Genomic DNA, 55449 nt, shown 5'->3' with positions numbered 1-55449 from the left:
CAGCCGGTGACCACGCCGTCGCCGGGAACTTTGGTCTTCTCCATGCCGAATTCGGTCGAGCGGTGCTCGACGAACATGTCGAATTCCTCGAACGAGCCCTTGTCCAGAAGCAGCTCGATGCGCTCCCGCGCCGTCAGCTTGCCGCGAGCATGCTGCGCCTCGATGCGCTTGACGCCGCCGCCCAATTTGGCGCCGGCGCGCCGCTCTTCGAGAGTGTCGAGGATATCTTTCATTTGCTTCCGCCCGCATTAGCTAGTGATTGGCTGCTGGAACCCGCGCGGGGTTCTAACACGGCATTTTCTGAACCGGAAACCACCTTCTTGCCCCGAATCCCGGGCACGGGCGGTACTCTGATCAGTGCAAATTTGGGGAGACAACCATGGAAAACACCACAGCCGAGGCCGGCTCGGTCACGGGCGGCGTGCGCACATTGCTGAGGCTGGAGGGCCTGACGCTGTTTGTGGGCATGACCCTGCTATACGCGGTCTGGGATGGCTCGTGGTGGGTCTACGCGGTCCTGTTCCTGGCGCCCGATTTGAGCTTTGCGGGCTACCTCATTGGCCCCAAGGAAGGCGCGGTCATCTACAATGCCGCCCACAGCTACATGGCGCCCGTGACCCTGATGACCACGGGCTTTGCAACCGCCGAACCGCTGGTACTCTCGATCGCGATGATCTGGCTCGCCCATATCGGCATCGACCGCGCACTCGGCTTCGGGTTGAAATACCAGGCGGGGTTTGGCTTCACCCACATGGGACGGATCGGGAAGGCGCGGGCCGCCGAGTGAGCAGTGCGCAGCGATACGAGCCGTCAATACGCCACGATGTCGGCGAGGCATTGCTGCGTCACGGTCATGCGCGCGGCGATGTGGCTCTCGTTCTTGCAATCCATGTTCATCGCGAACACGGTGGCGGAGGAGCCCTTCTCGACCCAGCCGACCAGCCAGCCGAGCGAGGGCTTGCCGCTCTCGGCGCCGAGGAGCCCGCTCTTGGCGCGGATGGTGGCGTCTCCCACCTTCGTCACGGGGAGGATATCGCGCGTCAGCTCCTGGGCGCGCTTGGAGACCGGCAACGTGCCGCGGCGCAGCCGGTCCACGAAATCGATCTGCTGCACCGGATCGATGCGCAGGTTTCCGGTGAGCCAGAACTGGTCGATGCCGCCGCCGATGTCGCGGTTGCCGTATTCGAGCAGATCGACATATTTCTTCATCCGTTCTTCGCCGATGCGCCGCGCGATCTCCTGATAGACCGGCACGGCAGAAACCGCGATCGCCGAACGCAGCGTGTGGTCCTTGTTCCAGGCCTCGATGCTGCGCGTCACGCCGTCCCATTTGAACACGTCCTTGTCGGGATCCTCGACCACGCCGGTGTCCAGCGCGATGATCGAATTCGGGATCTTGAAGGTCGAGGCCGGCAATTTTTCCTCGCTCGACCTCCGCTTGTCGCTGGCGATGATCAGGTAGTCATCGACCTTGTAGGCGACGAAGGTGCCCTCGGTGCCAAGCTCGAAGAATCGCCGCGCCAGCGCATCACGAAACTCGTTGCGCTGGTAGGACACGTTGGCGAGGCTGCGCGTTGGCAAGACGGACGCGGCGGTGAGGAGACCGAGCGCTTGGCGGCGATTGATCACGACAGAACCTGGATGAGTTGAGGAGCAGGCCATGATGGATGCCATCGTGATGAAACGATGGCAAGAACCTTACCGTGCGCGGCCCGACAGCCGCAGCACGAACACCAGCACTTCCGCGACCGCCTTGTAGAGCTCGACCGGGATCTCATCGCCGAGGTCGACATTGGAAAGCGCGCCGGCCAGAACCTCGTTCTCCTCGATCGGGATATCGTGGGCTTTCGCGAGCTCGATGATCTTGGCGCCGATTGCTCCTTTGCCCTTGGCGACCACGGTCGGCGCGCCGCCGTGGTCATAATGCAGGGCGACCGCGAGCTGGCTCCTGGTCTCGACGCTCATAGCGCGCGGTCCAGGAAATGGCCGGCGCGGGCCGGCGTTGCCTGCGGCGGTGCGCCGTCCTGGATCACGATGTCGCCGGGCAGCAGTTCGGCCCGGCTCAGCGCCTGGCTCAATTGCGGGGCACCGGCGCGAAGCTGCGCGGCGGTTGCCGGGCGTTCCGCCCACATCCGCACCGACGTCTTGTCGCCGACGAGCGAGATCAGCGCATGGACCGGGCCGGCCGGTTCGACCTCGAGCGAGAAACGTGCGCGCCAGACGCGCTTGGCCATCTCGGCCTCAACGCCGCCACCATCACGAGAAATCTCGAACTGCGCCATCGCCGTGCCCTGGGGGGTCGCGAACGGAATTTCGAAATGCCAACGCGACGATGAGGTATCGATCTGCGGGTTTGCGATATCGATACGGTCCGGTAGCGATGCCACCTGCAACAGTGTCTGCCGCGCCAGCGCGGCGTCGGTGTCACCAAGCAGATGATGCGCGGCGGTCGCGAGCGGTGCGTCCGGCGCCAGCGACGGCAATGCGATGGGTTGAGCAGCCGGCAGCGCGCCGCGGAACGGCGGTGGCGGCGTGTTGGTATGGGCGGTGACGTCGGACGCGATGGCGTTGGGACGCGCAGAACTGCCAAGTTCCTGCATCAGATTCAGCGTCGCGCCGGCGGAGGAAGTGGCATTTGACGTGCCCCGCCCGATGACGCCCGACGTCAGGAGATCGTCGGCAACCGGGACGCGCGCCTGCGGCAGCAGGATCTCCTCGACCTCGATATCGGATGGCGCGAGGCTTGACGTCAGCGCGGAACGGGCCGCGACCTGCCCCGCAGTACTGGCGGCGGCCTGCGGCGCGGCATGCGGCGCGCCGAGCGACGACTGCAGGGCCTGCCGCAGCACGATCAGCGCGGCCTTCAGATCCGGGACGCTTGCACTGGACGGTGTGGTCCCGGCGCCCAGCGACGCCTCGAAGAACAGGCCGGAGCGCTCGAACGCGTTCTTGATGTCGCCGCCGTCGAGATTCTGGTCGAGAGGGGTTTGCTGCGCAAGCACTTGCGCAATCGCCTGCTGCAGCTTCGGCGGCAGGTTGCCCGCGGCTGCCAAGGCGCCGAGATTGGCGAATAGCGGCGCCAGGCTCCGCTGCACCGTCGCCGCATTTTGCGCAGCATTGGTGACCGCCGCGCGGTCCACCGGCGTCAGCACGTTCCTGGGCTCGGCTGTGGTCGAGGGATTGGCGGCGGCGCGTTGCGCGTCGGGCGATAGCGTCACCGCGTCGTCGGCAGCGGCATCGCCCTGCCCGAGCATCGCGAGGCGGATCCCGTCCTTGGTCTGCGACACTGCGAGCTGCAGCGCCTGCCCCTCCTTGAGGGGAACTTCCGAGAGCACATCGATCGACAGGCTCGAGATGGCGATCCGCACCAGATCAGCGGAGAGCACCTTGAGCACCTGCGCATTGATCACGCTGCCGGGCTGCAGCACGAGTTCCGGCGCGACGCTGCCCACCTCCTCGGCGGAAAGCACCGGCAGCACGGGATTGATGGTCAATGCCATGTCGGAGGGTCTCGGCTGGAAGCCTGGAAGCTACCTCCGCACCGTAAACCTCCCGTTAACTAGCGGGCGAAGGTTGCAACAAAGGAACTCAGTTCAGCGTCTTCAGGATGCTGGCGGCGGCATTGAAATCGACCAGCCGCGCGGCGCGGCGTGCGGCGACCTCCTCGTCCACGCCCCATTGCTCGATATTCCAGTCCTCGTCGACATGGGCGGCGGTCCAGATCTGGTCTGCGTCCCGAACCCCATGGGTCAAGGCCAGCGCCAGCAATGCCGAGCCGGTGAGCGTCGTCACCACGTGCAGCGCCGCTACCGACCATGGATCTTTCGGGAACGCCTCGCGGGCGGCTTTGATCGCGCTCTCCGGCTGGGCGACGTGCACGATGCCCTCCGCGAGGATGAAATGCGCGCCGAGCGTATCCGCGGCCCAGAACAGGATCGGGTCCCAATGCGCGGCCTCGCGGGCGACCAGCGCCTCCGGATGGCCGGCGCGATAGAACAACAGATCCGAGCCGAGATATTTTGCAACGTCATCGGCGACCACGTCGACGCGATCGACCACCCCCTCGATCACGCTGTTGGCAAAGCGCGTCAGCGGCATGGTCAGCGGATCGATCGTCTCTCCTTGCGCGTTCCACTCGGCCGCGACGGCATCCGCAATCGCGCGCGAGGGCACCGTCACCTTCTTTCCCGATGGCGTACGGATCGGCCGTCCGTCGAGCGTCACGGCAAAACCGTCATCGTCCTCAGTGACATCGGCGCCGCCATAGAACCGCTTGCGCCGCGGCGCGCGCACGTTGCGGCGCGCGGCCTCCTGAGGATCCGGCGGGGATTGTCCCGCCGCTTCATCTTCATCGAATAATTCGCGCATCTGTTCGCAAGCTTCCGTTGGGCTTCATTTGGCGCAGGATAAGTCAGGCGCCGCTCCAAATAAAGCTGACGGGATCAGGAAGATCGTTGTGGCTGCAACGGCCCGACCCGCAGCGGGGTCCAGTGCATGTTCCCCGGCTCGTTCAGGCGTCAGTCACGGGTGGCGCAACTGCGCGAATAAGCGGTCCGATCGGCAGGATCGAGGCCGGCAGCCGCGCCCTCGTCGAGGCAGCGGCTGATACGGTCACTGAACGAGCGGCGGGTCGACGCGCGGGGAGCTGGCAGCGAGGGCAGCTGAGATTCCGGTTCTCCACGCATCATCGGCGTCGTCGGCGCCACGATCTTCGGTGGCGGTGGAGGCGGAAGTGGCGGCGGAAAAAGGTTCGGGTTGGTGCCAGGCGCAATGAACTGCGCCGACGCAGCGGGCGCTGCGAACAGCAAGGCCAGGACGACAAGCACGCGCGACGAATGTCTCATTGCGCATATGTCGGAACGCCCCGGTGAAACCGCAAATAAATTATTCTTCAGGGGCATTCTCGATCGGGTCGAACCGGCTGGTGTCGAGACCGAGCAGGTTCCAGGATTGTTGCATGTGCGGCGGGAGCGGCGCCGTGATGTCAATGACCCCGCCGCGGGGATGCGGAATCACGATGCGCCGTGCCAGCAGATGCAGCCTGTTCTGCAACCCGCCCGGCAGCTCCCAATTCTCGCGATTGAAATATTTGGGATCGCCGACGATGGCGTGATCGATATGCGCCATATGCGCGCGCAACTGGTGGGTACGCCCCGTGACCGGCTTCAGCGATACCCATGCTAGCTTCTGCGCCGCGGTTTCGACCACCGCATAATAGGTCACAGCGTGGCTTGCGCCTTCGTCGCCATGAGCGGCAATCCGCATGATCGTGTCGTCCTCGCCCTCCTCTTTCGCAAGATAGGTCGAGATCCGGCCTTGCTTCGGCTTCGGCACGCCCGCCACCAACGCCCAATAGATCTTGCGCGCCGAGCGCGAGCGAAACGCGCCGGTGAGATGCGTCGCGGCAAAGCGGGTCTTCGCGACCAGGAGGCAGCCCGACGTTTCCTTGTCGAGGCGGTGCACCAGGCGCGGCTTCTGTCCCTTGGCGTCGCGCATCACCTCCAGCATCTGATCGACATGGCGCGTGGTGCCGGAGCCGCCCTGCACGGCAAGCCCGGCGGGCTTATTCAGCACCAGCACGTCGGCGTCCTCGAACAGCGTCATCTCCTTCAGCGCGGCCAGCGTCTTCGTCGCGGCCTCGGAGAGCTGACCAACCACCTTCGGGGCATCGAGCTTCAGCGGCGGGATGCGTACGCTCTGTCCCTCCTCCAGCCGGTCCTTACTGTCGGCGCGCTTGCCATTGACGCGCAGCTCGCCCTTTCGAACGATGCGCTGGATATGGGAGAACGACAGCCCGGGAAACCGCGCCTCGAGAAAGCGGTCGATGCGCATGTTGTTCTCGTCAGCGGTCACGGTGACCGTCTGGACTTTTGTCGGCAACGGCAGCTCGGCGGCAGCTTTCGCGGGCTCTGCTGCAACGGGCGGGGCCGATTTCTCCCGCCGCGGCTGGGCAAAGCGCGGCGGCCTTGTGCCCGCGCGGTGCATCGGCGGCCGATCGCCCTCGTGACCATTGCGAAAGGGCCGCGCGCTCTTCGGGCGATCACCACGATCGCTCGATTTTGACAATGGTCTCTTGACGCGGCGGCTCATGCTGTTCGGCTCCAGAGGTCGAGTGTTGCGTAGCGCAAATGCGGCTGGCCGTCACGGCGAAATCACCACAAATTCCGCGCAAAACCTCCAAAAGCGACACCGGTTTGATGAGACGCGTGCAACAAGCCACCTATACTCGTTGACAGTGTTGGGAACGCCATGCATATTTTCCGTGGGTGGATACGACCCGCTGCTTGCGCCCGAACAGGGTATGGTGAACGTATCGAGCCGCTTCCGGCTTCCTTTGCCCCGGCGAACGAGTCAGCAACGCAAGCACCTGACGATTTCTCGTTCGCTTACAGCAGAGGACCATCCATGCGCGATTTCCGCGATGCGAAGGCCATGGCGCAGACACTGCGCGATGCGCTCAAAGCCAAATCGATTTCCGTCAGCCACAGCGAGAGCCTCGAACTGGTCGCCAGGACCTTGGGCTTTCACGACTGGAACGTGCTGTCGGCGGCCATCCAGTCGAGCCAGCCGGTCACGGCCCAGGGCAAGAGTTCCCCTGCCCCGGTCTTCAACGGCGGCACGGTGATCCCCGTCGCGCCCATGCGGGACATCGTGTTCTTCCCGCAGTTGATCTCCCCGATGTTCGTGGGACGCGAGAAGACGCGTCGCGCGGTCGAGAGCGCGGCCGCCAACGATGGGCGCATCGTCGTGATCACTCAGCGACAAGCCGAAGACGACGACCCGGATTTCGACGCGCTTTATTCGGTTGGCGTCGTCGCCGACATCATGAATCGCATCGAACTGCCGAACGGAGACCAGAAGGTCAGGATTTCCTGCGGCAAGCGCGTTGCTGTTCTCAGACCCGTAGAAGCTGACTTCCTCGCGGCTGAGGTCGTACCGCTCGAAGAGTTCCGCGCGCTCGATACCGAGGCTTTCGCGCTAACGCGTGAAATCTTCGAGGCGTATCGGAACTCCACCAACACTGTGCCGCCGCAATCGCTCTACCGCTATGCCGGCGAGCCAGGCGTGCTTGCCGACGTTGTCGTCCAGCTCCTGGAGGTCGGCATCGAAAAGATGCAGCAGGCCCTGGAAATCCGGGACGTGGTCGTGCGGCTCGAAACCATTCTGGGCTGGATGCGTGCCGGCGCGCCCGCCAAAGCGAGCTAAGGCTTCTCAGGATCGGGGCGGTCTATGTCCCGCCCCGCTCTTTCCTGAGCCTATCCCAATAATCCAGCCGTTTGCGGATTTCGCGTTCGAAGCCGCGGTCGGGCGGATCGTAGAAGGTCTGGCGGCCCAGGGCTTCCGGAAAGTAGTCCTGGCCGGAGAAGGCGTCGGGCGCGTCGTGGTCGTACTGGTAGCCGGCGCCGTAACCCTCCGACTTCATCAATTTGGTCGGGGAGTTCAGGATGTGCTTGGGCGGCAGCAGCGAGCCGCCCTGCTTCGCCACCTGCTTGGCCGCACCGAACGCGGTGTACACGGCGTTCGATTTCGGCGCGGTGGCGACATAGACCACAGCCTGCGCGATTGCGAGCTCTCCCTCCGGCGAGCCGAGAAAATCATAAGCGTCCTTGGCGGCATTGGCGACCACAAGCGCCTGCGGATCGGCCAGGCCGATGTCCTCGACCGCCATCCGCACCACGCGCCGCGCCAGGAACAGCGGATCCTCGCCGGCATCGAGCATGCGCGCGAGATAATACAGCGCAGCATCCGGATCGGAGCCGCGCACGGATTTATGCAGCGCCGAGATCAGGTTGTAGTGGCCGTCGGCGGATTTGTCGTAGATCGGCGCGCGGCGCTGCAGGATCTCCTGCAACTGGGAGGGATTGAACACCTCATCCTTGCGCGCAGACCGCCAGACTTCTTCGGCGAGCGTGAGCGCGGCGCGGCCATCGCCATCGGCCATCCGCACCAACACGGCGCGCGCCTCCGCATCCAGCGGCAGCTTCCTGCCCTCGACCTCCTCGGCATGGGCGTAGAGTTTTTCGATCGCTTCCGCGTCGAGCGAATGGAACACCAAGACGCGCGCCCGCGACAAGAGCGCGGCGTTGAGCTCGAACGATGGATTTTCAGTCGTCGCGCCGACCAGGACCACCGTGCCGTCTTCCATCACGGGCAGGAAGGAATCCTGCTGCGCCCGGTTGAAACGATGGACCTCGTCGACGAACAGCAGCGTGCCCTTGCCGGTCTCGCGCCGCGCACGTGCGGCGTCGAACGCCTTCTTCAGATCGGCAACGCCGGAAAACACCGCGGAAATCTGCTCGAAATGCAGCTCGGTCGCATCGGCCAGAAGCCGCGCCACCGTGGTCTTGCCGGTGCCCGGCGGGCCCCAGAAGATCAGCGAGCCCAACGTGCGCGTTTCCAGCATGCGCGTCAGCGCGCCGTCGGGCCCAAGGATGTGGTCCTGGCCGACGACGTCGGAAAGCTTTCGCGGCCGCAGCCGGTCCGGCAGCGGATGCGGCGCATCCTGCTCCATCCCTGCCGCGGCAAAGAGATTGGTGGTCGGCTCCTGCTGTCGCTTCGCGTTCATCCGCCGAGCGTCACGTTGATCTGCTGGCCGCCGCGCACCAGCGTGATCCGCCAGATGCGCGAGGCCGCTTTCGAGGCCTTCTCGAGATCGCCAGTGCGCGCGATCTTCTGGTTGTTGACGGCGAGAATGATGTCGCCCTTCTGGAAGCCGACATTCGCAGCCGTGCCGTCATCGGCGAGATCGGTGACCACGACCCCTTCGACCCCGGCGTCGAGATGCAACTCATCGGCGAGCGCCGGCGAGATGTTTGCGACCTTCGCACCCTGAAACGGCGAGCGCGCCGTCAGCACGATCTCGTCACGTCCGGTATCGGGCGCGGTTTCCAGCGGCACCGTCAGCTTGATGGTCTTGCCGCCGCGCTGCACGTCGATCTGGGCGGTGCCGCCGAGCGGACGGGTTGCAAAACGGTAGTCGAAGGCGTTCGGATCATCGATGCTCTGGCCATCGATCGCAACGATCAGATCCGACAGTTTCAGCCCTGCACGCGCGGCCGGGCTGTTCGGCGCGACGTTTGCGACCAGTGCGCCGTTCGGCAGCTTCAGTCCCAGCGTTTCGGCGATGTCAGGCGTCACCGCCTGCAGCCGCGCGCCAAGCCATGGCCGCTTCACCGCCTTGCCGCCGCTCTTGGCGGACGCCACCACCACGCGCACCATGTTGGCGGGGATCGCAAAGCCGATGCCCTGCGAGCCGCCGGAGCGCGAGAAGATCGCGGTGTTGATGCCGGCGAGCCGCCCGGTCATGTCGACGAGGGCGCCGCCGGAATTGCCGGGATTGATCGCCGCATCGGTCTGGATGAAGAACTGATAGTCGGTGATGCCGACTTGCGTACGCGCGAGCGCCGAGATGATGCCATGCGTCACGGTCTGGCCGACGCCGAAGGGATTGCCGATCGCGAGCACGACATCGCCGACCAGCAGTTCGTCGGAATTGGCGAAATCGAGCGTCGCGAAATTCTCCTTCGCGGCCTTGATGCGCAGCACTGCGAGGTCGGTGCGGCTGTCCTTGAGCACGATCTCGGCCTCGAACTCGCGCTTGTCGGCGAGCGAGATCTTCACCTGGTCCGCGCCCTCGATGACGTGGTTGTTGGTGACGACGAGGCCGGAGGAATCGACCATCACGCCGGAGCCGAGCGAGCGCTGCATCTGCTCCGGCTGGCCGGGTACGCCGAAGAAGCGGCGGAAGATCGGGTCATCCAGGAACGGGTTGCGGTTCTGGACGGTCTTGGCAGCATAGACGTTGACGACCGCGGGCTGCACGCGCTGCACGATCGGCGCGTAGGACAGCCTCACCTCGCTGGCCGAGGACGGCACACGGCGGTCCTGCGACAGCGCCGGTGTCGCGGCGGCGGCTGAAATCAACAACACGGCGGCCAGGCGAATCAATTGCATGTAGAGATCCCGGGAATTCGTCGTTTCGATATAGGCATGAGCCGGCGGCGAGAGAAGCGATTGTTGGTTCAGGCGGCCGTCTGCGCCGCTTCAATGGGCTCAGGCGCCGGCGCGCAGGAGAGCCGCTCCTGGTGAGTCTCGCCCCACTGTTTCAGGATCTCGATCACCGGCCGCAGGCTCTCGCCGATTTCGGAGACGGTATACTCGACCCGCGGCGGCACTTCGGCATAGACCTTGCGGATGATGAGCTTGTCCTCCTCCAGTGCGCGGAGCTGCTTGGTCAGCATGCGCTGGGTGATGCCCGGCATCCGCCGCCGCAACTCGCCGAAACGCTGGGTGCCGGACAGGAGATGGAACAGGATCACGCCCTTCCATTTGCCATCGATCAGATCGAGCGTCGCCTCGACCGCACAGCCCGGCCGATGGGCAAAATTCCGCCGTTTCATCAGGTTTTTCCAATAGTATCCAAACAGGGACTAGTTCCCTGAATTTACCGTACTTGCCAATGGAGCGCCAGCGCGACAGTTAGATCGCAGCCAGACAAGGGAGAAGGCAATGAAGGCCGTCGGATACAAGAAATCCCTGCCGATCGAGGACGCGGAATCGCTGTTCGATTTCGACGCCGCCAAACCGGAGCCCAAGGGGCGCGACATTCGCGTCGCCGTCAAGGCGATCTCCGCCAACCCGGTCGACTACAAGGTGCGCAAGCGCGCCGCCCCGCCCGACGGCGAGGTCAAGATTTTGGGATTTGACGCCGCCGGCGTGGTCGATGCCGTGGGCCCGGAGGTCAGTCTGTTCAAGCCCGGGGACGAAGTGTTCTATGCCGGCTCGATCCTGCGCCAGGGCACCAATTCGGAATTTCATCTGGTTGACGAGCGGATCGTCGGCGCCAAGCCGAAGACGCTCTCGTTCGCGCAGGCCTCCGCCCTGCCGCTGACCTCGATCACGGCGTGGGAATTGCTGTTCGATCGGCTCGGCGCTGTGCCCGGCAAGAGCCTCGATCCGCGTACGCTCCTGATCGTTGGCGGCGCCGGCGGCGTCGGCTCGATCCTGATCCAGCTCGCGCGGCGGCTGACCGGCCTGACGGTTGTCGCAACCGCGACGCGGCCGGAATCGCAGAAATGGTGCTTAGAGCTCGGCGCGCATGCGGTGGTCGATCATGGCAAGCCGATGAAGGAGCAGATCGAGAAACTGAAGCTGCCGCCGGTCGGCCTCGTCGCCAGCCTCACCTTCACCGACCAGCACTACAAGGCGATCGCCGACTTCATGGCGCCGCAGGGCAAGTTCGGCCTGATCGACGATCCGCCGGAATTCAATGTCAGCGCGTTCAAGGGCAAGGCGGTATCCGTGCACTGGGAATCGATGTTCACGCGTTCCTCGTTCCAGACGCCTGACATGATCGCGCAGCATCATCTGCTCAACGACGTCGCCGACCTCATCGACAAGGGCGTGCTGCGCACCACGCTTGCCGAGACCTTCGGCACCATCAACGCGGCCAACCTGAAGCGCGCACATGCGCTGCTCGAAAGCGGCAAGTCGCGCGGCAAGATCGTGCTGGAAGGGTGGTGAATCCGCAGGGTGGGCAAGGCGCAGCCTGCCCGTCCCCTACAATCGCGCGGGGGCGCGTGCCGCTTCGGTCGGCGGCGTCGACCGTTCGATGAAGCCTTTGGCAAGCGCGTGATAGATTCCTTCCTCGCAAACCAATCGCGAGGTGCCGTAGGCGATCAATGCGGCGGTCATCAACGGCACCACCATGGTGTGCTCGCCGGTCATTTCCGTCACGATGACGAACGCCGTGATGGGGGCTTGGACGACGCCGGCGAAATACGAGACCATGCCGAGCAGCATGATCGCTGCCAAGGGCGCCCCGTGGAAGAAGGACGCTACGTTCGAGCCCAATCCGGCGCCCACGGCCAGCGAAGGCGAAAAGATCCCGCCGGGAATGCCGCTGATGGCCGCCAGGGCGGTGGCCAGGAACTTCAGTAGCCCAAAGTCTCCAGGCAATGGTGCACCGTTCTCGAGCGCAGCCTTTACCTGTGTATAGCCTGTGCCATAGACCGTATCGCCGGACACCAGCCCACAGAGCGCGACCGCGAGGCCGCACAGCGCTGCAAATGGCACCGCATGGCGTCGGATCGCCTGTCCAGCAACGCCCGGAAGTCCGCGCGCCACGGTAATGACGAAGCGACTGAACAGTCCGCCCATCAAACCGCCGACGACGCCGCAAGCGGGAATGGCGAGCCAGTCGATGCCGCGGCCCAGCGTCACCGCGCTCGTGCCGAAGTAATCATAGTTGCCCATCACCGCGAGCGACGTCAGGCCGGCAGCAATGACCGCTGCGATGATCAGGCTGCTGGTGCGCGTTTCGAAGGCACGGCTCATCTCCTCGATACCAAACACAATGCCGGCGAGCGGCGTGTTGAAGGCGGCGGCGACGCCGGCCGCGGCGCCGGCCAGGATCAATCCCGGCTGCCGTCGCGGCGATACGCGTCCAATGGCAAACATGATGGACGCACCGACTTGGACCGTTGGTCCTTCGCGACCGATCGAAGCACCGCATAACAGGCCGAAGAGCGTCAGGACAATCTTTCCGACGGCAATACGGATGGATACGAGCCGTTCCCTCGCCTGCTGAACGGTAAGATGCCGCGCGGCGATCGCCTGCGGAATGCCGCTGCCCTGGGCGTTCGGAAACAGCCTGGCCGTGAGCAACGCCGACAGCCCAAAACCAACAGGCGTGACGAGAAGCGATGCATAACGTGATTTGGACAGCAGCATCGCGAAGGCCTGTTGGGCCAGATCGGCGAGCTGCGCCAACATCACCGCGGCCGCGCCGACAACGACGCCGCCGAGCAGAAAGATCGCGCGCCGTTGCCAGCGCGCCGAGGTGATCTTAACCAGCCGTTGGTGGCGGGTGGACAGTTTCAGCTTCATGCAACGGTTCTACGCAATCCGCGCCTCCGGCAAAAGCGCGGATTACGGCGTTTGCTTCGCTGACCATATCGGCGGCTTCCACGCCCGCCTCAGATCGTGTTGATGATCCCGCCTTCGACGCGGAGCGCCGCGCCGTTGGTGGCGGAGGCCTCCTTCGAGGAGACATAGACGACCATGTTCGCGATCTCGTCGACGCTGGCGAAGCGCTGCAAGAGCGAGGTCGGGCGGTGCTGCTTGACGAAGTTCGCGATCGCCTCGTCCTCCGGCTCTCCATTCTGCCTCGCGAGATCCTTGACGAAGGTCTCGACGCCTTCGGACAGCGTCGGGCCCGGCATCACCGAATTGACGGTCACCGCCGTACCGCGGGTCAGCTCGGCGAGACCGCGCGAGATCGAGAGCTGCGCGGTCTTGGTCATGCCGTACTGGATCATCTCCTTGGGAACGACGAGCGCCGATTCGGAGGCGATGAAGATGATACGGCCCCAGTTGCGCTTCAGCATGCCCTGCATGTAGCCGCGCGACAGGCGCACGCCCGACATCACATTGACCTCGAAGAACCGGGTCCAGTCCTCGTCCGGAATCTCGAAGAAGTTTTTCGGCTCGAAGATGCCGGCATTGTTGATGAGGATATCAACCTCGGGTTGTGCCGATAGCAGCGCCTTGCATCCCGCAGCGGTGGAGACATCGGCGGCGATGCCGCGAACCCTGGCGCCCGCGATCGCCTTCTGAATTGAGGCGACCGCGGCGTCGATCTTGGGCTGACTGCGGCCATTGATGATCACCTCCGCGCCGGTGGCTGCAAGGCCGCGGGCAATGGCCAGGCCGATGCCGGCGGTCGAGCCGGTCACGAGCGCGGTTTTTCCGGAAAGATCAATCTTCATGCGTCGGCCTCCTGAAGGACAATGACTGGGATATCGTTGCGGTTCACAAGAATTCAATCACCGCTCACTCATGCGTGAGGATGCAGAAGTCGGAAAGGCGATGCTCGGTGCGCATCGCTTGAACACCTGACCTGCAAGTGCGCAACTTCAGCTTGCTTCTGTTGAGCCTGGTGATGGATGGTCTCCGCGCAACGCGAGCAGACGGAGATCAACGCCTCGAACATTCATCATTCCGTCATATGCTCGCACATTTCGCTTTGTCCTTCATCATTTCACAGATTGTCAACTCACGCTCACTAGGTAGCTCGCACATGGCTCCGGCCAACGATGTGAGCCATTCCCCCGGTGACGCTTTTCGCGGCAAATGCTCTCGATCTCCACAGGAATGCAGGACCAGAATGTTTTCAACTTCCACAAACCGGAAACTCGGTCCGAAGATCCTGCGACGCCTCCGCCCAAGCCTGAAGACTCAGATCGCGATGCTTGGCATAGGCGGCGTGTTAATCATAAGCGCAACCTGCCTCAGCGGCCTCTATTACGCGGCGCGGCTACAGCGTGAGTCGGATGACGCCGCACGATTCAGGGCGCAGCTCTCCTCTCTCTCGGAAGGGTTCCTGGAGTCACAGCAGATCACCACGCGTTTCCTTCGTACCCGCAATGAAGCGCTGGTGAAAATGCACGCTGACCGCATCCAGCAGGAGCTTGCCGAACTTGACAAGATCGAGGCCTTCGCCGCCGCCGCGCCGGACGGCGATCCGATCAGGCAGGCAGGTTCGCTGCGAAGTGGAATCAATCTTTATGCGACCAGGTTCCAGAACATTGTCGGCGCCCAGCGCGTCCTTGGCTTGAACGAAAGCGACGGGTTGCAGGGCAAGCTCCGGAGCGCGGTCCAGCAAATCGAATCACGACTGGCTCAGGTGGAGCAGCCGCAGCTAAGCATCCTGATGCTGACGATGCGTCGTCATGAGAAGGATTTCATCCTTCGCGGCGAAGAGAAGTTCGGTGATCAGCTCAACGAGCGCGAGGCCGAATTCGAGACGATGCTTGCCCAATCCACACTCGCGGCCGATACCAAGTCGGAGATCCTTGCGCTTGTACGCGCCTACAAATTGGCCTTCGCCGGATTCCTCGTCTCTCGGCAGGCGCTGGACGAACAGGTGGAAGACCTCGAACAGATCTACGATCGCACCCGTCCGACCCTGATCAAGGCGGCGGATGCCGCCAATGCGCGGTCCGAGCTCGCGGAGCGCAAGGCTGCCGACTTCAGGCAGATGCTCACCTGGCTGACCGGGCTTGCCGCATTCACGCTCGCCCTTTTGGCCGTCGTGTTCGGACGACGCGTGGCCGGCCTGATCAGCCGGATGAGCGCCGCCATGCGCGAGCTGGCGGCAGGTCGCTTCGATGTCGTTCTGCCCGGCCTCGATCGAACGGACGAAATCGGCGAGATGGCGCAGGCCGTCGAGACTTTCAAGCTCAAGGCAAAGGAAAAGGCCCAGCTCGAGCTCGAAGCAAGGCTGGAGGAGGATCGCCGCGCGGCCGATCGGCACAAGGCAGAACTCGCGAGGCTCGCCGGCGCTTTTGAAGCCGCCGCAGGCAATGTGATCGACGCGGTTTCGTCCGCATCGGAAGAACTGACTGCATCTGCTCACAGTCTAAGCGACACTGCGCACGAGACGAGGAAATTGTCGGCCAACGCTGCCGCGGCTTCCAGGGAGGCCTCTGCAAACGTGCAGCTGGTTGCCGCCGCGACCGAACAGATGATCGCTTCCGCCGCCGAAACCGGACGCCAGGTGGAGGAGTCCGCCGGCATCGCCCGGCACGCCGTGGATCAAGCCAGGCAGACCGATGATCGCATGGCGCGATTGGCGTCCGCGGCCGACCGCATCGGCAGCGTCGTTCAGCTCATTGCAACGATCGCCCAGCAAACCAATCTGCTCGCGCTCAACGCGACGATCGAGGCCGCCCGAGCCGGACAGGCAGGCGCCGGGTTTGCGGTGGTCGCGCAGGAGGTAAAAACACTCGCCAAGCAGACCGCCGACGCAACCGACGAAATCCGCGCGCAGATCGCCGGCATCCAAATCGCGACGCGCGAATCGGTCGATGCGATCAGCGAGATCGTCGATATCATCGGTCGGATCTCGCAGATCGCATCGACGGTCGCCGGCTCGATCGAGCAGCAAGGCACCGCAACCCGCAACATCGCCCAGAACATCCAGGGCGCCTCCGAGCGGACGTCCCAGGTCGCCATCAGTATCGGCGAGGTAGCGAACGGCGCCTCCAGGACCGGCAACGCGTCCTCTCAGGTCCTGCAGTCGGCAAGACTGCTTTCGGACGGAAACAACCGTCTCAAGCAGGAACTGGACAAGTTTCTCGCCACCATCCGGGCGGCCTGAGACAGGCGGACGGCTCACCCGGGCGGACATGCACCCAAAGAAAAAGCGGCGCTCGACGGCGCGCTTCCACAAAGCTTCAAGGTCGAAGCGACTTACGCCGCCTCGGCTTCCTTTTCCTGCACCGGGCCGGAATCCTGGCCCCTGGCGTCGACATCTCGGTCGACGAACTCGATGACGGCCATCGCGGCATTGTCGCCATAGCGGAAGCCGGCCTTGATGATGCGGGTGTAGCCGCCCTGGCGGTCCTTGTAGCGGGGCGCCAGCGTGTCGAACAGCTTCTTGACCATGTCGACGTCGCGCAGCTCCGAGATCGCCTGGCGGCGCAACGCCAGCCCGCCCTTCTTGCCGAGCGTGACGAGCTTCTCGACGATCGGACGCAGCTCCTTGGCCTTCGGCAGCGTGGTGACGATCTGCTCGTGCTTGATCAAGGCAGCAGCCATGTTGGCGAACATCGCGCGCCGATGCTCGGCCGTGCGATTGAGCTTCCGATGAACCCTTCCGTGACGCATGATCTATTCCTTTGGATTGAGTGTCACGACGGCGCGTCGGACATGTTTCTCAGGTGGGCTTCCTGCGTTCGCCCGCTAAACCGTGGCCGGGATGTCCGGCCACGACGATGATGTTGGATCAGTAATGATCCGGGATCAGTAATGATCCTCGAAGCGCTTGGCGAGCTCGTCGATGTTCTCCGGCGGCCAGCCCGGCACTTCCATGCCGAGATGCAGACCCATCTGGGCCAGCACTTCCTTGATCTCGTTCAGCGACTTGCGGCCGAAGTTCGGGGTGCGGAGCATTTCCGCTTCCGACTTCTGCACGAGGTCGCCGATATAGACGATGTTGTCGTTCTTCAGGCAGTTGGCCGAACGCACCGACAGTTCGAGCTCGTCGACCTTCTTGAGGAAGGCAGGGTTGAAGGCGAGATCGGGGATGATCTCCTGCGCGACTTCCTTGCGCGGCTCCTCGAAGTTCACGAACACATTGAGCTGATCCTGCAGGATGCGCGCGGCATAGGCGACCGCATCCTCCGGCGTGATCGCGCCGTTGGTCTCGATCGTCATGGTCAGCTTGTCGTAGTCGAGGATCTGGCCCTCGCGGGTGTTCTCGACCTTGTAGGAGACCTTGCGGACCGGCGAGAACAGGCTGTCGACCGGGATCAAGCCGATCGGCGCGTCCTCAGGCCGGTTGCGCTCGGCGGGCACATAGCCCTTGCCGGTCGAGACCGTGAACTCCATGCGGATCTCGGCGCCCTCGTCCAGGGTGCAGAGCACGAGGTCCGGATTGAGCACGGTAACGTCTCCCACGGTCTGGATGTCGCCTGCGGTGACGAAGCCCGGACCCTGCTTCTTCACGACCATGCGCTTGGGGCCTTCGCCCAGCATCTTGATCGAGATGTCCTTGATGTTGAGGACGATGTCGGTGACGTCCTCACGAACGCCTGCAATCGAGGAGAACTCGTGCAGCACGCCGTCGATATGCACCGACTGCACCGCCGCGCCCTGCAGCGAGGACAACAGGATGCGGCGCAGCGCGTTGCCGAGCGTCTGGCCGAAGCCGCGCTCCAGCGGCTCGGCCACGATGGTCGCAAAGCGGGTCGCATCGCCGCCCGGTGTCACCTGCAGCTTGTTCGGTCGAATAAGTTCCTGCCAATTCTTCTGGATCGTCACTGTGTCACCCGTGGTGAGGTCGATTTGGGCCAGTCGACATCAACTTACTGGCGTCGCGGGTTAGTCCGCGCGGTCAATTCCAAAAACAATCGCGAGACGGCAAAGCCGCCCCGCGACCAACCATCAGACGCGCCGGCGCTTGCGCGGACGGCAGCCATTGTGCGGGATCGTCGTCACGTCGCGGATCGAAGTGACGGTGAAGCCCGCGGCCTGCAGCGCGCGGAGCGCCGACTCGCGGCCCGAACCGGGGCCGGCGACTTCGACTTCCAGCGTGCGCATGCCATGTTCCTGCGCCTTCTTGGAAACGTCCTCCGCCGCGACCTGCGCGGCATAGGGGGTCGACTTGCGCGACCCCTTGAAACCCATCGTGCCGGCGGAAGACCAGGCAATGGTGTTGCCCTGCGCGTCGGTGATGGTGATCGTGGTGTTGTTGAACGACGAATTCACATGCGCGATGCCGGAGGCGATGTTCTTGCGTTCGCGGCGGCGTACGCGGGTGGCTTCCTTGCCCATTCCAAACCTTTCCTATGATCTCAACGCCGCCGTAATGCCAGCGGCTACACCTCAAAACGCGAACGGCGCGCGGCGAATGATTCGATTCGCCACTGCCAAGTCGCTATACGCAAACTTACTTCTTCTTGCCGGCGATCGCCTTGGCCGGTCCCTTGCGCGTGCGCGCATTGGTGTGGGTGCGCTGGCCGCGCACCGGCAGGCCACGGCGATGGCGCAGGCCGCGATAGCAGCCGAGGTCCATCAGCCGCTTGATGTTGATGCCGGTCTCGCGGCGCAGGTCGCCCTCGACGACGTAGTCGCGGTCGATCACTTCGCGGATCTGCAGCACTTCCTGGTCGCTGAGCTGGCTGACGCGACGCTCCAGCGGGATCTTGACCTTCTCCATGATGTCGGCGGCGTTCTTCTGGCCGATGCCATGGATGTACTGAAGCGCGATCAGCACGCGCTTGTTGGTTGGAATATTCACGCCGGCAATACGAGCCACGGCCTTCTCTCCTGTCGCCGATCCACCGGATCGGGGCTTCCTAGATCTCTGCTATCTCGGGCAGGTGTCCACAAACGCGAACACGACGCCCTCCCCTCGTTCCTTCGGGGCTCGGCATCGTCATAAAACTATCCAACTTGGATGCGGGGCTTATTAAAGGATTCATGTCGGTTTCGTCAACCGCTCCTAGCGCTTAGCTCGCTTTTTCGTGAGCTTTTTTGCCGGCCGCTTGGCCGCCTGCCTTGCCGTCTTCTTGGCCTTGCCGACGCCCCTCGCCTTGGCGGCCTTGGAGACCGTTTTGCGGGCTTTCCGGGCCGAGGTAGCCACCTTCCGGGTTCCCTTGGCAGCGCCCCTGGCTTTGGCCGCGGCCTTCTTGGCCGGCGCCCTGGTTCCCTTGCCTGCGGTTCCAGACGCCGAACGCTTGGCCGGCGAGGCCCGCCGCGCGGCCTTGGGTTCCGCGGCGCCGAGCGCCTGCAGGATCCGGTTGATCTCGCTCGTGACGTGTTCGATGGTCATCATGCCATCTACGGTGAGCAGCTTGCGGCGCTCGGAATAGTAGTGAATCAGCGGCTCGGTCTGGGCGCGGTAGCTCGCCAGCCGCTTGGTCAGCACTTCGGGCGTATCGTCGGCGCGGACTTCCTCGCCCCGCGCCCGCGTCTCGGCGGCACGCTTCTCCACCCGCTCGAGCAGCGCGCTCTCATTGACGCGAAGCTCGATCACGGCGTCGAGCTTGAGGCGCTTCTTCTTCAGGAGTTCATCCAGCGCCTCGGCCTGCGGCACCGTGCGCGGGAAACCGTCGAGGATGAAGCCCTTCTTGGCGTCAGGCTGATCAATGCGATCGGAGATGATGCCGATCACGATCTCGTCCGGCACCAGCCCACCCGCGGCCATGATGTCCTTGGCCTGCAGGCCGATCGGCGTGCCGGCGGCAACCGCGGCGCGCAGCATCTCGCCGGTCGAGAGCTGGACGATGCCGTATTTCTGAACCAGCCGCTGGGCCTGGGTCCCCTTGCCCGAGCCTGGCGGCCCCAAAAGGATCAATCTCATTTTTCGCCCCCCGGCTTGGTGAGCGAGATCCGCACACCCGTGGTTTTGAGTTTTTTGCGCCGCCGCTCCGCTCTGCTAGCGGCGACGACCCCTGAGCTTGGACTTCCTGATCAGCCCTTCATACTGATGGGCAAGCAGATAGCCCTGAACCTGCGCCACCGTATCCATGGTCACGCTGACCACGATCAGAAGCGATGTGCCGCCAAAGTAGAACGGCACGGAGGCGTAGGAAATCAGAATCTCCGGGATGAGACATACGATCGCAAGATAGACCGCGCCGACCACCGTGATGCGCGACAACACGTAGTCGATGTATTCAGCGGTGCGCTCGCCGGGCCGGATGCCCGGAATGAAGCCGCCATGCTTCTTCAGGTTGTCGGCGGTCTCGGTCGGGTTGAACACGATCGCCGTGTAAAAGAAGGCAAAGAACACGATCAGCGCGAGATAGAGCACCAGGAACAGCGGCCGCCCATGGCTGAGCTGGGTGGTGATCCACTGCATCCATTCCGGTCCGGAGCCGACGTTGAAGTTCGCAACCGTGGTCGGAAGCAACAGCAGCGAGGACGCGAAGATCGGCGGAATCACGCCGGAAGTATTGAGCTTGAGCGGCAGATGCGAGGACTGGCCCTCGAACATCTTGTTGCCGACCTGGCGCTTCGGATACTGGATCAGCAGGCGGCGCTGCGCGCGCTCCATGAACACGATGAAGGCGATCACGGCAACCGCCATCACGATCACGACCAGAATCAGCCCGGTCGACATCGCGCCCTGGCGGCCGAGTTCGAGCATGTTGGCGAGCGCCGCCGGCAGTTCCGCGACAATGCCGGCCAGGATGATCAGCGAGATGCCGTTGCCGATGCCGCGCGAGGTGATCTGCTCACCCAGCCACATCAGGAACATGGTGCCACCGGTCAGCGTGATCGCCGTCGAGAGGCGGAAAAACATGCCAGGCTCGGTGACCACATTGCCGGCGCCCTCGAGCCCGACCGCGATGCCGTAGGACTGGAACGCGGCAAGGATCACGGTGAGATAGCGCGTGTACTGGTTCAGCGTCTTGCGGCCGGCCTCGCCTTCCTTCTTCAGCGCCTCGAGCTGGGGCGAGACGGTGGTCAGAAGCTGGATGATGATCGATGCCGAGATATACGGCATGATGTTCAGCGCGAAGATCGCCATGCGGTGGATGCCGCCGCCGGCGAACATGTTGAACATGCCGAGGATGCCGCCCGCCTGGGAGCGGAACACCTGCTCCCACACATTGGGGTCGATGCCGGGCAGCGGGATGTAGGTGCCGAGCCGATAAACAAGCAGCGCACCCAGCGTGAACCAGATGCGCTTCTTCAGCTCCTCGGCCTTCGCCAGAGCTCCGAAATTGAGGTTGGCTGCAAGTTGTTCCGCTGCTGAGACCATCGTCTTGGCTTTCTCCCGGAGGCCCCGCGCCGACGTCCCCCTTGGGACCGTCGGCAGACACCGGACATTATTTGGTGCTCGGCTTCGATAAGTCCAACGTTCTCTGCCGCCCTTGCCTGCACGGGGCAGGCAATGACGCAGATGTTACGCCGCCTCGCCTTCTTCCTTCTTGGCGGGCGCCAGGACTTTCACCGTGCCGCCGGCCTTCTCCACCGCGGCGATCGCGGACTTGGAGGCGCCGTGCACCTCGATGTTGAGCTTGGCCGTGAGTTCGCCGCGGCCGAGCAGCCGCACGCCGTCCTTGGCGCGGCGCAGCACGCCCGCCTTCACCAGCGCTTCCGCGTTCACGACCGCGCCAGTGTCGAGCTGCTTGGCGTCGACCGCCTGCTGCAGACGGTCGAGATTGATCTCGGCGAACTCGAGCCGGAAGATGTTGTTGAACCCGCGCTTGGGCAGGCGGCGATGCAGCGGCATCTGGCCGCCCTCGAAGCCCTTGATGCGCACGCCGGTACGCGCGGTCTGGCCCTTGCCGCCACGGCCGCCGGTCTTGCCCTTGCCTGAACCGATGCCGCGGCCGATGCGCATGCGCTTCTTGCGCGAACCGGGATTGTCGGCGATCTCGCTGAGCTTCATCGCCCTTCTCCTTGTCTGTCTTAACCCTCGCCGACGACGCGGACGAGGTGTTGAACCTTGCTGATCATGCCGCGAACCTCAGGGGTGTCCTGATGCTCGGCAACCCGGCCGATCTTGTTGAGCTTGAGGCCGATCAGCGTCGAACGCTGCGAATGATGGCGGCGAATCGGGCTGCCGATCTGCTCGACCTTGATCGTCTTTGCGGCCTGGGCCATCTCTAAAACTCCAGATAGTGCGCTGGTTTAGCGCAAGTTATTCAGCCACTACCTCGGCATCGCCGCCGACGCGACGGGCCTGCAGGGTGGACACCTTGATGTTGCGGCGCGCAGCGACCGAGCGCGGCGAATCCTGGTTCTTCAGCGCGTTGAAGGTGGCGCGAACCATGTTGTACGGATTCGACGAACCGATCGACTTCGCCACCACGTCCTGGATGCCGAGCGTCTCGAACACCGCGCGCATCGGGCCGCCCGCGATGATGCCGGTACCGGCCGGCGCGGCGCGCAGGTAGACGCGGCCGGCGCCGTGACGGCCGGCGATGTCGTGATGCAGCGTGCGGCCCTCGCGCAGCGCCACGCGGGTCAGGTTGCGCTTGGCGGCCTCGGTCGCCTTGCGGATCGCTTCCGGCACTTCGCGCGCCTTGCCGTGGCCGAAACCGACCCGGCCCTTCTGGTCGCCGATCACGACCAGCGCCGCAAAGCCGAAGCGCTTGCCGCCCTTGACGACCTTCGCCACGCGATTGATGTGCACGAGCTTGTCGACGAACTCGCTGTCGCGCTCCTCGCGCTCCCTGCTCCGTTCGCGTCCGCCGCGTTCGCGTTCTGCCATGGTGTTTTCCAATCTCTGAGAGGCTTTGCCTCAATCCCTGATATTCGAATCCTTAGAAGCTCAGTCCGCCCTCGCGCGCGGCATCCGCGAGCGCCTTGACGCGCCCGTGATAGAGATAGCCGCCGCGGTCGAACACGACTTCCTTGACGCCCTTCTGGGTGGCGCGCTCGGCAAGCAGCTTGCCGACCGCCTTCGCCGCATCGATATTGGCGCCGGTATTGCCGTTCTCGCGCATCGTCTTCTCGAGCGACGAGGCCGACGCCAGCGTCTCGCCCTTCTGATCGTCGATCACCTGGGCGTAGATGTGCTTGGACGAGCGGAACACCGACAGGCGCGGACGGCCGCCCCCGGAACGGCGCAGCGCCAACCGCACACGTTGCTTGCGCCGGGCATTGGTAACCTTCAGTGACATGACCGGCTCCGTTACTTCTTCTTGCCTTCCTTGCGGAAGATGAATTCGTTGGCGTACTTCACGCCCTTGCCCTTGTAGGGCTCCGGCGGACGATACGCGCGGATCTCGGCCGCGACCTGGCCGACGCGCTGGGGATCGATGCCCGAGACGGTGATCTCGGTCGGCTTCGGCACCGCGATCGAGATGCCCTCCGGGATCGGGTAGATGACGTCGTGGCTGTAGCCGAGCGCGAGCTGCAGGTTCTTGCCCTGCATCGCCGCGCGGTAGCCGACGCCGGTGATCTCGAGCTTCTTCTCAAAACCCTTGGTCACACCCTCGACCAGGTTCGCGACCTGCGCACGCGCGGTGCCGTACATCGCCTGCGCGCGGTTCGTCTTGACGCGCGGCGCAACCTTGACCTGCCCGTTCTCGAACTTCACCTCGACATCGTCATGCACGACGAACTGAAGCTGCCCCTTCGGCCCCTTCACCTTCACCGTCTGCCCATCGACGGTCGCCGTCACACCCGACGGGATCGCCACAGGCCTTTTGCCAATACGTGACATGGCTCAATCCTTCCTCAGAACACCGTGAAGAGAATTTCGCCGCCCACATTCGCGTCGCGCGCGTCATGGTCGGCCATGATTCCCTTCGGCGTCGACAACACGGAGATGCCGAGACCATTGTTCACCCGCGGCAGGTTCTTCACCGAGGTGTAGACCCGGCGGCCCGGCTTCGACACGCGCTCGATCTCGCGGATGACCGGCTCGCCGTCGAAATATTTCAATTCGATCTCGAGCTCGCTGCGGCCGGACGAGTGCTCGACGCTGGCATAACCGCGGATATAGCCTTCCGCCTTCAGCACCTCGAGCACGTTCTGGCGCATCTTCGAGCCCGGGCTCGTGACCTTGGACTTCGAGCGCATCTGCGCGTTCCGGATGCGGGTGATGAGATCGGAGATCGGATCGTGCGTTGACATCTTCCGACCCTCCTTACCAGCTCGACTTCACGAGGCCCGGGATCAGGCCCTTGGAGCCGAGCTCGCGCAGCGCGATGCGGGACAGCTTGTTCTTGCGATAGTTCGAGCGCGGGCGACCGGTGAGCTCGCAACGGTTGCGTATCCGGGTCGGCGACGAGTTGCGCGGCATTTCGGCAAGCTTCAAGGTCGCCGCGAAACGCTCTTCCATCGGCTTGGTCTTGTCGGCGATGATCGCCTTCAACCGGGCACGGCTGGCGGCGGCGTTCTTGGCCATCCGCTTGCGCCGGTTGTTCTTCTCGACTGCACTCTTCTTTGCCATGCGTGGCTCCTTACGTTTCCGCGTTTGAGAGGCTGTTCGTCAGCGTCTCACTGCCGGAACGGGAAATTGAAAGCGGTCAACAAGGCGCGAGCCTCGTCGTCGGTCTTGGCCGTGGTACACACCGTGATGTCCATGCCGCGCGCTTCCGAGACCTTGTCGAAGTCGATCTCGGGGAAAATGATGTGCTCCTTGATGCCGAGCGAATAGTTGCCGCGGCCGTCGAAGCTCTTCGGGTTCAGCCCGCGGAAGTCGCGCACGCGCGGCAGCGCGACGTTCACCAGGCGGTCGATGAACTCGTACATGCGGGCCTTGCGCAGCGTGACCTTACAGCCGATCGGCTGATTCTCGCGCAGCTTGAAGGTCGCGATCGCAACCCGCGAATAGGTCACGATGGCCTTCTGGCCGGCGATCTGCGTCAGCTCGGCGGCGGCGGTCTCGGCCTTCTTGCGGTCGTTGACGGAATCGCCGACGCCCATGTTGAGCACGACCTTGTCCAGCCGCGGCACCTGCATCGCGTTCTCGTAGCCGAACTTCTCGGTCAGCAGGCCGCGAATCTTCCTGTCATATTCCGTGCGCAAGCGCGGCACATAGGCGGTCTCAGCCATCGATCTCTGCTCCCGAGCTCTTGGCAATGCGAACCTTCTTGCCATCAGCCTGAATCTTGAACCCGATGCGGGTCGGCTTTCCATCCTTGCCGACATACGCGACGTTGGAGAGGTGGATCGGCGCCTCCTTGGAGATAATGCCGCCCTCCTGGTTCTGGGTCTGCTTCTGGTGACGCTTCACCATGTTGACGCCGCGCACCAGCGCGGTGTTTTCGGCCGGGCGCACCTCGAACACTTCGCCGGTGCGGCCCTTGTCGCGGCCGGTCAGCACGATGACCTTGTCACCCTTCCGGATCTTGGCAGCCATCACAGCACCTCCGGGGCAAGCGAGATGATCTTCATGTGGTTCTTGGCGCGCAGCTCGCGCGGCACCGGCCCGAAGATGCGGGTGCCGACCGGCTCCGACTGGTTGTTGACCAGCACGGCTGCGTTGCGGTCGAAGCGGATGACCGAGCCGTCGGGGCGGCGAATGTCCTTGCGGACCCGCACCACGACCGCCTTCATGACGTCGCCCTTCTTCACCTTGCCACGCGGAATGGCTTCCTTGATCGACACAACGATAATGTCGCCCACGGTGGCGTAGCGGCGCTTGGAGCCCCCAAGCACCTTGATGCACATGACACGGCGTGCGCCTGAATTATCGGCCACGTCGAGGTTGGTCTGCATCTGAATCATTGATGCACCTCGTCCTCTTTCTGCGCTTCACTTGCGCTCAAAATTTTCCCGACATTCCCCGGCTCCAGAGCCGGATGCGCGTCAGGCCGTTTGCTTCTGCTCGCCCCGGATCACGATCCAGCGCTTCAACTTCGAGATCGGCTTGCTTTCCTCGATCCACACCGTATCGCCCGGCTTGAACTGGTCGCTCTCGTCGTGGGCGTGGTAGTTCTTCGAACGGCGGATCGTCTTCTTGTAGATCGGATGGGTGAAGCGGCGATCGACGCGCACCACCACCGTCTTGGCTTGCTTGTCGCTGACGACCACGCCCTGCAGCGTACGTTTCGGCATGTCCGGCCTCTTACTTCTTCTTCGCGCGCTGCTGCGCGGCGATGGTCTTGATACGGGCGATGTCGCGGCGCGCTTCCTTCAGCCGCGAGGTGTTCTCGAGCTGGCCGGTGGCGCGCTGGAAGCGCAGGTTGAACCGCTCCTTCTTCAGATTGAGGATCGCGTCCTCCATCTGGTCGGCGCTCATCGCGCGGATATCCTCGATTTTCAACTGGGCCATCTCGGTCACTCCGCGATGCGCGCGACGAAGCGCGTCTTGATCGGCAGCTTGGCGGCGGCGAGATCGAGCGCCTCGCGCGCGACCTGGTTGGTGACGCCGTCGATCTCGAACAGCACACGACCCGGCTTGACGCGGACCACCCACAATTCCGGCGAGCCCTTGCCCGAGCCCATGCGCACTTCGGCGGGCTTCTTCGACACCGGCACGTCCGGGAACACGCGGATCCAGACGCGGCCGGCGCGCTTCATGTGGCGGGTCAGCGCGCGGCGGGCGGCCTCGATCTGGCGCGCGGTGACGCGTTCCGGCTCGAGCGCCTTCAGGCCGAACTGGCCGAAGGACAACGTCGCGCCCGAAGTCGCAACGCCGTGGATGCGGCCCTTATGCGCCTTCCGGAACTTCGTTTTCTTTGGTTGCATCATGGCGTTAAGCCCTCAAACTCTCATCTCGCTTCAGGCGGCCGCGGCATCGCGGCGGGAGCGCCCGGTATCGCCTTCAGCCATCCGCTTGTCCTGGGCCATCGGATCGTGCTCGAGGATCTCGCCCTTAAAGATCCAGACCTTGACGCCGCAGGTGCCGAAGGTCGTGAACGCGGTGGCAACGCCGTAGTCGACGTCCGCGCGCAGCGTGTGCAGCGGCACCCGGCCCTCGCGGTACCACTCCATGCGCGCGATTTCAGCGCCGCCGAGCCGACCCGAGCAGTTGATGCGGATGCCCTCGGCGCCAAGACGCATCGCCGACTGCACCGCGCGCTTCATGGCGCGGCGGAACGCAACACGGCGCTCGAGCTGCTGCGCGATCGATTCGGCGACCAGCGTCGCATCGAGCTCCGGCTTGCGGATCTCGACGATATTGATGACGACGTCGGACGCGGTGATGTCGGCAACCTTCTTGCGCAGCTTGTCGATGTCGGCGCCCTTCTTGCCAATCACGACGCCAGGACGCGCTGAATGGATCGTCACCCGGCACTTCTTGTGCGGACGCTCGATCACGATGCGCGCCACCGCGGCCTGCTTGAGCTCCTTGTGCAGGATCTCGCGGATCTTGACGTCCTCGTGCAACAGCTTGCCGTATTCGGCCTTGCCGGCGAACCAACGCGAATCCCAGGTTCGGTTGATGCCGAGACGCAGCCCGATCGGATTGATCTTTTGACCCATCTTATTCTCCCGCGCTTCCCTTAAGCGCTCGCCTCGGCCTCGACCTCACGAACCACGATCGTGAGATGCGAGAACGGTTTGTAGACACGGCCCGAGCGGCCACGGCCGCGCGGGGCAAAACGCTTCATGACGAGGCCATTGCCGACATGGGCCTCGGCGACGACGAGATCGTCGACTTCGAGGTCATGGTTGTTTTCGGCATTGGCAATCGCCGATTCCAGGCACTTCTTGACGTCGACCGCGATCCGCTTGCGCGAGAACTGCAGGTCGGCAAGCGCGGCCGACGCCTTGCGGCCGCGGATCATCTGCGCCACCAGGTTCAGCTTCTGCGGGCTGACGCGCAGCATCCGGGCGACGGCCTTGGCCTCATTGTCCGCGAGGACACGTTCGCGCTTTGGTTTGCTCATCGCTTAATCCTCAAGCCTAACTCTTTAAGCCTTCTTGGCTTTCTTGTCGCCAGAGTGGCCGTGGAAGGTACGGGTCGGCGAGAACTCGCCGAACTTGTGACCCACCATTTCCTCGTTCACCGAAACCGGCACGTGCTTCTGGCCGTTATAGACGCCGAAGGTCAGGCCCACGAACTGCGGCAGGATGGTCGAGCGGCGGCTCCAGATCTTGATGACGTCGTGACGGCCGGACGCCCGCGCGGCATCTGCCTTCTTGAGCAGCGATGCCTCGACGAACGGGCCTTTCCAGACTGAACGAACCATGTCCGGCGTTCCTTACTTCTTCCGCTTGTGGCGGCTTAGGAGAATGAATTTGTTGGTCGACTTGTTGGACCGCGTCTTCTTGCCCTTGGTCGGCTTGCCCCACGGGGTGACCGGGTGGCGGCCGCCCGAAGTCCGGCCTTCACCGCCGCCATGCGGGTGGTCGATCGGGTTCATGACGACGCCGCGGTTGTGCGGGCGCCAGCCGAGCCAGCGGGTGCGGCCCGCCTTGCCGATCGAGATGTTCATGTGATCGGGATTCGACACCGCGCCGATGGCGCCGCGGCAACGGCCGTGCACCAGGCGCTGCTCGCCCGAGTTCAGGCGGATGATGACGTAGTCCTGGTCGCGGCCGACGATCTGGGCATAGGTGCCGGCCGAGCGCGCGAGCTGGCCGCCCTTGCCGATCTTCAGCTCGATATTGTGGACGATGGTGCCGACCGGCATGTTGCCGAGCGGCATCACGTTGCCCGGCTTGACGTCGACATAGCTGCCGGCCACCACCGTGTCACCAGCGGCAAGCCGCTGCGGCGCCAGGATGTAGGCCTGCTCGCCATCCTGATACTTGATCAGCGCAATGAAGGCGGTGCGGTTCGGATCGTACTCGAGCCGCACGACGGTCGCCGGCACATCCACCTTGTCGCGGCGGAAGTCGACATTGCGATAGGCCTTCTTGTGGCCGCCGCCGCGGAAGCGGACGGTGATGCGGCCGGTGTTGTTGCGGCCACCGTTCGACTGCTTGCCCTCGGTGAGCGCCTTGACCGGCTTGCCCTTGTAGAGCGCCGAACGATCGACCATCACCAGCTGGCGCTGGCCCGGCGTCGTTGGGTTGTAGGTTTTCAATGCCATCGTCGTTACGCCCTTATAGTCCGGTAGTCACGTCGATGCGGTGGCCCTCTTCCAGGGTCACGATCGCGCGCTTGGTGTCCGACTGCGAGCCGAAATTGCCGCGGAACACTTTGGTCTTGCCCTTGCGCACCAGCGTGTTCACGCTCTTGACCTTGACGTCGAAGAGCTTCTCGACCGCTTCCTTGATCTGCGGCTTGGTCGCCTTGCCGGCGACCTTGAACAGCACCTTGTTGTGCTCAGAGGCGAGCGTCGCCTTTTCGGTCACAACGGGCGCGACGATGACGTCGTAGTGGCGCGGATCGATATTCTTCATTTGAAGCGCGCCTCCAGCGCATCGACGGCCGCCTTGGTCAGAACCAGCTTCTGGCGGCGCAGGATGTCGTAGACGTTGATGCCCTGGATCGGCAGCACGTCGATATTCGGAATGTTGCGCGCCGCGGTCGCAAAGCCGTTGTTGAGCTCCGCGCCGTCGATGATCAGCGCATTGGTGAGCCCGAGGCCGGAGAAATGACCGACCAGCGCCTTGGTCTTGGCTTCCTTGATGTCGGCGCTGTCGAGCACGACGAGGCCGCCGTCCTTGGCCTTGGCCGACAGAGCATGCTTGAGGGCGAGCGCACGCACCTTCTTCGGCAGGTCGGTCGCATGCGAGCGAACCACCGGACCGAAGGCGCGGCCGCCGCCACGGAACTGCGGCACGCGGGCCGAGCCGTGACGGGCACCGCCGGTGCCCTTCTGCTTGTACATCTTCTTGCCGGTGCGCCAGATCTCGGCGCGGCCCTTGGCCTTGTGGGTGCCGGCCTGACGCTTGTTGAGCTGCCACTGCACGCAGCGCTGAATGATGTCGGCGCGCGGCTCGAGGCCGAAAATGGCGTCGGAAAGCTGGACCGAGCCGGCTTCCTTGCCCTCAAGGGTGGTGACTTTCAGTTCCATCTCACGCCCCTTCCTGCTCGGCCGGCGCCTCGGCAGCCTGCTCGCCCGCGACCTTGAACTTGCCGGGCTTCGGGGCTTCCTTCGGCAGCGGCTTCTTGATGGCGTCGCGCACCCTGATCCATCCGCCCTTGGAGCCGGGGACGGCGCCTTCGACCAGGATCAGGCCACGCTCGACATCGGTCTGCACGACGCGAAGGTTGAGCGTGGTGATGCGATCGACACCCATGTGGCCGGGCATCTTCTTGTTCTTCCAGGTCTTGCCGGGATCCTGACGGCCGCCGGTCGAACCGATCGAGCGGTGCGAGATCGACACGCCGTGGGTGGCGCGCAGACCGCCGAAATTCCAGCGCTTCATGCCGCCGGCGAAGCCCTTGCCGATCGAGGTGCCGGTGACGTCGACGAACTGACCGACCACGAAGTGATCGGCCTGGATCTCCGCGCCGACCGGGATCAGCGCATCCTCGGACACGCGGAATTCCGCGACCTTGCGCTTCGGCTCGACCTTCGCGACGGCGAACTGGCCGCGCTCGGCCTTCGGCATGTACACGGTCTTGCGCGAGCCCGAACCGAGCTGCAGCGCGACATAACCGTTCTTCTCAGTGGTGCGGTGGCCCAGCACCTGGCAGTTGCCGAGCTTCAGCACGGTCACGGGAATATGCTCGCCGGCCTCCGTGAAGACCCGCGTCATCCCGACCTTTTGTGCGATCACTCCGGAGCGCATCGGCGTGGTTCCTGTTCTCTTCGTCCGCTCGCGCAGACTTCAATCCAAAACTTAGAGCTTGATCTCGACGTCGACACCGGCGGCCAGATCGAGCTTCATGAGAGCATCGACGGTCTGCGGGGTCGGATCGACGATGTCGAGAAGGCGCTTGTGAGTGCGCATCTCGAACTGTTCGCGGCTCTTCTTGTCGACGTGCGGCGAACGGTTGACGGTGAACTTCTCGATGCGGGTCGGCAGCGGAATGGGACCGCGAACCTGGGCACCGGTGCGTTTGGCCGTATTCACGATCTCGCGGGTCGACGTATCGAGAATGCGATGGTCGAACGCCTTGAGACGGATGCGGATATTCTGGCCGTTCATTGCCGTACTTTCTCTAGTGAGTGGCGAGTAGCGAGTAGCGAATAGAAATTCCTATTCGCCGCTCGCCATTCCCTATTCGTTTCTTTACTCGAGGATCGAGGCGACGACGCCGGCGCCGACGGTGCGGCCGCCTTCGCGGATCGCGAAGCGCAGCTTCTCCTCCATCGCGATCGGCACGATCAGGTGCACTTCCATCGCGATGTTGTCACCGGGCATCACCATCTCGGTGCCCTCGGGCAGGTGCACGACACCGGTCACGTCGGTGGTGCGGAAGTAGAACTGCGGGCGGTAGTTGGTGAAGAACGGCGTATGACGGCCGCCCTCTTCCTTGGTGAGGATGTACGCCTCGGCCTTGAACTTGGTGTGCGGCTTGACCGAACCCGGCTTGCACAGCACCTGGCCACGCTCGACTTCCTCGCGCTTGGTACCGCGGAGTAGCGCGCCGATGTTGTCGCCGGCCTGGCCCTGATCGAGCAGCTTGCGGAACATTTCGACGCCGGTGACGGTGGTCTTCTGGGTGTCGCGCAGACCGACGATCTCGATTTCGTCGCCGACCTTCACGATGCCGCGCTCGACACGGCCGGTCACCACGGTGCCGCGGCCCGAGATCGAGAACACGTCTTCGACCGGCATCAGGAACGGCTGATCGATCGGACGCTCCGGCTGCGGAATGTACTCGTCGACATTGCGCATCAGCTCGAGGATCGCGTCATGGCCGAGCTTCTTGTCGCTGTCTTCGAGAGCGGCCAGCGCCGAGCCCTTGATGATCGGGATCTTGTCGCCGGGGAAGTCGTACTTCGAGAGCAGCTCACGCACCTCGAGCTCGACGAGCTCGAGCAGCTCCGGATCGTCGACCATGTCGCACTTGTTGAGGAACACGACGAGCGCGGGAACGCCGACCTGGCGGGCAAGCAGGATGTGCTCGCGGGTCTGCGGCATCGGGCCGTCGGCAGCCGACACGACGAGGATCGCACCGTCCATCTGGGCGGCGCCGGTGATCATGTTCTTCACGTAGTCGGCGTGGCCGGGGCAGTCGACGTGGGCATAGTGGCGCTTCTGCGTCTCGTACTCGACGTGAGCGGTCGAGATCGTGATGCCGCGGGCCTTCTCTTCCGGCGCCTTGTCGATCTGGTCGTAGGCGGTGAACGTCGCACCGCCGGTCTCCGCCAGGATCTTGGTGATCGCGGCGGTCAGCGAGGTCTTGCCATGGTCGACGTGACCGATGGTGCCGATGTTGCAGTGCGGTTTGTTACGCTCAAATTTTGCTTTGGCCATTTGACTCTCCGTTCAATCGTTAGCTGCCAACCAACGATAATCAGGCAAACTTCTTCTGGACTTCAGCCGACACGTTCGCCGGAGCTTCGGCGTAGTGATCGAACTGCATGGTGAAGGTCGCGCGACCCTGGCTCATCGAGCGTAGGTTGTTCACGTAACCGAACATGTTCATGAGCGGCACCATCGCGTTGATGACGTTGGCGTTGCCGCGCATGTCTTGGCCCTGGATCTGGCCGCGCCGTGAGTTCAGGTCGCCGATGACGGAGCCGGTGTAGTCTTCCGGCGTCACCACCTCGACCTTCATGATCGGCTCGAGCAGAACGGACTTGCCCATCTGCAGCGCCTCGCGGAAGCAGGCGCGCGTGGCGATTTCGAAGGCCAGTGCCGACGAGTCGACGTCGTGGAACTTGCCGTCGATCAGCTGCACCTTGACGTCGACCACCGGGAAGCCGGCGACCACACCCGAGCCCAGCACGCTCTCGAGACCCTTTTCGACGCCGGGGATGTATTCCTTCGGCACCGCGCCGCCGACGATCTTCGATTCGAACTCGTAGCCCTTGCCAGGCTCGTTCGGCTCGACGATCAGCGTCACGGCCGCGAACTGGCCGGTGCCGCCGGTCTGCTTCTTGTGGGTATAGCTGTGCTCGACCCGCTTGGTCACACGCTCACGGAACGCCACTTGCGGCGCGCCGATGTTGGCGTCGACCTTGTAGGTGCGCTTCAGGATGTCGACCTTGATGTCGAGATGCAGTTCGCCCATGCCCTTCAGGATGGTCTGGCCGGACTCGTGATCGGTCGAGACCCGGAACGACGGATCTTCCGCCGCGAGCTTCGCCAGCGCGACGCCGAGCTTCTCCTGGTCGGCCTTCGACTTCGGCTCGATCGCGATCTCGATCACCGGATCCGGGAACTCCATCTTTTCAAGGATCACCGGGTGATTCGGATCGCACAGCGTGTCACCGGTGCGGGCTTCCTTCAGGCCCGCCAGTGCGACGATGTCGCCGGCATAGGCTTCCTTGATGTCTTCGCGGTTGTTCGCGTGCATCAGCAACATGCGGCCGATGCGCTCCTTCTTTTCGCGGGTCGAGTTGATGACGCCGGTGCCGCTCTGCAGGATGCCCGAGTAGATGCGGCAGAAGGTGATGGTGCCGACGAAGGGATCGTCCATGATCTTGAAGGCGAGCAGCGCGAGCGGCTCCTTGTCGTCGGCCTTGCGTACGACTTCGTTGCCCTTATCGTCGGTGCCCTTGATCGCGGGCACGTCGAGCGGCGACGGCAAATAGTCGACGACGGCGTCGAGCAGCGGCTGCACGCCCTTGTTCTTGAAGGCCGAGCCGCACAGCACCGGATAGAACGCGCCAGTCAGCACCGCCTTGCGGATCAGCCGCTTCAGCGTCGCCTCATCTGGCTCGGTGCCGTCGAGATAGGCGGCCATGGCGTCGTCATCGAGCTCGACGGCGGCTTCGACCATCTTCTCGCGATATTCCTTGGCCTGGTCGACGAGGTCGGCCGGGATGTCGACGTAGTCGAACTTCGCACCGAGCGACTCGTCGTTCCAGATGATACCCTTCATCTTCACGAGGTCGACGAGACCCTTGAAGTTGCTCTCGGCACCGATCGGGAGCTGGATCGCAATCGGCTTGGCGCCGAGGCGGTCGACGATGTCGGACAGGCACTTGAAGAAGTCGGCGCCAGTCTTGTCCATCTTGTTGGCGAAGACGATGCGCGGAACCTTGTACTTGTCACCCTGGCGCCAGACGGTCTCGGTCTGCGGCTCGACACCCTGGTTGGAGTCGAGCACGCACACGGCACCGTCGAGCACGCGCAGCGAACGCTCGACCTCAATCGTGAAGTCGACGTGGCCGGGAGTGTCGATGATGTTCAGGCGCTTGCCGTTCCAGAACGCGGTGGTTGCAGCGGAGGTGATGGTGATGCCACGCTCCTGCTCCTGCTCCATCCAGTCCATCGTCGCGGCACCTTCGTGCACTTCGCCGATCTTGTGGCTCTTGCCGGTGTAATAGAGGATGCGCTCGGTCGTCGTGGTCTTGCCGGCGTCGATATGCGCCATGATACCGAAGTTGCGATAGTCCTCGATGGCATGTTGGCGTGGCATGGGGCTGTTCCTTGAATTCCGTAGTTCGCCTTACCAGCGATAATGCGAGAAGGCGCGGTTGGCTTCCGCCATCCGGTGCACGTCTTCGCGCTTCTTGACGGCGTTCCCCCGGTTGTTCGACGCGTCGAGCAGCTCAGCCGAGAGCCGCTCCGTCATCGTTTTCTCGTTGCGGTCACGCGCGGCCGAAATCAGCCAGCGGATGCCGAGCGCCTGCCGGCGCACCGAGCGAACCTCCACCGGCACCTGATAGGTCGCGCCACCGACGCGGCGGGAACGCACCTCGATGGTCGGCATGACGTTCTCGAGCGCCTGCTCGAATACGCCGAGCGGGTTCTGCTTGGTCTTGGCCTCGATCATGTTGAGCGCGCCATAGACGATGTTCTCGGCGACCGACTTCTTGCCGGCATACATGACCGAGTTCATGAACTTGGTGATGATGATGTTTCCGAACTTCGGGTCCGGAAGCACTTCACGCTTTTCTGCAGAGTGACGACGCGACATCTTACCTGTTCCCGCTTACTTCGGACGCTTGGCGCCGTACTTCGAACGGCGCTGCTTACGGTTCTTGACGCCCTGGGTATCCAGCACGCCGCGGAGGATATGGTAGCGCACGCCCGGCAGGTCCTTGACGCGGCCGCCGCGGATCATGACCACCGAGTGTTCCTGCAGGTTATGACCCTCACCCGGGATGTAGCCGATCACCTCGAACCCGTTGGTCAGACGCACCTTGGCGACCTTGCGAAGCGCCGAGTTCGGCTTCTTCGGAGTCGTCGTGTAGACGCGCGTGCACACGCCGCGCTTCTGCGGCGACTGCTGCAGCGCCGGCACCTTCTTGCGCGACTTCTGCACTGCCCGTGGATTTGCGATCAGCTGGTTGATCGTCGGCATGTCAGCCTTCACCCTTCAAGTTCGCGCGGAACCTCACTGGCTCCGCAAATTCTTCTCGGGAACGAGCCGCCCGTCCGGCCACCTCGCACGAAAACCATTCGCGCAAAACGAAATCGCGCCTACCACTCGTTGCTGAGCGGAAAGCGCTTCGACGCCACAGAGGACCGCGATTACGGCCGATCAGCATTCGCTGTTCGGTTGAGAACCGAGGTCATGCATCCGAGTTTACTCTCAAGAGAACGCGCTCAAGAGAACAAAAATCGTCCTGGCATTGCCTAGCTATCATCGACAGCGTTTGAGCGGCATTCGTCGAGGTTGGTGCCCGCCTCAGTCCCGGTAGGTCTGACAGGGTGTTCCGTTCCGACGCTGGCGTAGCTCACCGCCTGTCGTTAAGTGCGCGCCTTGTATAAGCGGTAGATAGTGAAGTCAAGCAAAACGGCAATACGAGAAACGCTTCTGCCGCCTGTACATTTGGCATTTTCGCGCAGTCAGCGCGAATGAAATCACGGGCCTGCAGCCCCCTCTTCGTCCAGGCTGAGTCGGTTGACTATTTTTACCCGGGCAAATATTCAGATCGAGAAACTGGGCGGCAGCGTTCAACGTCGAGCGATTCGTGCAGACCCGGTTGGCGCACGCCCGCTCAACGGCCGACTTCGGCCTTTGCCGGCGCGCGCAACGCGGCGGCGGCTTCTTTTTGCGGCTTGGCCGCGGTGCCCTGCGGCGCCTTGCTGGCCGACGCCGCCGGACGACGCTCCCGGAAGCGATGCCGTACGCCCCGCAGGAAATGGTAGCCGAGCAGCCGGCCCGCTTCCATCCGGAAGCCCAGCGACCTCGTTCCCCTGACGTCAAAGAGCATATCGAGCATGGCGCGGCGGCCGGCCCAAAGCTGGGCCATGAAACTGTCTTCCGCGGCACAGGAATTGATCGCCTCGATGTCGTCCTGCGCGAGCAGATGATCGGTCACCTTGTCGACGAGCAGATGCCCGGGCGAATACCGCGCGAACTGCGCATCGTATGCGGTCTTCCAAGTATAGGCGGTCGAGCCGCCATACATCAGCACCTGCGCCGCGGCCACCTCGCCATTCACCTGCAGCAGGGCGACCGAGCAGGCCTGCCGATCCGCCAGATTCTGCACCAGCTGCCTGGTGAAGGCGGCATCACCGGCATCCGATAGCACTGCCGTGCCCCGCTCCCCCTTCCAGCTTGCCTTCTCCATTGCCAGAAATATCTCGAACGCCTGGCGGACGGCGGCGGGTGACCGGTCGTTGACGACCTCGACGGAGCCAAGCGCCGCCAATCTGTTCCAGTCCTGACGCAGCTTTTTGCGGGTCGAGCCGCTGCGCTTTACGCCGAATTCTTTCGTCACGAAAGGTCGGCTGCTCCTTGCAACGATCAACGGTTCGATGCCGCGCGCGGCGAGCCATTTCGACATGGCCGCGTAGCTCGGGCATTCCGCGTCGAACGCGGTGAGGCTGAGGACGTCAGGCAGCATCGGGTCTTGTTCGATGGCCGCGAGGAACGCTGGAATGACCTGATCGGCGAAAGCCGGGTCGACGACGGGACTGGAAAGGAAGGCGTAATTGTAGGGCAGCGCTTCGGACACCTTTGGCCAAAGCGGCACGGCTCGCCGCACCTGCAACGCCCAGATGCCTGCAAGCCTTCGCTGCGAAGCGCCCTGCTCCCAGGCGAGCAGCACGCGTAATTTGGCAAAGTCGGTCGCGACGGCCGCCGCAAGCGCGGCCGGATTCATGAATACGTTCGACGACGCGCGCCGCACCAGTTCGTCCCATTGCGGGGCGATGTCCAGGCTGGGTGAATCAATCGTTACCGTGATCATCGAAATATGCGCTCTTCGACCGTTCCCGATCGTGTTTGCGGGACATTGCTTTTCAATTAAGCCGACACGGGGCTGACCTGATTGTGAAGCACCGGTTCAGGGTTCCTTTGCCATTCTCGGCCATGCATGGTGGCTTGCGATCAGAGGCAAGGCCCATGCGCTATACGGATGTTGCCATCGTCGGCGGCGGGCTCGCCGGCTCGACCGCTGCGGCGATGCTCGGACGCGCGGGCATTTCGGCGTGCCTGATCGATCCGCATGCGAGCTACCCACCCGAGCTGCGCTGCGAGAAGATCGGCGGCGATCAACTCGAACTCTTGCGCAAGACCGGCCTTGCCGAGCAGACGCTGCGCGCCACGACGCTGGATGGCCAAGTGTGGGAGGCGCGGTTCGGCTACGTCGTCGCCAAGAAGCCCAGCGATCAGCACGGCATCCTCTACAACACGCTGGTCAACACCATGCGCGCGCAGATTGCCGGCGATGTCGAGATCATCCATGCCAAGGCCTACGCCGTTTCGAACAGCGCCGACCGGCAAAAGATCGTGCTGTCGAACGGCGAGGAAATTTCGGCGCGTCTTGTTGTGCTCGCCAACGGCCTGAACACCGGATTGCGCCACACGCTCGGCATGCAGCGCCGCATCATCAGCGCGTGTCACTCGATCACCTTGGGCTTCGATGTCGTGCCCGCCGGGCGTAAGACGTTCGATTTTCCCGCGCTAACTTATTGGCCGGGCCGGCCGAGCGCGCGGATGGCCTATCTTTCGCTGTTCCCGGTCGGCGGAACGATGCGCGCCAATTTCATGGTCTACCGCGACATGACCGACCCGTGGCTGCAGCAGTTCAGGCAGGCGCCGGAAGCGACCATGCTCGCCACGATGCCGGGGCTTGCCCGCATGACCGGAGGCTTCATCGTCTCCGGACCGGTCAAGATCAGGCCCGCCGACCTCTGCGTCACCGAGGGATATCTGCAGCCCGGCATCGTCCTGGTCGGCGACGCTTTCTCGACGTCCTGTCCCGCGGCCGGCACTGGCACCAACAAGGTGTTCACCGACGTCGAACGGCTGTGCAACGTCCACATCCCGGCGTGGCTCTCAAGCGACGGCATGGATGTGCGGAAGATCCAGGCGTTCTACGACGATCCGGTCAAGCAGGCCTGCGAAGCACGATCGCTTGCCAAGGCCTACCACCTTCGCTCGCTGTCGGTCGATCATGGCCTGACCTGGCGCGCCGGACGTTGGGGCCGCTTCGTGGTCCGCTTCGCGCAAGGGGTCCGCTATTCCACCGCCGGCGCGCTGCGTCCAGCGCGGCAAGGCCCGATCGCCACGTCAAACTGAGCGATCACTCGTCCTCGTCGTCATCTTCGTCGTCTTCATCGGGCTGCGGGGCAGCATTGTACGCCAGATGGCCCTGATCGTCCCAGAGCTTGCGGTAGACGCCATTGGCCGCGAGCAACTCGGCGTGGGTGCCGCGCTCGATCGCCTTGCCGCCGGAGATCACGATGATCTCGTCCATGTCGACCACCGACGTCAGCCGGTGCGTCGACCAGATCATGGTGCGGCCCGCGGCAACCCTGAACAGCGTGCGGTTGATCGCGGCCTCCGTGGTCTGGTCGAGGGCCGAGGTGGCTTCGTCGAGCAGCAGCACGGCTGGATTACGAATGATGGCGCGGGCGATCGCGATGCGCTGGCGCTGGCCGCCTGACAGCGTATCGCCGCGCTCGCCGACCACAGTGTCGTATTTCTGCGGCAGGCTCATGATGAAGCGATGGATCTCCGCTTTCCGCGCGGCGTCCACGACTTCCTCGTCGCTCGCACCTTCCTTGCCGAGCCGGATGTTCTCCCGGATCGACATGTTGAACAGCATGTTCTCCTGGAACACCACCGCCATGCTCCGCCTGAGCGATTCGCGCGTCACCCTGCGGATATCGACGCCGTCGATGGTGACCCTGCCCTCGTCGGGCACGTAAAGCCGCAGGATCAGATTGAGCAGCGTGCTCTTGCCGGAGCCCGAGGGGCCGACGATCGCGATGCGCTGGCCGACCTTGAGCTTGAGGCTGAAATTATCCAGCACCGGCGCCTGGCTGCCCTCGTACTGAAACGTCACGCGCTCGAAGGTGATGTCATTGGTGATACGCGGCAGGTCCGGGGCGCCCGGCCGGTCGGCGCCGCGCGTCGGCTCATCCAGCAGTTCCTGAATGTGTCGCACCGCCGCCGCCGACTGGATCGACACCGGGATGAAATGCATCAGGTGCGCGATATTGTAGGACACCTCCCAGAATGCGCTCTCGAAGGTGACGAAGGTGCCGATGGTGATCTGGCCCTTGGTGGCGAGATAGGCGCCGATCGCGAGCACCACGAGGTGCAACAGCAGCACCGCGATGGTGACGGTGCGCTCCACCATCGTCGACAGGAACATCGCGGATGCCGCCTTCAACCGCACGTCGTTGTTGCGCATCGTGAACCAGCCGAGCGCACGGCGCTGCAGGTTGAACGCCTTCACCACGGCTTGGGCCGCGACATTCTCCTGCACGGTGCCGAGCAGCGCGGCCTCGTTCAGCTTCTGCTCGTAGTTGGCCTGCACCGCCTTCGGGGTCAGGATCCGCGGCCCGATCAGGGTGATCGGAAACACCAGCAGCGCGACCGCGGCGAGCTGCCAGCTCAGGAACAGCATCAGGATGATGCCGGCGATCAGCTCCAGGAACGGCAGCGCGGCGCTGTTGGCGAAGCTCTTGACCGACCCCTCGAAGGCCGAAAGGTCGATCGAGAAGCGCGACAGGATCTCGCCGCGCTTGGTGCGGGCGAAATAGGCCGATGGCAGGTTCTGGACGTGCTCGAACAGTTTGGTCCGCACGTCGGAAATGATGCAGGCGGCAAGCCGCGCGTCCCAGCGTTCGTACCAGACCGCGATGATGGACGTGATGATGCCGGCGGCGGCGAGCACGCCGAGGATCTTGTAGAGCGCCTGGAAGTCCTCCTCGCCGAGCGCGTCATCGATCAGAAACTTCAGGCTGAGCGGCATGATGACGTTGAACAACGTCTCGACCACGATGCCGAAGCTGACGAAGACCAGCATCCGCTTGTAGCTGGCGAGATACGGCTTGACGAAGCCGTAGATCGTGGCGAGCGCGCCGGCGGCTTCCTTGGCGGTGAAGACGACGAGGTCCTCGTCCTCATCATCGTCATCGAGCTCGACGTCGTTCTCGTCGTCCCCTTCGTCATCATCATCGGGAGGCGCTGATGCCGACGAAGGCTTGCTGCCGGGACCGGATGCAGGGCGCTCGGCATTGGCCCCGAGCTTCTTTTTCAGCTCGAGTTCTTCCGTCGCAACGGGATTGTGACCGTCAGGTGAAGGGGGCTTCGATGCCATGAACCCAACCGATACTGCACGGCCGGCATGACCGCAAATCGAGAGCGACAGCGATCGGCGCTATCGCAACGACTCTACGCGATCAGGGAAGATTGGGCAAAGCAATTGAACCGGCTGGTTAAACCAGCCAATCCTTGGGTCAATCCTCGTCCTCGACCTTGTCGAAGAACGAATAACGCAAGGCATCGGAATCGCCGTACCAACAGCCGGGTCCCTTGTTGGCGGCGCGCGCCGCGTTCCACAACGCTTCGGTGCAGTTGCGATGGTGGGCGGCGAGATCAAAACCGTTGCCGAAGAACAGCTCCGACCATTCCCACCAGGTGGCGAGCTTCTTCACCCCGCGCAACAGATCATAGCGGTCGATCAGACCGGGTGCGAGGTCCGAGGTCACCGAGCCGAACACGAGGCCGGTCTTGACCACGCGACGCAATTGGCGCACTGCGCGCACCACCTGCTTTCCGCCGAGATGGCAGAGGCTGGTCTCGAATACGAAGTCGAATTCGTTGTCCTTGAACGGCAGGTCGAGAACCGAACCGAGTTTGTTGTACTTCTTCAGCTCCTTCGGCGTCTTGCCGTGGATGAAGCGGTTGTTCTCGACGCCCCAGGCATCGACCCCGCGCTCGCGCAGCGCCCCGACCAGTTCGCCGCTCGCCGACCCCGCAACCAGGAGCTTGTAGCCCTTCGCCCTGCCCCAGACGATCTGGATCATCTCCATCAGCAGTGCAGGATCGGTGAAGTGGCGCCAGGCCTCACTGTATGGGCCGAGCCCGCGATAATTCTCGAAATATTCGCGGTCGATCTTGTCCGACAGCGGCCGCTCGGCCTGCGCGCGGGCGCGGCGCAGCCGGATCATCTCGGTCAGGATGATGTCGGTTGCGGCATCGGAGGAATCGAGCAGGCCGTTCAGGGTGGAATCGAACAGGTAATCGCCGACCACGACGATGCCGGGATGTTCCTTCGGCTCGGGACGATGGTTGGTCATGACGTCACGCGCCGGCAGGCCGCCGGGCAGCGCGTTCACGGAACTCAGCCAGCGATGGATCTTGCCCTCGAGGAAATGCGCGCGCGCATTGCCGAAGGACGCCGGCAGCGATTTCAGCGCGGCATCGATCAGTTCCTGGTCGCTGAGATTGGCAAAGGCCAGCGCGTCGGCCCCTGCAATCAGCCAGTTCAGCACGCCATGCCTGCCGACATCATGGCGCGAGCCTTCGTTGTAGACGCAGCAGCCGCCGAACGCCTCCGACATGAACCAGGAGCCGGCAATCTTCTCGCCCCAGAACGGCTCATCGAACAGGATCGAGACGCGCAGATAGTGCGCCGGCCGGTCGAAATAGGCGATGTGCTTGACCATCGACTGGCGCAATTCCTCGCCGTCCCAGCCGAGCGTGGCGAGCCAGGAATGCGGCAGGCAGACCAGCACGAGGTCGAAGTCACGCGCCTCCGGCCCCTTCCCGTTCATCATGTTGAGGCGGTAGCGGCCGTTGCCCGCCTTGCCGACTTTCAACACCCGATGATTGAGCTGGATGTCGGCATCGACTTCAGAGCGCAGGCACTCGATCAACTGCTCATTGCCGTTCTGGATCGAGTACAGGCCGATATAGCCGTCGATATCCATCACGAAGTTCTTGAGCGCATTGAGCCCGTTGGTGTTGTGGCTCTCGGTCGCGATGTCGGAGCGCGCCATCACCTTGAAGAAGCGCTTGGCAGTTGCGTCCTCGACCTCCTCGTCGAGCACCTCTTCACAGGTCTTGTGGGTCCAGGGATGTTCGTTGTCGTGCGCGCCGACGCCTTCGTAATATTCGACCGGCGAGATCATCTCGGTGCAGCGCTGGCGGAACGCCTCGATCGCGGCGGCGGTCTTCGCACCATATTTGCGGCGCATGCCCGGCACGTCATTCAGCAGTTCGCCATCGAGCTGGACCTGCTCGGCATCCATCGGAATGGTCTGCAGGCCGAAATGCTGGATCAGTTCGCGCAGCGGATCCGGGCCGGTCATCGAATAATCGTAGATCTCGGCGACGCCGGCCTCGTAGGTCGCGGGCGCGGAATCGAATTTGCGCGTGACGATCTTGCCACCGAGCCGATCCGACGCCTCGAAAATGGTGACGCGGCAGAGGTCGCCGAGCTTCCGCTTCAGGTACCAAGCACTCATCAGCCCGCCGGGGCCGCCGCCAACGATTGCAAGATCGAGCATGTGGATTCCGTATCTTCCGGGCGGACGAAGCACCCGGCCCCTGCCGCTTTAGCAGAAGCGCTTTTCTGTCTGAAGGAAAGATGAACAAAGCAGGTTCGTGCATCGCAACAGAAAAGGAGAGCAGTAAAAAGGCCGGCAAAAAAGCCGGCCTTTTCGTGAGCACCGTAGTTTTGCGGAGCCTTACTCCGCGGGCGGCAGCGCCAGCGGCTCCGCTTCGGGCGCGGACGGCACGATCGCCGCCTGCTTCTCGCGCTCGTCGAGGATCAGCTTGTCGCGCTTCATGGCGACTTCGCGGATCCGCGCCATCGAGGCGCCCGTGCCCGCCGGAATCAGCCGTCCGACAATGACGTTCTCCTTGAGGCCTTCCAGCGGGTCCACCTTGCCGTTGACGGCAGCTTCGGTGAGCACGCGGGTGGTCTCCTGGAACGACGCCGCCGAGAAGAACGAGCGGGTCTGCAGGCTCGCCTTGGTGATACCGAGCAGCACCGGCGTTCCGGTCGCGGGCTTCTTGCCCTCTTCCTTGGCCTTGGTGTTGAGCGCGTCGAACTCGATCTTGTCGACCTGCTCGCCGTTGATCATGTCGGTGTCGCCCTGGTCGGTGATCTCCACCTTCTGCAGCATCTGACGAACAATCACTTCGATGTGCTTGTCGTTGATGAGCACGCCCTGCAACCGGTAGACCTCCTGGATCTCGTTGACGAGATAGGCAGCGAGTTCCTCGATGCCCTTGATCGCCAGGATGTCGTGCGGCGCCGGGTTGCCTTCGACGATGAAATCGCCCTTTTCGACGATGTCACCGTCCTGGAGGTGGATGTGCTTGCCCTTCGGGATCAGGTACTCGCGCGGCTCCTCGGTCTTGTCGGCCGGCTCGATCGAGATGCGGCGCTTGTTCTTGTAGTCGCGGCCGAAGCGGACGGTGCCCGCCACTTCCGCGATGATCGCCGCATCCTTCGGCTTGCGCGCCTCGAACAGTTCCGCCACGCGCGGCAGACCGCCGGTGATGTCACGCGTCTTGGCGCTCTCGGTGGAGATACGCGCCAGGATGTCGCCCGGCTTGACCTGCGCGCCGACGTCGACCGAGAGGATCGCATCGACTGACAGCATGTAGCGGGCGTCGCCGCCACGCGCGAGCTTCATCACCTTGCCGTCCTTGCCCTTGATTACGATGGCCGGGCGCAGGTCCGCGCCGCCCCGCGACGACCGCCAATCGATGACGACGCGCTTGGCGATACCGGTGGACTCGTCCAGCGTCTCCGAGATCGACTGGCCCTCGACCAGGTCCTCGAACCCGATCGTACCCTCGACTTCGGTCAGCACCGGGCGGGTGTACGGATCCCACTCGGCGATGCGCTGGCCGCGCTTGACCATGTCGCCCTCGTCGACATGCATGCGCGAGCCGTACTGGATGCGGTGCGTCGCACGCTCGGTGCCATCGGCGTCGACGATCGCAACCACCATGTTGCGGACCATCGCGATCAGGTGGCCTTCGCTGTTGCGAGCGATCGACTTGTTCCTGATCACGATCTTGCCGTCGAAGTTCGACTCCACGAACGACTGCTCGTTGATCTGCGCTGCGCCGCCGATGTGGAACGTGCGCATCGTGAGCTGCGTGCCCGGCTCGCCGATCGACTGCGCCGCGATCACGCCGACCGCCTCGCCATGGTTGACCGGGGTGCCGCGGGCGAGATCGCGCCCGTAGCACTTGGCACAGATGCCGTTGACGAGCTCGCAGGTCAGCGCCGAACGGATCTTCACCTCCTGGATGCCGGCGCGATGGATGGCGTCCACATGGGACTCCTCCATCAGCGTGCCGCGCGCGACCAGGACGTCGTTGGTCGCGGGATCACGCACGTCATCGCAGGCCACGCGGCCCAGGATGCGCGAGCCGAGCGAGGCGACCACCGTGCCGGCATCGATGATGGCGCGCATCTTGATGCCGAGATGGGTGCCGCAGTCGCTGGACGTAATGATGCAGTCCTGCGCCACGTCGACCAGACGGCGGGTCAGGTAGCCGGAGTTCGCGGTCTTCAACGCGGTGTCCGCGAGACCCTTGCGGGCGCCGTGGGTCGAGTTGAAGTATTCGAGAACCGACAAGCCTTCCTTGAAGTTGGAAATGATCGGCGTCTCGATGATCTCGCCCGACGGCTTTGCCATCAGGCCGCGCATGCCCGCGAGCTGACGCATCTGCGCCGGCGAACCACGCGCGCCGGAATGCGCCATCATGTAGATCGAGTTGATGTCGGCATCCGCCCCGCCGGCCGTCTTCTTGGTCGAGGAGATCTCCTTCATCATCGCCTTGGCGACTTCCTCGCCCGCCTTCGACCAGGCGTCGACAACCTTGTTGTACTTCTCACCATGGGTGATCAGGCCGTCATTGTACTGCTGCTCGAAATCCTTCGCCAGCGTACGGGTCTGATCGACGATCTTCCACTTCGACGCCGGCACGACCATGTCGTCCTTGCCGAACGAGATGCCGGCCTTGAAGGCGTTGTAGAAGCCGAGGGCCATGATGCGGTCGCAGAAGATCACCGTCTCCTTCTGGCCGCAGTGCCGGTAGACCTGATCGATCACGCCGGAGATCTCGCGCTTGGTCATCAGCTTGTTGATGATGTCGTACGAGATCTTCGGGTGCTTCGGCAAAAGATTGCCGAGCATGACGCGGCCCGCGGTGGTTTCAATCCAGCGCTTGCTCTTCTTGCCTTCCTCGTCGGTGCCCTCCCACCGGTACTTGATCTTGGTGTGGAGGTGGATGACCTTCGAATGCAGGGCATGCTCGAGCTCGGCCATGTCGCCGAACACCTTGCCCTCGCCGGGCAGGCCTTCGCGCATGATCGAGACGTAGTAGAGGCCGAGCACGATGTCCTGCGACGGCACGATGATCGGCTGGCCGTTCGCGGGGTGCAGGATGTTGTTGGTCGACATCATCAGAACGCGCGCTTCGAGCTGCGCTTCGAGCGACAGCGGAACGTGCACGGCCATCTGGTCGCCGTCGAAGTCGGCGTTGAACGCAGCGCAGACCAGCGGGTGAAGCTGGATCGCCTTGCCCTCGATCAGCACCGGCTCGAACGCCTGGATGCCCAGGCGATGCAGCGTCGGCGCGCGGTTGAGCAGCACCGGATGCTCGCGGATCACCTCGTCCAGGATATCCCAGACCTCGGGCCGCTCCTTCTCGACCAGCTTCTTCGCCTGCTTCACGGTCGTCGACAGGCCCTTGGCGTCAAGCCGCGAATAGATGAACGGCTTGAACAGCTCGAGCGCCATCTTCTTCGGCAGGCCGCACTGATGCAGGCGCAGCTCGGGACCGACCACGATCACCGAACGGCCGGAATAGTCGACGCGCTTGCCGAGCAGATTCTGACGGAAGCGGCCCTGCTTGCCCTTGAGCATGTCGGCAAGCGACTTCAGCGGGCGCTTGTTGGCGCCCGTGATGACGCGGCCGCGGCGGCCATTGTCGAACAGCGCGTCGACGGCCTCCTGCAGCATGCGCTTCTCGTTGCGGATGATGATGTCGGGCGCACGCAGCTCCATCAGCCGCTTCAAGCGGTTGTTGCGGTTGATGACGCGACGGTAAAGGTCGTTGAGGTCCGACGTCGCGAAGCGGCCGCCATCGAGCGGAACCAGCGGGCGCAGATCCGGCGGGATCACCGGGATGACCGTCATGATCATCCATTCCGGCTTGTTGCCGGAGACGCGGAAGGCCTCGACGATCTTCAGCCGCTTGGCGAGCTTCTTGTGCTTGATGTCGGAGTCGGTCTCCTGCATCTCCGCACGCAGCGAAGTCTCGAGCTTCTCCAGCTCGAGGCCCTTCAGCAGCTCGCGGATCGCCTCCGCGCCGATCATGGCGGTGAAGCTGTCCTGGCCGTATTCGTCCTGCGCCTTCAGATACTCGTCTTCCGACAGGAGCTGACGGTCCTTGAGCGCGGTGAGACCCGGCTCGAGCACGACGTAGTACTCGAAGTACAGGATGCGCTCGAGGTCCTTCAGCGTCATATCGAGCAGAAGGCCGATGCGCGACGGCAGCGACTTCAGGAACCAGATGTGGGCGACAGGCGCTGCGAGCTCGATATGGCCCATGCGCTCGCGCCGGACACGCGACAGCGTGACCTCGACCGAGCACTTTTCGCAGATGATGCCCTTGTACTTCATCCGCTTGTACTTGCCGCACAAGCACTCGTAGTCCTTGATCGGCCCGAAGATGCGCGCGCAGAACAACCCGTCCCGCTCCGGCTTGAAGGTGCGGTAGTTGATGGTCTCCGGCTTCTTGATCTCGCCGTAGGACCAGGACAGAATCTTCTCCGGGGACGCGATCGAAATCCGGATCTGGTCGAAGACCTGGGCCGGCGTCGTCGGATTGAAAAGATTCATAATCTCTTGGTTCATGGTCTTCTCCGTCTGCCGACTTTCGTCGGCCCATGCATCCCTTGTCTGTCATGCCCCGCGAAGGCGGGGCATCCAGTAATCACCGCTGCCGCGGTTACTGGATCGTCCGCCTCCGCGGACGATGACGGTGGCGAAGGCGGCGTCACCGCCGCCTTCACAAAATTACTCGGCCGCTTCCGACGTCGGCGCCGGTCCCATCTTGGAATTGTGCAGGTCGACGTTGAGGCCGAGCGAGCGCATTTCCTTGACCAGCACGTTGAACGACTCGGGGATACCAGCCTCGAACGTGTCGTCGCCGCGCACGATCGCCTCGTACACCTTGGTACGGCCGGCGACGTCGTCCGACTTCACGGTCAGCATCTCCTGCAGCGTGTAGGCCGCGCCATAGGCTTCCAGCGCCCACACCTCCATTTCGCCGAAGCGCTGGCCGCCGAACTGCGCCTTGCCGCCCAGCGGCTGCTGGGTGACCAGCGAGTACGGGCCGATCGAGCGGGCGTGGATCTTGTCGTCCACCAGGTGGTGCAGCTTCAGCATGTAGATGTAGCCCACCGTCACCTTGCGATCGAAGGGATCGCCGGTGCGGCCGTCATAGACGGTCGACTGGCCGGAGGCGTCGAAGCCAGCAAGCTTCAGCATCTCCTCGATGTCGGCCTCCTTGGCGCCGTCGAACACCGGGGTTGCGATCGGCACGCCGTGGCTCAGATTGCGGCCAAGCTCGATCAGCTCGTTGTCGTTCAGCGAGCGGATGGTTTCATCGTCGCCATAGATCCTCTTCAGGGTCTCGCGCAGCGGCTTGAGATCCTGCTTCTGATAGTAGGCGTCGATGGTCTGGCCGATGCGCCTGCCGAGGCCGGCGCAGGCCCATCCGAGATGGGTCTCGAGGATCTGGCCGACGTTCATGCGCGAGGGCACGCCGAGCGGGTTCAGCACGATATCCGCATGCGTACCGTCCTCGAGGAACGGCATGTCCTCGATCGGCACGATCTTGGACACCACGCCCTTGTTGCCGTGGCGGCCGGCCATCTTGTCGCCGGGCTGGATCTTGCGCTTCACCGCGACGAAGACCTTGACCATCTTCATCACGCCGGGCGGAAGTTCGTCGCCGCGCTGCAGCTTTTCGACCTTGTCGAGGAAGCGCTGCTCGAGCCCCTTCTTCGACTCATCGTACTGCTTACGCATCGCCTCGATCTCGGCCATCAGCTTGTCGTTGGGCGAGGCGAACAGCCACCACTGGGACTTCGGATACTCGTCAAGCACCGCGCGGGTGATCTTGGTGTCCTTCTTGAAGCCCTTCGGGCCGGAAATGCCCTGGCGGTTCTCCAGCAGCTCGGCGAGACGGCTGTAGACGTTACGGTCGAGGATCGCCTGCTCGTCGTCGCGGTCCTTGGCGAGTCGCTCGATCTCCTCCCGCTCGATCGCCAGCGCACGCTCGTCCTTGTCGACGCCGTGGCGGTTGAACACGCGGACTTCCACGATCGTGCCCTGCACGCCCGGAGGCACGCGCAGCGAGGTGTCGCGGACGTCGGAGGCCTTTTCGCCGAAGATGGCGCGGAGCAGCTTCTCTTCCGGCGTCATCGGGCTTTCGCCCTTCGGCGTGATCTTGCCAACCAGGATGTCGCCGGCGCGCACTTCCGCGCCGATATAGACGATGCCGGCCTCGTCGAGGTTCTTCAGCGCCTCTTCCGAAACGTTCGGAATGTCGCGCGTGATTTCCTCAGGACCGAGCTTGGTGTCGCGGGCCATCACCTCGAATTCCTCGATGTGGATCGAGGTGAAGACGTCGTCCTTCACGATCCGCTCGGAGAGCAGGATCGAGTCTTCGAAGTTGTAGCCGTTCCACGGCATGAACGCGACCAGCACGTTGCGGCCGAGCGCGAGTTCGCCGAGATCGGTCGACGGACCGTCAGCGATGATGTCGCCCTTCTTGACGCTGTCGCCGACCTTCACCAGCGGCCGCTGGTTGATGCAGGTCGACTGGTTGGAGCGCTGGTACTTCATCAGCCGGTAGATATCGACGCCCGACTTGGTCGGATCGAGATCCTCGGTGGCGCGGATGACCACGCGGGTGGCGTCGATCTGGTCGACCACGCCGGAGCGGCGAGCCGCGATCGCGGCGCCCGAGTCGCGGGCAACCACGCCTTCCATGCCGGTGCCGACGAACGGCGCCTCGGCGCGAACCAGCGGCACCGCCTGGCGCTGCATGTTCGAGCCCATCAGCGCGCGGTTGGCGTCATCGTTCTCGAGGAACGGAATCAACGCCGCGGCGACCGAAACGAGCTGCTTCGGCGACACGTCCATGTAGTCGACCTTGTCAGGCGTCACCGGCAACACTTCGCCGGCATGACGGCAGACCACGAGGTCTTCGGTGAAGCGGCCCTTCGGATCGAGCGGCACGTTGGCTTGCGCCACGCGGTAGCGCCCCTCCTCCATCGCCGAGAGGTACACCACCTCGTCGGTGACGCGGCCGTCCTTGACCTTGCGGTAAGGCGTCTCGACGAAGCCGTATTTGTTCACGCGCGCAAACGTCGCGAGCGAGTTGATCAGGCCGATGTTCGGACCTTCGGGCGTCTCGATCGGGCAGATACGACCATAATGCGTCGGGTGCACGTCGCGCACCTCGAAGCCGGCGCGCTCGCGAGTCAGACCGCCCGGGCCAAGCGCCGACAGGCGCCGCTTGTGGGTGATCTCCGACAGCGGGTTGGTCTGGTCCATGAACTGCGAGAGCTGCGAGGAGCCGAAGAATTCGCGCACGGCAGCCGCCGCAGGCTTCGCGTTGATCAGGTCCTGCGGCATGACGGTGTCGATATCGACGCTCGACATGCGCTCCTTGATCGCGCGCTCCATGCGGAGCAGACCGATGCGGTACTGGTTCTCCATGAGCTCGCCGACCGAACGCACGCGGCGGTTGCCGAGATGGTCGATGTCGTCGATCTCGCCCTTGCCATCGCGCAGGTCGACCAGCGTCTTGATGACCGCAAGGATGTCTTCCTTGCGCAAGGTGCGATGGGTATCGGGCGCATCGAGCTCGAGGCGCATGTTCATCTTGACGCGACCGACGGCCGAGAGGTCGTAGCGCTCGGAATCGAAGAACAGCGACTGGAACATCGCCTGCGCCGAATCCAGCGTCGGCGGCTCGCCCGGACGCATCACGCGGTAGATGTCGAACAGCGCGTCCTCGCGCGTCATGTTCTTGTCAGCCGACAGAGTGTTGCGGATGTAGGCGCCGACGTTGACGTGGTCGATATCGAGCAGCGGCAGTTCCTTGTAGCCCTGCTCGTTGAGCGATTTCAGGAGCTTCTCGGTGATCTCCTCGCCGGCTTCCGCATAGATCTCACCGGTCTTCGGATTGACGAGGTCCTCGGCGAGATAATTGCCGACCAGCTCCTCATCCGACATGCGCAGCGCTTTGAGGCCCTTCTCCTGCAGCAGGCGGGCCTGACGAACGGTGAGCTTCTTGCCGGCTTCGAGCACGACCTTGCCGGTGTCGGCGTCGATCAGGTCGTTGACCGTGGAATAGCCGCGGAAACGGTTGGCGTCGAACGGCACGCGCCAGCCGTCCTTGGTGCGCTTGTAGCTGATCTTCTTGTAGAAGGTCGAAAGAATCTGCTCGCCGTCGAGACCGAGCGCGTACATCAGCGAGGTCACGGGAATCTTGCGGCGGCGGTCGATGCGCGCGAACACGATGTCCTTGGCGTCGAACTCGATGTCGAGCCACGAGCCGCGATAGGGGATCACGCGCGCGGCGAACAGGAGCTTGCCCGAGGAATGGGTCTTGCCCTTATCGTGGTCGAAGAACACGCCGGGCGAACGGTGCATCTGGGAGACGATGACGCGCTCGGTGCCGTTGACGACGAAGGTGCCGTTCATCGTCATGAGCGGGATGTCGCCCATGTAGACGTCCTGCTCCTTGATGTCCTTGACCGACTTGGCACCAGTCTCCTCGTCGATATCGAACACGATGAGGCGCAGCGTCACCTTGAGTGGCGCAGCGAAGGTCATGCCGCGCTGGCGGCACTCGTCGACGTCATATTTCGGCGGCTCGAATTCGTAGCGCACGAACTCAAGCATCGAGGTGCCGGAGAAGTCGGAGATCGGGAACACCGAACGGAACACGGCCTGCAGGCCTTCGTCCGGCCGCCCGCCCTGGGGCTCATCGACCATCAGAAACTGGTCGTAGGACGCCTTCTGAACCTCGATGAGGTTCGGCATCTCCGCGACTTCCTTGATGTGACCAAAGAACTTGCGTACGCGTTTGCGACCGGTGAATGTCTGCTGCGCCATCGTGGCCTCTCATTTTCGCCGCCCTTTTGGGGCGAACCTTCCGGAGCGCGACTGCCACCGCACCCGGGTTGAATTTCGAATCGCCTCGAAGGAACAAGGGCCAAATTCAGGAACAAAATCCTCAATTCGTTCTTGTGACCTTCAAAACGCAAAAGGACGCGCGGGGCGCTTGACGCACCCGCCCGTCAAAACTTGTCGCTTCACGGACTGAAAAAGCCCGAAATCTGCCTGTCTCCCAACGGATCGCGTCGGGAACCCTGCCGCCCCCGCCGCCAACCGTGTTTTCCGCTGCCAGCCCGATATGGGATGACGATCATGGAGATTCGAGGGTTAAACCCGCGAATCCCCACACTTTTTTGTGTACCATGCGAAGCGCGACAACCCGTCGCACATCTTTTGCATGGCCTCCCCCGGATCGCGCGCGGCTTCGCCTCGCCCGATCCGAGACCGATCCCGGGTCCGCCCTGCTCGCCCGGGATCTTCGCTCCGCAACCCCTCGGGGTTACTTGAGCTCGACCTTCGCGCCAGCCTTCTCGAGCTGGGCCTTGATCTTGTCGGCTTCTTCCTTGTTGACGCCTTCCTTCAGCGGCTTCGGAGCGCCTTCGACGAGGTCCTTGGCTTCCTTCAGGCCCAGGCCGGTGATGGCGCGGACTTCCTTGATGACCTCGATCTTCTTGTCGCCGGCGGCAGCCAGCACGACGGTGAAGTCGGTCTTCTCTTCAGCCGGAGCGGCAGCACCGCCACCAGCAGCAGCCGGACCGGCCACTGCCACGGCGGCAGCAGCGGACACGCCCCACTTCTCTTCCAGGAGCTTTGCGAGTTCGGCCGCTTCGAGCACGGTGAGGCTCGAAAGGTCGTCGACGATTTTCTGCAAGTCAGCCATTGATCTGTTTCCTTAAACGTTTGGTTCGAACCAGGGTTTGAGTTTTGCGAAGGGCGTCAGGCCGCTTCGCCCTTTGAGGCATGAGCCTGAATGACGCGCGCGAGCTTGGCCGCGGGCGCATTGGAGAGCTGGGCGAGCTTGGTCGCCGGGGCCACGATGAGGCCGACGAGCTTGCCGCGCAGTTCATCCAGCGACGGCAGCGAGGCAAGCGCCTTGACGCCGTCGACATTCAGGACGGTTTTGCCCATCGACCCGCCGAGGATGACGAACTTCTCGTTCGCCTTGGCGAAATCGATGGCAACCTTTGGCGCCGCAACCGGATCGTTGGAGGTAGCGATCACAGTCGGCCCCTTCAGGAGGGTGCCGATGGCAGCGACGTCAGTGCCTTCAAGAGCAATTTTGGCGAGACGGTTCTTCGAGACCTTCACCGACGCGCCCGCCTGCTTCATCTGCTTGCGCAGGGTCTGCATCTGGGCGACGGTGAGGCCGGAATAGTGAGCAACGATCGCAACCGACGTGGTCTTGAAGACCTCGTTGAGCTGGTCGACCGCCTCTTTTTTTGCCGCTCGTTCCACAGCAAGCTCTCTCCGGTTGGCGGTCTTTCGCTCGCGCGGGACCGCCGGGTTGCACCCATCGTCCCACCCAAACCTTACGCCTCGGGACCGAAGTCCGAGGGACACGCCGGGCAAGACGACATTCTTGAAGCCTGCCCTCCCGTCGACCTTCCGGCCGCGGGCTGTCGAGGTTCGAACCAAATCGGCTTCCCGCGCGGCTTGCTTAAGGCTCTGCGCGAAGCAAAATCCGGTTTTCACCCGTCTATGCAGGCCATGCGATTAAGCCGTTGAAAAACCGAAGTTTGTCGCGGGCGCCTGCAGTCTCGGACAGGATCGAGGCTCGGCCTAAGCCGAAGCCCCTGCTCTTACTCCAACCGGGCCGAGAGGTCCCCTTCCTTTCGAGCGATCCAAATAGGATGCCTGGAAGGAAAGATCTCCAATCGAGCCAAGTTTTCGGAATGCGAGCACGAGCATGCCAGCGAGGGCCAGCACGCCCGGAGGCGGTTGTTTAGCGGTTCGGTCCTCGTTTGCCAAGGGCAAAATTCGGGCCGCGAACAGTTCAGGCGAGCCGAACCTGATAAGGCAATGGCTTGCCGGCGAAAAACGCATCGAGATTGGCAAGGACGCAGTCCTGCATGGCAACATGCGATTCCAGGGTGTGGCCGCCGATATGCGGGGTCAGCACCACGTTCGGCAATGCGGTGAGCGTATCAGGCGCATGGGGCTCGGTCGCGTAGACGTCGAGGCCGGCGCCGGCGATGGTCTGGTCCGACAGCGCTGCGACCAGCGCGGCCTCATCGATGACGGAACCGCGGGAGATATTGACGACGAACCCGTCGGTGCCAAGCCGGCGCAGGATGTCGGCATTGACGGCGTTGGTGTTGTCGGGGCCGGCCCTCACTGCAACCATCAGGATGCTGCACCAGTCGGCCAGCGCTTCGAGGCTCGAAAAATACCGATACGGCACGTCGTGCCGGCTGCGGCTGAAATAGCCGACCTCGGTCTCGAAGGCGGCGACGCGCGCGGCGATCTTGCGGCCGATCTCGCCCATGCCGTAGACGCCGACCTTGCGGCCGCGCATTCCCGCCTGCGGCCGCATCATTGGCGACGGTTTTGCTCCCGCCCAGTCGCCGCTCCGCACATAATTGTCAGCGACCGGCAACCGGCGGACGGCCGCCAGCATCAGCGTCACCGCGATGTCCGCCACCGAGGCCGCATTCGCGCCAGGACTGTTGCCGACCGCAATGTTGCGCGTGGCGGCGGCGGCAAGATCGATGCCGTCATAGCCGGTGCCGTAGCAGATGATCGCGCCGAGCTTCGGCATCATGTCCATGGCCTCGGCACCGAGCCTTCCGCTGCCGCCGGCGGTAATCAGCGCCCGGATATCAGCGAGTTCCTCGGCCGAGAACGCCTCATCCGGCCGCCTGCCAGCGGCGTTCAAGAGTTCATAGCGCTCGCCGAAGCGCTGGAGCTGGGCCTTGGGAAAGCGCGAATAGATCAGGACCTTATCGGGCATTGTTGTTGTTCCTGGAAAACTACGCGACGCCGTAAAGCGAAGGGCGGAACCGGCTGCCCGATCCCGCCCTCTTTATACTCTCACGCCATGCCAGCGGTCAGCCGAGCAGCGTGCCCGGCTCGACCTTCACGCCCGGGCCCATGGTGGAGGACACCGCCACGCGCTGGACGTAGGTGCCCTTGGCGCCGGCCGGCTTGGCCTTGACCACCGCGTCCGCGAGCGCCCTGATGTTCTCGACCAGCTTGTCCTCGGAGAACGAGGCCTTGCCGACGCCGGCCTGGACGATGCCGGCCTTCTCGACGCGGAACTCGACCGAGCCGCCCTTGGCACCCTTCACGGCGCCGGTGACGTCCATGGTCACGGTGCCGATCTTCGGATTCGGCATCATGCCGCGCGGACCGAGCACCTTACCGAGACGGCCGACGAGCGGCATCATGTCGGGGGTGGCGATGCAGCGGTCGAAGTCGATATTGCCGGCCTGCACCTTCTCGACCAGATCCTCGGCGCCAACGACATCTGCACCCGCCGCCTTGGCCTCTTCCGCCTTGGCGCCGCGGGCGAACACGCCGACGCGGAGCGTGCGGCCGGTCCCGTTCGGCAGCATCACCACGCCGCGCACCATCTGGTCGGCGTGGCGCGGGTCGACGCCGAGATTGATCGCGACCTCGATGGTCTCGTCGAACTTCGACTTGGCCCGCTCCTTGACCAGCTTGATGGCGTCCGCGAGCGGGTAAAGCTTCTCGCGGTCAATACCTTCGCGGGCCTTCTTCAAACGCTTTCCGATTGCCATGGCGCCTTACCCCGCAACTTCCAGACCCATCGAACGGGCGGAGCCCTCGACCATCTTCATGGCCGCTTCGACGGTGTCGCAATTGAGATCCTTCATCTTCTTCTCGGCGATCTCGCGCACCTGCGCTTTGGTCACCTGGCCGGCCTTGTCGCGGCCCGGCGCCTTCGAGCCGGACTGGATCTTGGCGGCCTGCTTCAAGAAGTAAGACATCGGCGGCGTCTTCATCTCGAAGGTGAAGGAACGATCCGCGTAGATCGTGATGATCACCGGGATCGGGGTGTTCTTCTCTTCCTTCTGCGTCTGGGCGTTGAACGCCTTGCAGAATTCCATGATGTTGAGACCGCGCTGACCGAGCGCGGGGCCGATCGGTGGCGACGGGTTCGCCGCACCGGCCGGGACC

General features: G+C 63.7%; 58 protein-coding genes (2 of these 58 cut by a window edge). 5 read left to right on the top strand and 53 right to left on the bottom strand.

What is annotated here, in order from left to right:
* On the bottom strand, positions 1-233 hold the 5' portion of the coding sequence (locus I6F35_RS22970; protein ID WP_225119931.1) for an acyl-CoA carboxylase subunit beta. 1300 nt of this gene lie to the left of the window's left edge; only the first 233 of its 1533 coding nucleotides appear in the window; it begins with the start codon at positions 231-233; its stop codon lies beyond the left edge, outside the window.
* 146 nt (positions 234-379) lie between these two features.
* On the opposite strand from I6F35_RS22970, the gene I6F35_RS22965 reads away from it, so the two are divergent.
* The gene (locus I6F35_RS22965) at positions 380-787 is read left to right on the top strand and encodes a DUF4260 domain-containing protein (protein WP_225119930.1); all 408 of its coding nucleotides are present in this window, start codon (positions 380-382) and stop codon (positions 785-787) included.
* A 23-nt stretch (positions 788-810) separates the two neighbouring features.
* On the opposite strand, the gene blaOXA is transcribed toward I6F35_RS22965, so the two are convergent.
* The 6 genes from blaOXA to I6F35_RS22935 all read right to left on the bottom strand — a co-directional run bounded on the left by blaOXA (position 811) and on the right by I6F35_RS22935 (position 6090).
* Positions 811-1629, bottom strand: coding sequence for a class D beta-lactamase (gene blaOXA, locus I6F35_RS22960; RefSeq protein ID WP_225119929.1), 819 nt, complete (start codon positions 1627-1629; stop codon positions 811-813).
* 69 nt (positions 1630-1698) lie between these two features.
* Entirely contained in the window at positions 1699-1965 is a 267-nt protein-coding gene (locus I6F35_RS22955) for an EscU/YscU/HrcU family type III secretion system export apparatus switch protein (protein ID WP_225119928.1), read from the bottom strand.
* Positions 1962-3500 (bottom strand): flagellar hook-length control protein FliK, encoded by a 1539-nt coding sequence (locus tag I6F35_RS22950; RefSeq protein ID WP_225119927.1) that lies wholly within the window; start codon positions 3498-3500, stop codon positions 1962-1964. The genes I6F35_RS22955 and I6F35_RS22950 overlap by 4 nt, the downstream gene beginning before the upstream one ends.
* Positions 3501-3588: 88 nt before the next feature.
* Complete coding sequence (locus I6F35_RS22945) at positions 3589-4368, bottom strand: ATP12 family protein (protein WP_225119926.1); 780 nt, start codon at positions 4366-4368, stop codon at positions 3589-3591.
* A 149-nt stretch (positions 4369-4517) separates the two neighbouring features.
* On the bottom strand, positions 4518-4844 hold the full coding sequence (locus I6F35_RS22940) for a hypothetical protein (RefSeq protein ID WP_225119925.1): 327 nt from the start codon (positions 4842-4844) through the stop codon (positions 4518-4520).
* A gap of 40 nt (positions 4845-4884) precedes the next feature.
* The gene (locus I6F35_RS22935) at positions 4885-6090 is read right to left on the bottom strand and encodes an RluA family pseudouridine synthase (RefSeq protein ID WP_225119924.1); all 1206 of its coding nucleotides are present in this window, start codon (positions 6088-6090) and stop codon (positions 4885-4887) included.
* 315 nt (positions 6091-6405) lie between these two features.
* On the opposite strand from I6F35_RS22935, the gene I6F35_RS22930 reads away from it, so the two are divergent.
* The gene (locus I6F35_RS22930; RefSeq protein ID WP_225119923.1) at positions 6406-7206 is read left to right on the top strand and encodes an LON peptidase substrate-binding domain-containing protein; all 801 of its coding nucleotides are present in this window, start codon (positions 6406-6408) and stop codon (positions 7204-7206) included.
* A 22-nt stretch (positions 7207-7228) separates the two neighbouring features.
* Here I6F35_RS22930 and I6F35_RS22925 read toward each other — a convergent pair whose 3' ends face one another.
* From I6F35_RS22925 to I6F35_RS22915, 3 genes are all read right to left on the bottom strand, one after another.
* Positions 7229-8566, bottom strand: a complete 1338-nt coding sequence (locus I6F35_RS22925; RefSeq protein ID WP_225119922.1) for a replication-associated recombination protein A — start codon at positions 8564-8566, stop codon at positions 7229-7231.
* Positions 8563-9954 carry a DegQ family serine endoprotease gene (locus tag I6F35_RS22920; RefSeq protein WP_225119921.1) on the bottom strand — a complete coding sequence of 464 codons (1392 nt, stop codon included), beginning with the start codon at positions 9952-9954 and terminating at the stop codon, positions 8563-8565. Before I6F35_RS22920 ends, I6F35_RS22925 begins: the two co-directional genes overlap by 4 nt.
* A gap of 68 nt (positions 9955-10022) precedes the next feature.
* The gene (locus I6F35_RS22915; RefSeq protein WP_225119920.1) at positions 10023-10400 is read right to left on the bottom strand and encodes a helix-turn-helix domain-containing protein; all 378 of its coding nucleotides are present in this window, start codon (positions 10398-10400) and stop codon (positions 10023-10025) included.
* Between the two features lie 109 nt (positions 10401-10509).
* On the opposite strand from I6F35_RS22915, the gene I6F35_RS22910 reads away from it, so the two are divergent.
* Positions 10510-11523, top strand: coding sequence for a zinc-binding alcohol dehydrogenase family protein (locus I6F35_RS22910; protein WP_225119919.1), 1014 nt, complete (start codon positions 10510-10512; stop codon positions 11521-11523).
* A 36-nt stretch (positions 11524-11559) separates the two neighbouring features.
* On the opposite strand, the gene I6F35_RS22905 is transcribed toward I6F35_RS22910, so the two are convergent.
* A complete protein-coding gene (locus tag I6F35_RS22905; protein ID WP_225119918.1) occupies positions 11560-12888 on the bottom strand; it encodes a chloride channel protein in 1329 nt (442 codons plus the stop codon).
* A gap of 89 nt (positions 12889-12977) precedes the next feature.
* Positions 12978-13769 carry an SDR family oxidoreductase gene (locus tag I6F35_RS22900; protein WP_225119917.1) on the bottom strand — a complete coding sequence of 264 codons (792 nt, stop codon included), beginning with the start codon at positions 13767-13769 and terminating at the stop codon, positions 12978-12980.
* A gap of 497 nt (positions 13770-14266) precedes the next feature.
* On the opposite strand from I6F35_RS22900, the gene I6F35_RS40555 reads away from it, so the two are divergent.
* Positions 14267-16162: a HAMP domain-containing methyl-accepting chemotaxis protein gene (locus I6F35_RS40555; protein WP_225119916.1), complete on the top strand. Its 1896-nt coding sequence runs from the start codon at positions 14267-14269 to the stop codon at positions 16160-16162.
* Positions 16163-16254: 92 nt separating this feature from the next.
* Here I6F35_RS40555 and rplQ read toward each other — a convergent pair whose 3' ends face one another.
* From rplQ to I6F35_RS22735, 32 genes are all read right to left on the bottom strand, one after another.
* The gene (gene rplQ / locus I6F35_RS22890; RefSeq protein WP_225119915.1) at positions 16255-16671 is read right to left on the bottom strand and encodes a 50S ribosomal protein L17; all 417 of its coding nucleotides are present in this window, start codon (positions 16669-16671) and stop codon (positions 16255-16257) included.
* Positions 16672-16806: 135 nt separating this feature from the next.
* Entirely contained in the window at positions 16807-17850 is a 1044-nt protein-coding gene (locus I6F35_RS22885) for a DNA-directed RNA polymerase subunit alpha (RefSeq protein WP_225119971.1), read from the bottom strand.
* A gap of 99 nt (positions 17851-17949) precedes the next feature.
* Positions 17950-18339 carry a 30S ribosomal protein S11 gene (rpsK, locus tag I6F35_RS22880; protein WP_006021048.1) on the bottom strand — a complete coding sequence of 130 codons (390 nt, stop codon included), beginning with the start codon at positions 18337-18339 and terminating at the stop codon, positions 17950-17952.
* A gap of 115 nt (positions 18340-18454) precedes the next feature.
* Positions 18455-18823: a 30S ribosomal protein S13 gene (rpsM, locus tag I6F35_RS22875; protein ID WP_225119914.1), complete on the bottom strand. Its 369-nt coding sequence runs from the start codon at positions 18821-18823 to the stop codon at positions 18455-18457.
* Between the two features lie 186 nt (positions 18824-19009).
* Complete coding sequence (locus I6F35_RS22870; RefSeq protein WP_225119913.1) at positions 19010-19870, bottom strand: adenylate kinase; 861 nt, start codon at positions 19868-19870, stop codon at positions 19010-19012.
* Positions 19871-19945: 75 nt separating this feature from the next.
* Positions 19946-21277: a preprotein translocase subunit SecY gene (secY, locus tag I6F35_RS22865; protein ID WP_225119912.1), complete on the bottom strand. Its 1332-nt coding sequence runs from the start codon at positions 21275-21277 to the stop codon at positions 19946-19948.
* 144 nt (positions 21278-21421) lie between these two features.
* A complete protein-coding gene (rplO, locus tag I6F35_RS22860) occupies positions 21422-21910 on the bottom strand; it encodes a 50S ribosomal protein L15 (protein ID WP_225119911.1) in 489 nt (162 codons plus the stop codon).
* A 20-nt stretch (positions 21911-21930) separates the two neighbouring features.
* Positions 21931-22125, bottom strand: a complete 195-nt coding sequence (rpmD, locus tag I6F35_RS22855; RefSeq protein WP_028168147.1) for a 50S ribosomal protein L30 — start codon at positions 22123-22125, stop codon at positions 21931-21933.
* A gap of 37 nt (positions 22126-22162) precedes the next feature.
* Complete coding sequence (rpsE, locus tag I6F35_RS22850) at positions 22163-22735, bottom strand: 30S ribosomal protein S5 (protein WP_225119910.1); 573 nt, start codon at positions 22733-22735, stop codon at positions 22163-22165.
* A gap of 52 nt (positions 22736-22787) precedes the next feature.
* Positions 22788-23147: a 50S ribosomal protein L18 gene (gene rplR, locus I6F35_RS22845; RefSeq protein ID WP_225119909.1), complete on the bottom strand. Its 360-nt coding sequence runs from the start codon at positions 23145-23147 to the stop codon at positions 22788-22790.
* A gap of 11 nt (positions 23148-23158) precedes the next feature.
* Complete coding sequence (gene rplF, locus I6F35_RS22840; RefSeq protein ID WP_225119908.1) at positions 23159-23692, bottom strand: 50S ribosomal protein L6; 534 nt, start codon at positions 23690-23692, stop codon at positions 23159-23161.
* 14 nt (positions 23693-23706) lie between these two features.
* Positions 23707-24105 carry a 30S ribosomal protein S8 gene (gene rpsH / locus I6F35_RS22835; RefSeq protein ID WP_225119907.1) on the bottom strand — a complete coding sequence of 133 codons (399 nt, stop codon included), beginning with the start codon at positions 24103-24105 and terminating at the stop codon, positions 23707-23709.
* A gap of 13 nt (positions 24106-24118) precedes the next feature.
* Positions 24119-24424 (bottom strand): 30S ribosomal protein S14, encoded by a 306-nt coding sequence (gene rpsN, locus I6F35_RS22830; RefSeq protein WP_028168152.1) that lies wholly within the window; start codon positions 24422-24424, stop codon positions 24119-24121.
* 47 nt (positions 24425-24471) lie between these two features.
* Positions 24472-25029, bottom strand: coding sequence for a 50S ribosomal protein L5 (rplE, locus tag I6F35_RS22825; RefSeq protein WP_225119906.1), 558 nt, complete (start codon positions 25027-25029; stop codon positions 24472-24474).
* On the bottom strand, positions 25022-25336 hold the full coding sequence (rplX, locus tag I6F35_RS22820) for a 50S ribosomal protein L24 (RefSeq protein ID WP_225119905.1): 315 nt from the start codon (positions 25334-25336) through the stop codon (positions 25022-25024). Before rplX ends, rplE begins: the two co-directional genes overlap by 8 nt.
* Positions 25336-25704 carry a 50S ribosomal protein L14 gene (gene rplN / locus I6F35_RS22815; protein ID WP_028168155.1) on the bottom strand — a complete coding sequence of 123 codons (369 nt, stop codon included), beginning with the start codon at positions 25702-25704 and terminating at the stop codon, positions 25336-25338. Before rplN ends, rplX begins: the two co-directional genes overlap by 1 nt.
* A gap of 81 nt (positions 25705-25785) precedes the next feature.
* Positions 25786-26034, bottom strand: coding sequence for a 30S ribosomal protein S17 (rpsQ, locus tag I6F35_RS22810; RefSeq protein ID WP_027583261.1), 249 nt, complete (start codon positions 26032-26034; stop codon positions 25786-25788).
* Between the two features lie 10 nt (positions 26035-26044).
* The gene (gene rpmC, locus I6F35_RS22805) at positions 26045-26251 is read right to left on the bottom strand and encodes a 50S ribosomal protein L29 (RefSeq protein ID WP_225119904.1); all 207 of its coding nucleotides are present in this window, start codon (positions 26249-26251) and stop codon (positions 26045-26047) included.
* Between the two features lie 5 nt (positions 26252-26256).
* A complete protein-coding gene (gene rplP, locus I6F35_RS22800; RefSeq protein ID WP_225119903.1) occupies positions 26257-26670 on the bottom strand; it encodes a 50S ribosomal protein L16 in 414 nt (137 codons plus the stop codon).
* 30 nt (positions 26671-26700) lie between these two features.
* Positions 26701-27405: a 30S ribosomal protein S3 gene (gene rpsC / locus I6F35_RS22795; protein WP_225119902.1), complete on the bottom strand. Its 705-nt coding sequence runs from the start codon at positions 27403-27405 to the stop codon at positions 26701-26703.
* 20 nt (positions 27406-27425) lie between these two features.
* Positions 27426-27812: a 50S ribosomal protein L22 gene (rplV, locus tag I6F35_RS22790; RefSeq protein ID WP_028168159.1), complete on the bottom strand. Its 387-nt coding sequence runs from the start codon at positions 27810-27812 to the stop codon at positions 27426-27428.
* A 24-nt stretch (positions 27813-27836) separates the two neighbouring features.
* Complete coding sequence (rpsS, locus tag I6F35_RS22785) at positions 27837-28115, bottom strand: 30S ribosomal protein S19 (RefSeq protein WP_024509042.1); 279 nt, start codon at positions 28113-28115, stop codon at positions 27837-27839.
* Between the two features lie 12 nt (positions 28116-28127).
* Positions 28128-28961, bottom strand: coding sequence for a 50S ribosomal protein L2 (gene rplB / locus I6F35_RS22780; RefSeq protein ID WP_225119901.1), 834 nt, complete (start codon positions 28959-28961; stop codon positions 28128-28130).
* A gap of 13 nt (positions 28962-28974) precedes the next feature.
* Positions 28975-29274 (bottom strand): 50S ribosomal protein L23, encoded by a 300-nt coding sequence (locus tag I6F35_RS22775; protein ID WP_225119900.1) that lies wholly within the window; start codon positions 29272-29274, stop codon positions 28975-28977.
* Positions 29271-29891: a 50S ribosomal protein L4 gene (gene rplD, locus I6F35_RS22770; RefSeq protein ID WP_130577498.1), complete on the bottom strand. Its 621-nt coding sequence runs from the start codon at positions 29889-29891 to the stop codon at positions 29271-29273. Before rplD ends, I6F35_RS22775 begins: the two co-directional genes overlap by 4 nt.
* A 1-nt stretch (position 29892) precedes the next feature.
* Entirely contained in the window at positions 29893-30612 is a 720-nt protein-coding gene (gene rplC, locus I6F35_RS22765; RefSeq protein ID WP_225119899.1) for a 50S ribosomal protein L3, read from the bottom strand.
* A 51-nt stretch (positions 30613-30663) separates the two neighbouring features.
* Positions 30664-30972, bottom strand: coding sequence for a 30S ribosomal protein S10 (gene rpsJ, locus I6F35_RS22760; protein WP_002712302.1), 309 nt, complete (start codon positions 30970-30972; stop codon positions 30664-30666).
* An 84-nt stretch (positions 30973-31056) separates the two neighbouring features.
* Positions 31057-32247 (bottom strand): elongation factor Tu, encoded by a 1191-nt coding sequence (gene tuf / locus I6F35_RS22755; RefSeq protein ID WP_225119898.1) that lies wholly within the window; start codon positions 32245-32247, stop codon positions 31057-31059.
* 40 nt (positions 32248-32287) lie between these two features.
* Positions 32288-34360 (bottom strand): elongation factor G, encoded by a 2073-nt coding sequence (gene fusA / locus I6F35_RS22750; RefSeq protein WP_225119897.1) that lies wholly within the window; start codon positions 34358-34360, stop codon positions 32288-32290.
* 30 nt (positions 34361-34390) lie between these two features.
* The gene (gene rpsG, locus I6F35_RS22745) at positions 34391-34861 is read right to left on the bottom strand and encodes a 30S ribosomal protein S7 (protein ID WP_225119896.1); all 471 of its coding nucleotides are present in this window, start codon (positions 34859-34861) and stop codon (positions 34391-34393) included.
* A 15-nt stretch (positions 34862-34876) separates the two neighbouring features.
* Positions 34877-35248 carry a 30S ribosomal protein S12 gene (gene rpsL / locus I6F35_RS22740; protein ID WP_025588683.1) on the bottom strand — a complete coding sequence of 124 codons (372 nt, stop codon included), beginning with the start codon at positions 35246-35248 and terminating at the stop codon, positions 34877-34879.
* A 640-nt stretch (positions 35249-35888) separates the two neighbouring features.
* On the bottom strand, positions 35889-37085 hold the full coding sequence (locus tag I6F35_RS22735) for a GNAT family N-acetyltransferase (RefSeq protein WP_225119895.1): 1197 nt from the start codon (positions 37083-37085) through the stop codon (positions 35889-35891).
* Between the two features lie 155 nt (positions 37086-37240).
* Between I6F35_RS22735 and I6F35_RS22730 the strand changes: the two genes are divergently transcribed.
* Positions 37241-38419, top strand: a complete 1179-nt coding sequence (locus I6F35_RS22730; RefSeq protein WP_225119894.1) for an NAD(P)/FAD-dependent oxidoreductase — start codon at positions 37241-37243, stop codon at positions 38417-38419.
* A 4-nt stretch (positions 38420-38423) separates the two neighbouring features.
* Here I6F35_RS22730 and I6F35_RS22725 read toward each other — a convergent pair whose 3' ends face one another.
* From I6F35_RS22725 to rplK, 9 genes are all read right to left on the bottom strand, one after another.
* The gene (locus I6F35_RS22725) at positions 38424-40451 is read right to left on the bottom strand and encodes an ABC transporter ATP-binding protein (RefSeq protein ID WP_225119893.1); all 2028 of its coding nucleotides are present in this window, start codon (positions 40449-40451) and stop codon (positions 38424-38426) included.
* 139 nt (positions 40452-40590) lie between these two features.
* Positions 40591-42645: an FAD-dependent oxidoreductase gene (locus I6F35_RS22720; protein ID WP_225119892.1), complete on the bottom strand. Its 2055-nt coding sequence runs from the start codon at positions 42643-42645 to the stop codon at positions 40591-40593.
* Positions 42646-42825: 180 nt separating this feature from the next.
* Positions 42826-47025, bottom strand: coding sequence for a DNA-directed RNA polymerase subunit beta' (gene rpoC / locus I6F35_RS22715; protein WP_225119891.1), 4200 nt, complete (start codon positions 47023-47025; stop codon positions 42826-42828).
* A gap of 162 nt (positions 47026-47187) precedes the next feature.
* A complete protein-coding gene (gene rpoB / locus I6F35_RS22710) occupies positions 47188-51306 on the bottom strand; it encodes a DNA-directed RNA polymerase subunit beta (protein WP_225119890.1) in 4119 nt (1372 codons plus the stop codon).
* A 502-nt stretch (positions 51307-51808) separates the two neighbouring features.
* Entirely contained in the window at positions 51809-52189 is a 381-nt protein-coding gene (gene rplL / locus I6F35_RS22705) for a 50S ribosomal protein L7/L12 (RefSeq protein WP_225119889.1), read from the bottom strand.
* A 56-nt stretch (positions 52190-52245) separates the two neighbouring features.
* A complete protein-coding gene (gene rplJ / locus I6F35_RS22700; RefSeq protein ID WP_225119888.1) occupies positions 52246-52764 on the bottom strand; it encodes a 50S ribosomal protein L10 in 519 nt (172 codons plus the stop codon).
* A 538-nt stretch (positions 52765-53302) separates the two neighbouring features.
* Positions 53303-54259, bottom strand: coding sequence for a 2-hydroxyacid dehydrogenase (locus I6F35_RS22695; RefSeq protein ID WP_225119887.1), 957 nt, complete (start codon positions 54257-54259; stop codon positions 53303-53305).
* 97 nt (positions 54260-54356) lie between these two features.
* On the bottom strand, positions 54357-55049 hold the full coding sequence (gene rplA / locus I6F35_RS22690) for a 50S ribosomal protein L1 (RefSeq protein ID WP_225119886.1): 693 nt from the start codon (positions 55047-55049) through the stop codon (positions 54357-54359).
* 6 nt (positions 55050-55055) lie between these two features.
* Positions 55056-55449, bottom strand: the 3' portion of a protein-coding gene (gene rplK, locus I6F35_RS22685) for a 50S ribosomal protein L11 (protein WP_027583240.1). The gene runs 35 nt beyond the window's last position; only the last 394 of its 429 coding nucleotides appear in the window; its start codon lies off the right edge, out of view; the stop codon is at positions 55056-55058.

Origin of the sequence: Bradyrhizobium sp. BRP22, from assembly GCF_020194175.1 — a bacterium.
Classification (GTDB): domain Bacteria; phylum Pseudomonadota; class Alphaproteobacteria; order Rhizobiales; family Xanthobacteraceae; genus Bradyrhizobium.
The sequence above is the reverse complement of the archived record's forward strand: the minus strand, read 5'-3'. Positions and strand labels throughout refer to the sequence as shown.

Excerpts from the sequence above, each read along its gene's own strand:
- I6F35_RS22775 (WP_225119900.1), bottom strand. The coding sequence starts at position 29,274 with ATGAAGAATATCGATCCGCGCCACTACGACGTCATCGTCGCGCCCGTT.
- rplE (WP_225119906.1), bottom strand. The coding sequence starts at position 25,029 with ATGGCTGAGACCGCCTATGTGCCGCGCTTGCGCACGGAATATGACAGG.
- rpsG (WP_225119896.1), bottom strand. The coding sequence starts at position 34,861 with ATGTCGCGTCGTCACTCTGCAGAAAAGCGTGAAGTGCTTCCGGACCCG.
- rplL (WP_225119889.1), bottom strand. The coding sequence starts at position 52,189 with ATGGCTGACTTGCAGAAAATCGTCGACGACCTTTCGAGCCTCACCGTG.
- I6F35_RS22695 (WP_225119887.1), bottom strand. The coding sequence starts at position 54,259 with ATGCCCGATAAGGTCCTGATCTATTCGCGCTTTCCCAAGGCCCAGCTC.
- rpsK (WP_006021048.1), bottom strand. The coding sequence starts at position 18,339 with ATGGGCAAGGAAGCCACCCGCGTACGCCGCCGCGAACGCAAGAACATC.
- I6F35_RS22870 (WP_225119913.1), bottom strand. The coding sequence starts at position 19,870 with ATGAGATTGATCCTTTTGGGGCCGCCAGGCTCGGGCAAGGGGACCCAG.
- rpoC (WP_225119891.1), bottom strand. The coding sequence starts at position 47,025 with ATGAACCAAGAGATTATGAATCTTTTCAATCCGACGACGCCGGCCCAG.
- I6F35_RS22725 (WP_225119893.1), bottom strand. The coding sequence starts at position 40,451 with ATGGCATCGAAGCCCCCTTCACCTGACGGTCACAATCCCGTTGCGACG.
- rpsE (WP_225119910.1), bottom strand. The coding sequence starts at position 22,735 with ATGGCAGAACGCGAACGCGGCGGACGCGAACGGAGCAGGGAGCGCGAG.
- secY (WP_225119912.1), bottom strand. The coding sequence starts at position 21,277 with ATGGTCTCAGCAGCGGAACAACTTGCAGCCAACCTCAATTTCGGAGCT.
- rplP (WP_225119903.1), bottom strand. The coding sequence starts at position 26,670 with ATGATGCAACCAAAGAAAACGAAGTTCCGGAAGGCGCATAAGGGCCGC.
- rplF (WP_225119908.1), bottom strand. The coding sequence starts at position 23,692 with ATGTCACGTATTGGCAAAAGGCCTGTGGCGATCCCGTCGGGTGTGACG.
- rplQ (WP_225119915.1), bottom strand. The coding sequence starts at position 16,671 with ATGCGTCACGGAAGGGTTCATCGGAAGCTCAATCGCACGGCCGAGCAT.
- rplD (WP_130577498.1), bottom strand. The coding sequence starts at position 29,891 with ATGGAACTGAAAGTCACCACCCTTGAGGGCAAGGAAGCCGGCTCGGTC.
- I6F35_RS22920 (WP_225119921.1), bottom strand. The coding sequence starts at position 9,954 with ATGCAATTGATTCGCCTGGCCGCCGTGTTGTTGATTTCAGCCGCCGCC.
- rplA (WP_225119886.1), bottom strand. The coding sequence starts at position 55,049 with ATGGCAATCGGAAAGCGTTTGAAGAAGGCCCGCGAAGGTATTGACCGC.
- I6F35_RS22915 (WP_225119920.1), bottom strand. The coding sequence starts at position 10,400 with ATGAAACGGCGGAATTTTGCCCATCGGCCGGGCTGTGCGGTCGAGGCG.
- I6F35_RS22935 (WP_225119924.1), bottom strand. The coding sequence starts at position 6,090 with ATGAGCCGCCGCGTCAAGAGACCATTGTCAAAATCGAGCGATCGTGGT.
- rpsN (WP_028168152.1), bottom strand. The coding sequence starts at position 24,424 with ATGGCAAAGAAGAGTGCAGTCGAGAAGAACAACCGGCGCAAGCGGATG.
- rpsJ (WP_002712302.1), bottom strand. The coding sequence starts at position 30,972 with ATGAACGGCCAGAATATCCGCATCCGTCTCAAGGCGTTCGACCATCGC.
- rpsQ (WP_027583261.1), bottom strand. The coding sequence starts at position 26,034 with ATGCCGAAACGTACGCTGCAGGGCGTGGTCGTCAGCGACAAGCAAGCC.
- I6F35_RS22925 (WP_225119922.1), bottom strand. The coding sequence starts at position 8,566 with ATGAACGCGAAGCGACAGCAGGAGCCGACCACCAATCTCTTTGCCGCG.
- I6F35_RS22900 (WP_225119917.1), bottom strand. The coding sequence starts at position 13,769 with ATGAAGATTGATCTTTCCGGAAAAACCGCGCTCGTGACCGGCTCGACC.
- rplV (WP_028168159.1), bottom strand. The coding sequence starts at position 27,812 with ATGAGCAAACCAAAGCGCGAACGTGTCCTCGCGGACAATGAGGCCAAG.
- rplO (WP_225119911.1), bottom strand. The coding sequence starts at position 21,910 with ATGAAGCTCAGCGAGATCGCCGACAATCCCGGTTCGCGCAAGAAGCGC.
- tuf (WP_225119898.1), bottom strand. The coding sequence starts at position 32,247 with ATGGCCAAAGCAAAATTTGAGCGTAACAAACCGCACTGCAACATCGGC.
- I6F35_RS22955 (WP_225119928.1), bottom strand. The coding sequence starts at position 1,965 with ATGAGCGTCGAGACCAGGAGCCAGCTCGCGGTCGCCCTGCATTATGAC.
- rpsC (WP_225119902.1), bottom strand. The coding sequence starts at position 27,405 with ATGGGTCAAAAGATCAATCCGATCGGGCTGCGTCTCGGCATCAACCGA.
- I6F35_RS22720 (WP_225119892.1), bottom strand. The coding sequence starts at position 42,645 with ATGCTCGATCTTGCAATCGTTGGCGGCGGCCCCGGCGGGCTGATGAGT.
- I6F35_RS22950 (WP_225119927.1), bottom strand. The coding sequence starts at position 3,500 with ATGGCATTGACCATCAATCCCGTGCTGCCGGTGCTTTCCGCCGAGGAG.
- rpsH (WP_225119907.1), bottom strand. The coding sequence starts at position 24,105 with ATGTCAACGCACGATCCGATCTCCGATCTCATCACCCGCATCCGGAAC.
- I6F35_RS22730 (WP_225119894.1), top strand. The coding sequence starts at position 37,241 with ATGCGCTATACGGATGTTGCCATCGTCGGCGGCGGGCTCGCCGGCTCG.
- I6F35_RS22910 (WP_225119919.1), top strand. The coding sequence starts at position 10,510 with ATGAAGGCCGTCGGATACAAGAAATCCCTGCCGATCGAGGACGCGGAA.
- rpmC (WP_225119904.1), bottom strand. The coding sequence starts at position 26,251 with ATGGCCCAGTTGAAAATCGAGGATATCCGCGCGATGAGCGCCGACCAG.
- rplC (WP_225119899.1), bottom strand. The coding sequence starts at position 30,612 with ATGCGCTCCGGAGTGATCGCACAAAAGGTCGGGATGACGCGGGTCTTC.
- I6F35_RS22940 (WP_225119925.1), bottom strand. The coding sequence starts at position 4,844 with ATGAGACATTCGTCGCGCGTGCTTGTCGTCCTGGCCTTGCTGTTCGCA.
- fusA (WP_225119897.1), bottom strand. The coding sequence starts at position 34,360 with ATGCCACGCCAACATGCCATCGAGGACTATCGCAACTTCGGTATCATG.
- rpoB (WP_225119890.1), bottom strand. The coding sequence starts at position 51,306 with ATGGCGCAGCAGACATTCACCGGTCGCAAACGCGTACGCAAGTTCTTT.
- I6F35_RS22965 (WP_225119930.1), top strand. The coding sequence starts at position 380 with ATGGAAAACACCACAGCCGAGGCCGGCTCGGTCACGGGCGGCGTGCGC.
- I6F35_RS22735 (WP_225119895.1), bottom strand. The coding sequence starts at position 37,085 with ATGATCACGGTAACGATTGATTCACCCAGCCTGGACATCGCCCCGCAA.
- rplB (WP_225119901.1), bottom strand. The coding sequence starts at position 28,961 with ATGGCATTGAAAACCTACAACCCAACGACGCCGGGCCAGCGCCAGCTG.
- rplX (WP_225119905.1), bottom strand. The coding sequence starts at position 25,336 with ATGGCTGCCAAGATCCGGAAGGGTGACAAGGTCATCGTGCTGACCGGC.
- rpmD (WP_028168147.1), bottom strand. The coding sequence starts at position 22,125 with ATGGCCCAGGCCGCAAAGACGATCAAGGTCGAGCAGATCGGCAGCCCG.
- rpsL (WP_025588683.1), bottom strand. The coding sequence starts at position 35,248 with ATGCCGACGATCAACCAGCTGATCGCAAATCCACGGGCAGTGCAGAAG.
- I6F35_RS22930 (WP_225119923.1), top strand. The coding sequence starts at position 6,406 with ATGCGCGATTTCCGCGATGCGAAGGCCATGGCGCAGACACTGCGCGAT.
- rplN (WP_028168155.1), bottom strand. The coding sequence starts at position 25,704 with ATGATTCAGATGCAGACCAACCTCGACGTGGCCGATAATTCAGGCGCA.
- rpsS (WP_024509042.1), bottom strand. The coding sequence starts at position 28,115 with ATGGTTCGTTCAGTCTGGAAAGGCCCGTTCGTCGAGGCATCGCTGCTC.
- rplR (WP_225119909.1), bottom strand. The coding sequence starts at position 23,147 with ATGTCACTGAAGGTTACCAATGCCCGGCGCAAGCAACGTGTGCGGTTG.
- I6F35_RS22945 (WP_225119926.1), bottom strand. The coding sequence starts at position 4,368 with ATGCGCGAATTATTCGATGAAGATGAAGCGGCGGGACAATCCCCGCCG.
- I6F35_RS22905 (WP_225119918.1), bottom strand. The coding sequence starts at position 12,888 with ATGAAGCTGAAACTGTCCACCCGCCACCAACGGCTGGTTAAGATCACC.